This is a genomic window from Prevotella sp. SGI.167 (genome assembly GCF_050313615.1).
GTDB lineage: Bacteria > Bacteroidota > Bacteroidia > Bacteroidales > Bacteroidaceae > Prevotella.
Window position 1 is genome coordinate 1 of the sequence record NZ_JBNPLT010000007.1, and the last position, 57,671, is coordinate 57,671.

Here is a 57,671-nt window from a genome sequence, read left to right on the forward strand (position 1 = left end):
AAATAATTACTTACAGATTATAACCATAGGAAGGCTAACTATCGCGAAAAAAACTGAATACTGAATACTGAATACCCTCTTAGGCACCACATGCCCTGGGTTAGGAGCTTCTGGTCCTTCAGGGTGTGTGGGGCAAGGTATCTAAAGTACTGCTGCGCAGACCTTGCGAAACCAGTCGAGTTTCTTACTGCTCATTTCTGCTATGGATAAGTTCTCCTTGTTTACATCTTCTGGCTCAAATTCATAATTAATGGGCATTTATGCCGCAGACATTATCAAGCTGCTAGTATCTTTTTTAGTCAAGAATTAGAATTAGAGAACTTTTTTAGTTAATTTCTTGGAAGTTACGAAAGAAAAGTGTATCTTTGCAGCGAGAACATAAAATCGCAAAGATATGGCAAGATACATCAATCCATTCTCAGACTGGTCGTTCAAACGAATCTTCGGCCAGGAGTACAGCAAAGACTTGCTGATTGAGTTCTTGAACCAGTTGCTCCTGGGAGAGCAGCATATCACGGATGTGAAGTTTAAGGACAAGGAGATGTTGCCAGAAACAAAAGACCAGAGAGGTATCATCTACGACGTCTTTTGCGAAACTGACACAGGTGAGCACATTATCGTTGAAATGCAAAACAGGAGCCAGACCTATTTCATCGACCGGTCTCTCTACTATGCATCGAAGACGATAGTAGACCAAGGCATAAGAGGACAATGGGATTATCATCTCACACCCGTTTATGTTATCTGTTTCATGAACTTTGATGTAGATGAAAATACACCCAAGAAGTTCAGAACAGACGTTGTGCTGGCAGACAAGGATAGCGGAGAGGTTTACTCTAACAAGATCCGCTTAATCTATTTGGTAATGCCTCTTTTCAAGAAGAAAGAGGAAGAGTGTACTACGTTCTTAGATTGTTGGATTTATAATTTGAAGCATATGGAGACTTTGGAACAAATGCCTTTTGAGGCTCAGCATAAGATATTCAAGAGACTGGCAGAAATAGCCGACTCCAAGACTCTGACCAAAGAGGAACAGGAGAAATACGATAACAGCATGATGGTCATGTGGGACAATTATGCGGTATATAAGCATGCTGAGGAGAAAGGAATGAAAAAAGGTATAGAAAAAGGTATAGAGAAAGGTATAGAAAAAGGTATAGAAAAAGGAGAAAAAAAGAGAAATAAAGAGATTGCTTTGAACCTATTGACATACAATACTCCAATAGACGTCATTGCAAAATCCACCGGCTTATCTATCGAAGAGATTAAGAATTTGGAACAACATAATTAACAAAGCTTTCGCAAGTGGTTCAAGTACGAGCTTTTGGTCCTTCAGCCCGCACCTGAACCACATGTGGAAGTTGAGTAGGTGATTATCAAATATTCCACTCAAATTTATATGGGTATTTTATGGCATCGTCTTTCTTTGCTTTTGCACCGCTGGATGCAAGATTTCATAGAAATGCATCTTATCTGCTTCCAAAAATAAGCAATATTCTTGTAACAAACCGTACACAAGTACACCTCTTGCAAATAATAAATAAAGCGCATGCCAGATAGAATGACCATAGAACAGCGCCACAATAATATGGCGGCAATCAAGGGCAAGGATACCAAACCGGAGATTCTTGTCAGGAAGTTCCTGTGGGCTAGGGGATTCAGGTATCGGCTCAATCATCCACGGTTGCCGGGAAAGCCGGATATCGTGCTCAGGAAGTATCGTACCTGCATTCTAGTGAATGGGTGCTTCTGGCATGGACATGAAGGGTGCAAATATTATGTGGTGCCGAAATCGAACACAGAGTTCTGGATGGAGAAGATCAGGAGGAACCGGGAGAGGGACCATGAAGTGCTGCATCGGCTGGCTGAAATGGGATGGCATACCATCGTGATATGGGAATGCGAACTGAAGCCGGCTGTCAGGGAGAAGACCCTGGAATCCCTGGCCTTTACGCTAAACCATATCTTCCTGGAAGATCATCATATCAGGAGGTATGAATTGCCGGAAGAAAAGCCGGCAATGGTAGCGGAACCGGATCCAAGGCATCGTGATTAATAATGAAACATATCCAAGTGGTTGTCCGGACAAATTCAATTTGTCCGTGTTAAAAAAAATCCCCTGATGAAGTCCGGAATTGGAATCATCAGGGGATTTTTCTTTTTTATCTGATTTCTCTGTTGATTTCGCCTGCTTCGCTATAGCCTTCCAGCATCTTGGCGCTGGTGATAGGTTTGCGGGAACAGTAGTCGAAATCTACCTTCTTGAAGCCTTGGCTTGAGCGCCAGCGGATGGTGAGCTTCACCGTCTTGCCGTTGGTATCTGGCAGGGCATCGTTGAGATTGAAGGCTACCAGGGCATCACGCCAGTAATTCTGTGGGTCACCATTTACGTTGTGACGAAGCTCTACCTCGTATGGATTCTCTGGGTTTACACCGGTAAGGAGATTGATGTAATGTGTACTCATGCCACCCCAAAGAGCACGGAAGCGGAGGGTGAGATAGCCATCCTCGGCTACGGTTACCCAATCGCGGACGATATCTACGATGTTGTTGCCGTATTTCTCGCTGTTTTCTGCATCAGAAGCGAGTGATGGTACCGGTTTCTTGGTCAGGATGCTGTCTATCCAGTTGACATGCACTACCTGATTGTACTGGTCGCTCTTCTCATTGGTTGAAGAGTAGTTGACGAGTGCACGTACCTCCTTGCCGCCGAAAACGGTAGACTTGAGGTTCTGGGCGAGCAGGGTGGTGTTGTCATCGAGCTGCAGGTAGCAGGCGTCGCCATTCTGCTTGACTGTGACCAGGGCATTTGGTAATACCTGGCTCCAATCGGTATCGTCATCGTCATTGCATGACTGGAAGGTGAAGGCTGACAGCAGCATGGCTACAGCCAATCCGATTTTCTTGAAATTAATTTTTCTCATACTTATTGTTCCTTTCTTGTTTTATTTATCTTTTCTGATGATAAAATGAGAAGTGAACGGAAATCTTGCTTCTGATTTAGAAAAAGATTGTTAAAAGTAATAGGGTTACCGATTGTTGCAGTATAGTAGACAGTGGCTCTTTACGGAAAAAGTTTCTTTTGCGTTAAAAAACTTGCATTATTTCTTGCTTTGTATTACTTTTTTTTATATATTTGCAATCGAAAGTAATTCTAAGAGCAAATAGAAGAAAAGTAATAACCTTTTAATATTTAAGCGTATGAAGCGACTGATACAATTTCAACTCATGCTTGTTTTGTTGCTCGTGTGTGGACAGGCAACTATTCAAGCTAAGCGAATCAGCCAATGGCAGGCTCAACAGCAAGCCTACAGTTTCTGGGGAAAGCAGATGCCTATGAAGGCAAAGGCTAAGAGCAGAGTGGTCTCTACAGCATCTCTCTCTACTCTGGGAAATGATTCCTACTATGTTTTTAATAATGATGCCGGTGGATTTGTCATCATTGCCGGCGATGATGCGGTGGCACCTGTTTTGGGTTATACCTCAACGGGGGCGTTTGATGCTAACAACTTGCCTGAGGGTTTGAAGGATTTGCTGAAGAGCTATGAGCAGCAGATTGCTGCATTGGGTAAAAACTATAAGGCAAATACTACTTCGACAAGAGCCGAATTTACAGGAGAAAAACTGCTGACTACGGCGAAATGGAACCAGGGGGCTCCATTCAACAAGTATACTCCGAATAATTATGTAACGGGATGTGTGGCTACAGCGGGTGCTATTGTGATGAAACATCATGGCTATCCTGCAAAGGGCGTTGGGTCTCATTCCTATACCTGGAATGGTCAGAACCTTACCGCAAGTTTTGAGCATGATTATGACTGGGCTAATATGCCTGTCAGGTATACTGGTGATAATGATGCGGCATTTGATGGTGTTGCCAGACTGATGTCTGACCTGGGTATTGCTGTGAATATGCAATATGCCAATGGAGGAAGTGCATCTGCTTTGGAAGACCTGGTAACTGCTCTGAAAAAGTATTTCGGTTACAGTAAGTATGCCAGACATCTGAAAATAGAGGATTTGGGTGCTGAAACCTGGAACGGCAGATTGCGTGCTGAGATTGATGCCAACCGTCCGGTTCTGTATGCAGCCTCTGATGCCAATGTAGGAGGTCACTCCTTTGTGATTGATGGCTATAAGGATGAAAGTTTCAGCGTAAATTGGGGTTGGGGTGGATATTGTGATGGATTCTATCGCGTCGGTGCCCTCAATCCTGAAGTTGACGGAACGCCACAGGGAGACCAGTACAATTCATCTCAAGCAGCCGTATTTGCGCTTCAGCCTTCTGACGGTAAGGAAGTCCTTTCTAATCTGAGATTTATCAAGGTTGATGGTTATCTGGAAACGATGAATATGAACGTTACTGATGTAAAGGCTGGTAAGAACCTGACTCTGTATCTTTTACCTCTTCAAAGTTATGGGGAGAACTCGTATACCGGAAAAATAGCAATAGCTTTGAAAAATGCCAAGGGAGAAACCCGTGAAGTCTTTGCTGAAACCGAAATAAAAGAATTAGAGCATGGATATTATATCGATCAATACTTGTTAGGTGGTGCATGTACTGTGGATGCCCAAGAGGGTGACTACCTGGCTATTGTATCTAAGGAAGAAGGTACTGACGAATATCTAGAAATCTTAGGTTCTGATTTTGAAAAAGTGATTTTGCCTGCTACGGGATTCCAGCCTCGTACATTCGAAGTGAAGGCGGAATTAGGCAAAGGGGCTGAGTTTATTGAGGCACCTTCAACTTATAATTGGGTTAGCAGATTCTACAATGGCAAGCCATTGCAGGGCTGTCCTTATTATTTCGACGTAAAGATGGATGAGAGTGTTACAGAGAGCAGTCTTGAACTGGATGGTGGAGAGGTTCTTGCTTATCAATTCGGTGATGGTGCTAAATTCTATGGTATATCTGTTGGTATAAAACCTGTTTATAATCTTGTTGTTAAAACCACTACCGGCATCCGTTCGGTAACAGTAGATAATAAGACAATGAAGTCTGCATTGTATGACCTCAACGGTCGCAGAATACCAAATGTTCCATCTAAGGGTATCTATATCCAGAATGGAAAGAAGATGATTAGAAAATAATCATTTGCTGACGATTAATCAATTAAACAATAGAAAAGTCCCCTGGTGCCGCAAAGCATCAGGGGACTTTTTTTAATCACTACACATTTATCACTATTCACTATTAAAAGTAATAGGTGCAGCCGATTGTAGCAGCACGGTTGCCAAAGTGCTGACTGGCAATATCATGGAATCTGCCTTCCAGGGTAAGGTGCTTGCCGATATTCTTATAGAGACCTACTTCCGCATAGAGATTGGCAGGGGTATAGGCTGGAGTGGCGGTATGGCGGTAAGTACACCAGATTAGATTAGAGGTGAGACGCCAACCGTCTGGCAGAGTAAGCTGAGGAGCCAACTTGAAGACGGCAAAATTGTGATAGCTTGTATCTCTTAATGATGTCTCTTCCACTGGTGTTTCTGCCCGCTCCCAGAAATAATTGAAGCCAGCGGTAAGGCGAAGGATGCCGGTATGCCAGAAGGCGGTGGTTCCGATGCCTAATGTGTTGTCGTGGTTGTTGTCTATCAGATGCTGGTGAATGTTCTTCACCGAGGTGCTGACCACGAGATTCGGCTTGCTGTAGGTATACTTCAACTCCATAACATTGGCAAGACTATTCCTGATATCGGTGGTATAGGTTGGCTTCCATGCGCCCTCCATATCTCCCGCAGTCACAAAGTCGCCAAATTCCGGATTGAAGATGCGGCGGCAGAAGGTGCCTTGCAGGGTATGACCCGGAGTGAAGGTATAGTATGTACTGAATGAGTAGATGTGGTTGCGGGTGGTATGCTTCCAGTTGCAGACAGAACTGATCTGTTTAGGGCGGAAATTGATGATGCGGTATCGCTCACCAGCCATGAATCCCCACTTGCCGATATTGTAATCCAGCTGGACATAGAAATCCTCGTAGTTGGAATGGTTGATGTAATCAGCAATGCAATTCTTCTCGATGGACAAACCGCCCTCAAAACCTGCCGTAATCCAAAGGTCTTTGGTGAATACCGGAGTGGCATATTCTACCACCGCAAACGGATAGGTGGAGTGGTTCTGATAAGGGAAGGTTTGGCTTTCTTCCTGGGTTCTGCCATTGTCGCTGATATGTTCTGCACCCAAGGTGAAGAGGATGCTGGAACCATTCTCGCCTAGTGTCCGCGTATAGTCTGCCTGCAGATGATAGGCACGTACATATTCGGCTGGTGAATGGGTGAAATGATTGCGGGTATAGGTCTGCATCGCATCCACTTCGAGTATGTCTTTGCTGGTTGGAGTCCAGAGAACATTGAGCTTGGCTCCCTCATGCGAGTAATGGTTGATGATATTGGAACTCTGATTCTGATAAGCATCCTTATCGCTATTGGAGGTGCGTTGGAAGTTGCCTTCTACGTGGCTGAGGATGCGCAGGTCATCCTGCTGGCTCAGAACGCTGACGATTCCCTTGCCACCGCCGTAGGTATCACCAAAGAGTCCCGCTCTTCCGCTCACACCGTTTTCGCCCTTGCGGAGAGTGATGTCGATTACTTTCTTCAGACTGCTGCAGCCCTTCATCACTTCTGCATTCTGGCAAACTTTGATGCTTTCAATCTCACGAGCCTTGAAATGGTGGAGCAGGGTAGCATAGTCGAGTCCGTATTCCTGATTGTCGATACGGATGACGAACTTTCCATATTGATTGGCAAAGGGATCACCGCCGATGATGTTGTTGCCATCGAGGCTGATTACCTCAGGACACATCATCAGAACATCGAGGAGAGATTCTTCACCGGTAAGTTCCATTTCTGAAACATGCATGATGTATCTGTCGCCAATATGTTCTATCGGGGCCGCGGTCATCTGGGGCAATGTAATGCCGAGAAAACCAGCCAGACACATCAGACGGGTATTTTTAAGAAGACTGTTTAATATCATATATAATAACCATTTAAGTTTTTTCGACTTGCAAAGATAGAGCAAAAATAGGAAATAGTGAAATTTTTCCCTAACTTTATGGTTCTTATCATGAAAAAATCAAGAAAACAGCAGTGTAATCAGAGGAATGGTGATGATGCTGCCCAGGGTGGTGATGAAAGTCATCTCAGTGATGAGCGATGGATTGCGACCGTATTTCAGGCAGAACATGGTGCCGAAGCTGGCTACAGGCATCGCTATGACTACCGTATTGATATTGTTTACCAAATCGTTGACGCCACACGCCTTGAACAGGAAGTAGATGCTCAGTGGAACCACTGCTAGGCGGAGAACAGAAGAAATGTATACCTTCGGACTTCCGATAATCTCTCTGACTGGAAGCTTTGCCATGGAAGAACCGATAATCATAAGGGCTGCTGGAACCGTAACGTTTCCTACCATCGTCACAGGGCGGGCAATGATGTCGGGGGTATGGATGCCGAAAGCTACCAGAAGGGCGGCAAGGAAAGCTGCCAGCAAGGCTGGACTCATCAATACCTTAGGATTGAACTGCTTGATGCTGTATTCACCCTTGATGAGCATCACACCTGCCGTAAAGATAAAGAAGGTGTTGGGCATATTGAGCAAGGCTGCATAAAAGATGGCCTTCGGACCGAAGATGCTCGATACGATAGGGTATCCGATAAAGCCCACGTTGGCAAACATCAAGGCGAAGCCTATCATGCCCTGGTCGTCATGGTTCTTGGTGATGAGGCGTGGAACCCAGAAGCCAAATACCAATAATAATATATAGGTAAGGAAACCGACTCCTAAAAGTGGGAGGATGAGCGTGCGGTCGGGCAACTCATCCCCCATTACCGATGACAGCACCAGCAGTGGACAGGTTATGTCCACTACGATGCTGGATAGTTTCTTGTCAAATTTGTCGCCCATATAGCCTAACTTGCAGGCGACATAGCCTAAAATTACGATGATGAACAATACCACCATCACTTCTAAATTCTGCATTATCCTGAAAATCTATACCTTAATTTATCTATAATCTCTTTAATCTATGAATCTCTTGGTGATGTCTCCATAGTTTTCTATACGGCGGTCGCGGAGGAATGGCCACCAACGGCGTACATCCTCACTGTGCTTGAGGTCGATGTCAACAACCAGGCTTTCTTCTTCCTGATCGCTTGCACGGTAATGGAGTTCGCCCTGAGGACCTGCAACAAAGCTGCTGCCCCAGAACTGGATGCCTCCAGTCTGTTCGCTAGGATCAGGTTCAAAGCCTACTCGGTTTACGGCGACAACAGGCAGACCATTGGCTACCGCATGACCACGCATCACGGTGGTCCAGGCTTCGCGCTGTCGCTGCTGCTCTTCCGGTGTATCATAGGTTGCATAACCAATGGCTGTAGGATAGATGAGCATTTCTGCTCCCTGCAATGCCATGAGTCGGGCTGCTTCCGGATACCACTGGTCCCAGCAAACCAAAACACCCAGTTTGCCTACTGAAGTCTGGATAGGACGGAAACCGAGGTCGCCAGGGGTGAAGTAGAACTTTTCGTAATAGGCAGGATCGTCTGGGATATGCATCTTGCGATATTTGCCTGCAATACTGCCATCCTTCTCGATAACGACAGCCGTGTTGTGATAAAGTCCTGGGGCTCTGCGTTCAAAGAGTGAGGTTACGATAACCACACCGAGATCTTTCGCCAGTTTGCCATAGAATTCTGTTGACGGACCAGGGATTGGCTCTGCGAGATTGAAGAGCTCAACATCTTCTACCTGACAAAAGTAGAGGGAATTGTGAAGCTCTTGAAGAACGATGAGCTCCGCACCGCGGTGGGCAAGGTCGATAATGCCCTCAGCGAGGCGGGTTTTGTTGTTGGCTATATCTGCCGTATTATGTTGTTGTAAAATACCGAGTTTCATTTACTTTTTTTGCTTTATTTACTTTGAACTTCTTTACTTTGGACTTTAGATTTCGAACATCTAACTTTATGCCCAACCCTTTATGTCTGCCACTGGGCAGCCTCCGGATAATCATTTCTATCTCCTTTCAGGGCTCCTTCTGGCAATTGCATGGTGAGGCAGTGGATGCTGCCATGCTGGCGAATGATGGTTCGGGAATCTACACCGATGATGTCTCTGTCTGGGAAGGCAAGTTGGATCTGCTTGCGTGCCTCCTCGTCCTTCGCTGGCTGATTATAGGTTGGATATATCACAGCCTTGTTCAGAATCAGGAAGTTGGCATAAGTGGCAGGCAGGCGGTCGCCCTTGCTGTCTTTGTCTGTAGTCAGGCGGTCACCCTCATCAAAGATTGGGTCTGGCATCGGGAGCTTGAGCAGTCGATACGGGTATCCTTCCCAGGTGAAAAGCGACTGAAGCTGCTTTTCAAGTGCCTGGAAGTCTTCATATTGCTCATCTTCCGGGTCATCACACCCTACATATAATAAGGTGTCGTGAGGAGCCACTCTGACGATGGTATCAATGTGACCATCTGTATCATCACCGATGAGATTGCCATGATCCAGCCATACCACTCTCTTGAGATGGAAGAAAGTCTTGAGCAGATGATCGATGCTGTCATGGTCGAGCGGCTGGTTGCGATGAGGAGCCAGCAGACACTGTGAGGTGGTAAAGAGAGTGCCTTTACCGTCACTTTCTATGCTGCCACCTTCCAGTACAAACCCCTGATGGTTTTCCATGTCGGCATTGAAGGCTGCCATATAGTATAGCTTCAGATTGATGGCATTGTCTTTTTCCCATCTGAACTTCTCGCCCCAACCGTTGAATTTGAAGTCGAGCATACGGATTGGCACCATCCATGTGTTTTGCTTTTTCCGCAAAACCATCGTGATAGGGCCGTGGTCACGTGCCCAGGTATCATTACTCTCTACCTCGTAGAGATGTATACGGTTCATTTGCTCCTGATTCAGATGGTTTTCCAGCAGGAGCTGGATACCAGTCACGTCGGGTGTAGCTACAAGCAGATGCTCATAGCGGGTAATGATGTCTGCCAATTCCAGATAAGTCTGGCTTATCTCTGGCAGGTAGGGCTTCCAATCGGTGCCCGCATGTGGCCATGTCAGCATGATGGCACTTTGTGGCTCCCATTCTGCTGGGAGTGCGAAATCGCAAGGCAATGTGGATTGATACATAAGCTGTATTTTTTAGTCAAATTCCAAGCTCGGCTTTTTGGGCTCGGCTTTTTATCTGTTTTTTTTGTTATTTCTAATATGTTTGCAAAATTAATAAAAAATCTACAACTTCCGAGTATTTTTGTGGAATATTTTATGCAAAAGCAAAAGTTTTTATTAAAAAAGATTAAAGGGAGAGTGGAATAAGGATAAAATCAAGGAAAAATGCTTAACTTTGCAATCTAAAAAGATAAAAACAGGCGAAATCTATGTCCGCAGGAATGATGAGCGGGCAGGATGAGTCTTTTAAAACATAATAATAGGAGCGTGAAAATAAAACAGGTAGTTGATGCCCTTGAACATTACGCGCCTCTGCCCTTGCAGGAAGGATATGATAATGCCGGCTTGCAAGTTGGATTGACAGAGGCGGTAGAAATGTCAGGGGCATTGTTGTGTCTTGACGTCACTGAAGAGGTGGTGGAGGAGGCTGTTCAAAAGGGATGTAATCTCATCGTTAGCCATCATCCGCTGATATTTCGCAAGTTGGCGAGAATATCAGATGAAAACTACGTTCAACGTACTGTGCGCAAGGCGATTAAGAACGATATTTCTATCGTGTCGATGCATACCAATATGGATGCTGCGACGGGGGGCGTGAACTTCAAGATTGCTGAGAAACTGGGACTGGAAAATGTCAGGTTCTTCGGTGGTGAAAAGGAAGTGGACGGAGTGAAAGGCGGAAATGGAGTTATCGGAGAAATCTCGGATGAGGATATTCGGCAAGCTGCTGAGGCTGGCAAACTTTCTGAAGAGGTGAAGAATCACTTTGCTGAAGGAATTGCTGCTGATGACCTGGTGCTGCTGCTTCATGAAAGATTTGGTGTAGAGTGCGTGCAGTGTAATCAGCTTCTGCGCCGACCAATCCGCAAGGTGGCGCTTTGTGGCGGTTCGGGCTCCTTCCTGCTGGAAGAGGCTATCCAGGCTGGAGCTGATGCCTTTATCACGGGCGAGATGAGCTATCATGAGTATTTCGGTCATGAACAGGAAATACAGATTTGTGTCATCGGACATTATCAGAGCGAGCAGTTCACCAGCGAAATCTTCCGTAGCATTATCCAGGAACAGTTCCCGGAAGCAAAATGCTATATCTCGGAAATTAATACGAATCCAATTATATATTTATAAAATAAGGTTTAAAAATTAGATATACAGAATTATGGCAAAGAAAGATCCTACAGATTTGACAGTGGAAGAGAAGTTGAAGACTCTCTATCAGCTTCAGGTTACCTTGTCTGGCATTGATCAGAATCGTGAGTTAAGAGGTGAGTTGCCTCTCGAAGTTGAGGATTTGGAAGACGAGATTGCTGGTTTGACAACTCGTATTGAGAATATTCAGCGCGAGATGGAGCAGTTTGACCGTGCAGTATCTCAGAAGCAGCAGGAAATTGCTGATGCGCAGGCTAGCGTAGAGCGCTATCATGCTCAGCTCGAGACTGTAAGCAACAATCGTGAGTATGATACTTTGAGTAAGGAAATCGAGTTCCAGGAGTTGGAAATCGAGCTTTGCAATAAGAAGATTCGCGAGGGATTGCAGCAGATTCGTGAGCGTGAGTTCGACTTGCACAAGGCTGAGGAGCAGAAGGCTGACCGCGAGAAGGGCTTGGTAGAGAAGCGTTCTGAACTGGAAGACATCATGGCTGAAACCCGTGAGGAAGAGGAGCGTTTGAAGGAGAAGGCTCTGGAGCTTGAAAAGAAGATTGAGCCACGTTTGCTCGCTAGCTTCAAGCGTATCCGTAAGGGTGCTCGCAATGGTCTCGGTATCGTATACGTACAGCGTGATGCTTGTGGTGGTTGCTTCAACAAGATTCCACCTCAGCGCCAGTTGGATATCAAGATGCACAAGAAGATTATCCCTTGTGAGTACTGTGGACGTATTCTCATCGACCCGGAATTGGCTGGTATCAAGGTAGCCTCTCCTGCTACTGAAGAGAAGCCAAAGCGCAAGCGCGCTATCCGTAAGAAGAAGGCTGAAGACGGAGAATAAAAAATAGTAAAATAAAAATCGCCCTGAAAGAGTAAAAGCAGCATTTTTCTGACTTTTACTTTTTCAGGGCGTTTTTTGGTTAGATTCCTCTTGCTTTAAAGATGCGTTCCTTGGCATCGTTTATTTCCTGGAATTTCTTTTCTGCTGCACGGCGTACGTCTTCGCCCAATGCTGCCACCTTGTCGGGATGATGCTTGAGCGCCATCTTGCGATAGGCTGCTTTTACTTCATCATTGGAGGCTTCCGGACTGATGCCGAGAATACGGTAAGCGTCAGCAAGACTGTCTGATGATGAGCCGCTCGCAAGATTGAGCATCTGATCAACGTCTTCTGCTGATAATCCCATGTGGATGGCTACTTCCTTGAGAGCCTGTATCTCAGCTTGGGACACAACACCATCGGCTTGGGCTATCATAACCAGGAAGTTGAGCAACTGAAGACGTTGTTCGTACATCATATTGGAACGTATCTGATGACAGCTGTCTTGAATGACGCTGCGATACTGTTGCATGCCAATACGTTTCTGCTGTTCAAAGAGTTTGAGGAGGATTTCTTCTCCCTGCTGTTTGGCTGCTTCGCCAAAATTCTGTCGGAGGAAGTTGCGTACCAGCTCCATCTCTGAATGCATAATCTTGCCATCAGCATTGATGATGTATGAGGAGAGTACGAGGAGCGAGAACATGAATGAGTTTCGCTCGCCTTCATAGTTTCGGCGCTGCCCGCTGTAGGCTTCATAGGCATTGCTATATTCCCGGTTGTTGTATCCCTCCTTGTTTACCTCGTCCAGTCCGTGGTCGAAAAGAGAGCCTAGGGCAAAGCCAGCCAGGGCTCCAAGAGGGCCGGCGGTGATGAAACCGAGAAATCCGCCTATCCATTTTCCTGCTGCCATAAAAATATCGGTATTTATGAAAGGAATTCTCTTTCTGAATAGAGAAACCGTTCTGTTAATTGAAAAGAAAATGTCCTTCTCTCGTGTCGTCTTGAGCAGAAGGACAATTTTCTGTATCTTTTATGAATATTCCTCTTTAGTTGTTGAAATAATAGAGGAATGATGCGATTCCTGAGAGGGCAGGCTTGCGCTGACCTTCAATCTCAATGCTGAACTTGATGCTGGTCTTACAGATGCCACGAAGGTTCTGGATGTCGTGGAGGGTAGCAACAAGGCGAACACGTGAACCAGTGATGACTGGCTGGCCGAAACGCATCTGGTCCATACCGTAGTTAACGAGCATCTTAAGGTTGTTTACCTCCAGAATCTGCTGCCAGAGATAAGGCAATACTGAGAGGGTAAGATAACCATGAGCGATTGTGCTGTGGTAAGGGCTCTCTACCTTGGCACGCTCTACGTCTACATGGATCCACTGTGGATCGAGAGTTGCATCTGCAAACTTGTTGATACGTTCCTGGTCAATCTGCAACCAGTCTGATTCTCCTAACTTCTCACCGAGGTGAGATGCAAATTCCTCATAGGAATTGATTACTAATTTTGCCATTTTTATCTATTTTGATGTTTATTATTTAATATCTAACATTTAAATAGGCTTGCGCTTTATAAGCTTTGAAGTCTTCACTCTTCATTCTTCACTCTCTTAGTCTCTTCTGAAAATATCGCGAGTATAAACTTTCTCTTCTACATCATCCAGACATTTATCGTATCTGTTGGCGATGATAGCCTGACTCTGCAGCTTGAATGCATCGAGATCATTCACAACCCGGCTGCCGAAGAAGGTGCTTCCGTCTTTCAAGGTTGGCTCATAGATGATGACTTGTGCGCCTTTAGCCTTGATGCGTTTCATCACGCCCTGTATGCTGCTTTGACGGAAGTTGTCGCTGTTACTCTTCATGGTGAGTCGGTATACACCGATGACGCATGATTTCTCTTCTGCCTCGTTATAATTGTTCTGGTTGGCATAGTCATAATAGCCTGCCTTATTGAGCACACGGTCTGCAATGAAATCCTTTCGGGTGCGATTGCTCTCTACAATGGCCTGGATCAGGTTCTCTGGTACGTCTGCGTAGTTTGCCAGCAACTGTTTGGTATCTTTTGGAAGGCAGTAGCCGCCATATCCGAACGAAGGGTTGTTGTAGAATGTGCCGATGCGGGGATCCAACCCTACACCGTCTATGATGGCTTTGGTATCAAGTCCCTTCATCTCGGCATAGGTATCCAACTCGTTGAAGTAGCTTACGCGGAGAGCCAGATAGGTATTGGCGAAGAGTTTTACGGCTTCTGCCTCGGTTAGTCCCATATATAGGGTTTCGATATTTTCCTTGATGGCACCTTCTTGCAAAAGAGCAGCAAAGGTATGGGCAGCCTTGTCTAGTCGTTCATTGTCTTTTGGACGACCAATGATAATGCGGCTAGGGTAGAGGTTGTCGTAAAGTGCCTTGCTCTCCCGTAGAAATTCTGGGGCAAAGAGGATGTTGTTGCAATCCATTTTTTTGCAAATGTTTTCTGTATATCCTACGGGGATGGTACTTTTAATTACCATGATGGCTTCTGGGTTAACCTCTTTTACCAACTGAATGACTTCTTCTACATGGGATGTATCAAAGTAGTTTTTGACAGGGTCATAGTTGGTTGGGGTAGCTATTACAACGAAGTCTGCATCTTTGTAAGCTGCAGCCCCATCGGTTGTTGCTTTGAGATTCAGCTCTTTCTCGGATAAGTACTTTTCTATGTACTCGTCCTGAATTGGAGAGTGGCGGTTATTGATGAGATCCACTTTTTCTTGAATCACATCTACTGCCACAACTTCGTGGTGCTGACTCAGGAGTGTAGCTATACTCAGACCAACATAGCCAGTACCTGCCACAGCTATCTTTTTTATATTGTCGTTTGCCATTTTGCTTTATAACCTATATATTTAGGTACCTTCAATAATGATGAGTACCCATACATTATTAACTATATTTTTTGCAAAGATAGTATAAAAGAGGGAGACTACAAAAAGAAATGGGATTTTTTATCATAAAATAACCCTCTCAAAATTTGCGAATTTTAGAACGGCTGATTAATTGGACGTAAATTCGCAAATTTTGAAAGGAGATAATATGTGGCTAAAGTGTCAATAAATCCGAATAGTTAGGGATATCTTCAAGAAATAAATATTTTTTACCGTCATAATCCATCTTACAAATATAGTGCTCCAGACCGTTGCTGACGACCAGAAAGTCAACATGAAGTAGGAGATTGTAGGTCGAGACTTGGTCGAAAACTTTTTGAGTGATGGGAATGTGCGGAGCCTTGTATTCTATAATCATTCTGGGTTGAAGTTCCCGGGAGTAGAGAACACTGTCAGCACGCAAAACTTTATCGCCACATTGCAGCTGGATCTCATTGGCGAGTAGGGCAGCAGGGTATCCTTTATGCTCGATAAGAAAGTGGATGAAGTGCTGCCGCACCCATTCTTCTGGAGTGAGTGCGATATATTTTCTTCGTAGAATATCGAGGATTTTTGGTTGCTGCTTAGTACCAGAAATCTTCATTTCGAAAGGTGGTAAATTTAAGCGAATCATTTTTTCTATACCTTATTATATATTATATACTTTTATTTTCTCTACCTTATTATATATGTAGTTCGAATAATTTTTGTATCTTTGCATGCAGAAATGCAGGCTGTAATAACTGGCAAAAAGCGAGAATGGAATGCCAGCATGATTGCAGCAAGATTGCTTGTGCAAAAGTACAAAAAATAATTCAATGGCAGAAAAGAAAAGTGGAATAAGTTACGAGCAAATAATAAAAGATTTGAAAGCTCGGAAGTTTGCGCCTGTCTATGTTTTGATGGGTGATGAATCTTTTTATATAGATAAGATCTGTGATTTTATCAGTGAAAATGTGCTTAAACCGGAAGAGCAGGATTTCAATCAAACCGTAGTTTTTGGCGCTGATGTCAATGCAATGCAGGTGGTTGATATGTGCAAAGGCTATCCGATGATGGCTGAATATAGGGTGGTGGTAGTGAAGGAAGCTCAGAATTTGCGGAATTTGGAACCGCTGGAAAAGTATCTCCTGAATCCTGTAAAAACAACAATTCTTGTTTTGTGTCATAAAAACGGAAGTATTGACCGACGGAAGAAGTTTATTCCGCAAGCTGAAAAGGTGGGAGTGGTCTTTGAAAGCAAGAAGCTTTATGACCGTCAGCTACCTGGTTTTATTGAAACGTACCTCAAGAGTAGGAAATCTACAATAGAACCCAAGGCTACTCAGATGATAGCGGATCATATTGGTGCTGATTTGCATCGTCTTACTTCGGAGCTTGATAAGTTGCTCATTTCTCTTCCTGAGAAAGATCGACGTGTCACTCCTGAGTTGGTGGAGAAGGAAATAGGGGTAAGTAAGGATTTCAATGCGTTCGAACTTCGGAGTGCTATTATAAACCGAGATGTTTATAAGGCAAATCTGATAATAAAATATTTTGACGGAAATCCAAAGAGTGGTTCGCTCTATGCGTTACTCCCAATACTCTTCAGTTATTTCCAAAACTTGATGATAGCTTATTATGCACCTAATAAACAGAATGAAAATGAACTCGCAAAATTCTTGGATTTGCGTGGAACTTGGGCAGTGCGTGATTATATCACAGGAATGAGAAACTATTCTGGCATGAAGGTGATGGGAATTATTGATAAGTTTAAGGAGGTAGATGCGAAGAGTAAAGGTCTCGATAATCCATTTACTTCGGCAGGCGAATTAATGAAAGAACTTATATTTTTTATTCTTCACTAGTTGTGGGGTAGAGTAGGCGAGCTTCTGCTGGGAGTTTTCTCTCGACAGAAGCTCGCTTGCGTTTTCTCTCTATTGAACCAGGGTAAGCTGAGTAGCTTCCAACTAGCGTTTAGCTTTGTAAATTCTTGCTGAAAGGGGTGTTTTGAGCAGTAAAAATGAGATTTTTCAGGGTTCTGAAAACGTGTTTTTGGGCTCAAAAATGATAAAAAAGGTGATTTCCTAAGCTAGATGGCTATTTTTGGGATTTAGCTCAAATAGTACATAATATATGTGATTATCAGATATTTATGTAAAATAACCCCTTCCATTACTCGCATATTTTCGTTCATCCCCTCCTATGGGCTAGAATACGACGAAAATGGAAAAATTTACCATTTTCAGTTGCCTGATAATTGACGTTTGTATTTTTTAAGGTTTATGTTTTGAGAGTTTATTAATGTGAATTTATAAAATACAATCCTGTATTTTGGTTTATAAATATAAATACTAGAAAACTAAATTCTTTATAGAGGAATTCGTGTTTATAAATATAAATATGAATTTTCGGTTTTATATTGATAAATGTATAAATATTCGTGATAAATGTATATCTTGTATCTTGTTGTAACTCAGTTGTTTATGAGATTGTATTACTCTATAAACCTAGTTTAATATGTTAGGTAATAGGAAAATAACGTATAAAACGTTATATTAATAATGGTTTGTGTTAGTTATTGATTCATAAATCAGTGAGTTAGGCGAAAATATTAAAGAAATGAATTGTTAAATGTTTTGTTTTTGAAGTTGATATTTATAAATATAAACCTAAAAACCGAAGTAAGATTGAATAGAATTTTAGATTCGCAAATATAAAGATAAAGTTTAAAAAATTAAAATCTATTGCAAATGTTTGGATATTTCGATTTTTTGTTTTACCTTTGTAAAATCAAACGAAAATGGCGTTAAAAAACGCCTGTTCGGAAATTAAACATAGAAATTAGACATAAGTAAACGATAAAATTTTAGAGTATGAAAGATAGAATCAAACAGCTGATGGATGACCAGCATCTTACTCAGCAAAGCTTTGCTCAGTTGATAGGTAGCACACCTGCAACATTGAGTAATATTTTCAATGGAAAAACCAATCCGTCACTCAGTATTGTGGATGGGATTCATAAGAGTTTTCCTCAGGTAAATGTGTATTGGATACTCTATGGTACTCCTCCTATGTATAATAGTCAGGAGGCTCAGGAGGATGGAAATGAAAGGCTGGCTAATGGTTTAGATCCTATGAATGAAAGCTTAGCGGCGAAAGCAGGAAGCATGATGGGTAGTTCCACCAGACCTGTAGGTTCTTCTGTAGAAGCTACTCTTGATTTTGGTGCGGCTAGTAGTACAGGCTCCCCTACTTCCCCATCGCTTTTTGAGCAGCCTCAAATGCAAGGTGTAAACCGTACACCTAAAAATATTGCTCAAACGGCGGTAAAGTATGTGGACAAACAACAGAGAAAGATTACTGAGATTCGTATTTTCTATGATGATCAGACTTGGGAGACCTTTGTTCCTAAAAAGTAAAAGTCAGAACTTTCGAATGTGGTTCAAGTACGGCTTGATGATTTAAAAACTTCTTGCTCATGGTTGTGCCCAAGTTATAATTGAAGTCGTCAAGGCGTCCTGGGTGGTTAGAAAATCTGAAAAAAAACTTAGTTTCTTTTCGTTAAGTCAGATTTTTGGTGTACCTTTGCATTTAGAAGTCACGTGTGCATGGTTTGTTTGAAAGAATGCAATAGCGTGCATATACATATTATATATAATAAGCATATAAAATTAGCATTAAGATGAAAAAATATGTTCTCGACCTAAAGGTAGTTTCTGTTGAAGCGCTCAGCGATAAGCACGTTTTGATAAAGCTTACCGATGAAAAGCCTTTGCCGGAAATTTTGCCTGGCCAATTTGTAGAAGTAAAGGTAGAGCATTCGTCTACCACAATGCTTCGTCGTCCTATCTCCATTAATTATGTGGATCGTGAAAATAATCAGCTTTGGTTGCTTGTGGCAATGGTTGGAGATGGCACTCGTCAGCTCGGACAGTTGAAGGCCGGTGATTCTCTCAACTGTATGTTGCCTCTTGGTAATGGCTTTACAATGCCTTCTGAAAAGAGTCAGAAATTTCTGCTTGTTGGTGGTGGCGTAGGTGTAGCTCCACTTCTATATTTTGGTAAACTTATCAAGGATTTTGGAGCTGAGGTTGTGTTCCTGTTGGGAGCACGTTCTGCAAAAGATTTGCTTGAACTGAATGAATTTGCTAAGATCGGTAAGGTTTGTATTACTACCGAAGATGGTTCTGCGGGCGAAATAGGCTTTGTGACCAATCACTCCGTTTTAGAGAATGAGAAGTTTGATATGATTTCTACTTGTGGTCCTAAGCCGATGATGGTAAGCGTGGCTCGCTTTGCAAAGAAGGCAGATGTAGAATGTGAGGTCTCTCTGGAGAATAAGATGGCTTGCGGTGTTGGTGCTTGCCTCTGTTGTGTAGAGAAAACTACTGAAGGAAATCAGTGTGTTTGTAAGGATGGTCCTGTCATCAATATCAAAAAACTCACTTGGGATATTTAGTGAAGCAGGAAAATAAAGAATGAAGTTGCCTCTTGCTCTAACGGTGGGTGGGAAAAGTGAAGAAACTTTTTACATTAGAGTGGGAAACGGTATCGGAAAATCTTTGTTTTGTAAAAACATTTTTAATGATTATTAAAAGATTATGGCTGATTTAAGTGTAAATATAAAGGATTTGAAATTGAAGAATCCTGTGATGACTGCATCGGGTACTTTCGGCTACGGCTTGGAGTTTGCTGATTTTGTTCCATTAGAGGAAATCGGTGGTATTATCGTTAAAGGTACAACTCTGGAACCTCGTGAGGGAAATGACTATCCACGTATGGCTGAAACACCTCAGGGAATGCTTAATTGCGTGGGACTTCAGAATAAGGGCGTAGATTATTTCTGCGAACATATCTATCCTCAGATAAAAGATATTGATACCAATATGATTGTGAATGTGAGTGGGCATTCGCCTGAAAGCTATGCAGAGTGTGCTGCGCGCATCAATGAACTGGAGAAGATTCCTGCTATCGAGCTGAATATCTCTTGTCCAAACGTGAAAGATGGCGGTATGGCATTCGGTGTTACTTGTGAAGGTGCCGCAAGCGTTGTGAAAGCTGTTAGAAAGGCATATCATAAGACGCTTATCGTGAAGCTTTCTCCTAACGTAACCAATATTGCTGATATTGCCCGTGCTGTAGAGGCAGAGGGCGCAGACTCTGTTTCACTTATCAATACTTTGATGGGTATGGCTGTTGATATTGAGAAGCGTCAGCCTTTGTTGAGTATTCGTACAGGCGGCTTGAGCGGTCCTTGCGTGAAACCTGTGGCTTTGCGTATGGTTTGGGATGTTGCGCATGCTGTGAAGATTCCTGTAGTTGGTTTGGGTGGTATACAGAATGCCAAGGATGCTATCGAATTCCTGATGTGTGGAGCAACGGCTATTGAGATTGGTACTGCCAATTTTGTTGATCCTGCGGTTACGAAGAAGGTAAAGGATGGCATTAATGAATGGCTTGATGCACACGGATGTGCTTCTGTTACCGAAATCATTGGTGCCATCTCGTAGTTTTTCACATTAATTATATAGAAGGATAATATGGATTTAAATGAGATGAATCCTGTGCTCTTGATTGCTACCCTGACTCAACAGATTGTGGAGCAGGAGAAGATAGCTGAGGCTGAAGTCGGAAATGCAGAAAACAAGACTGCCCTGAGTGAAAATCTTCTGAAGCGTGGGCGGCTGTTGATGCAGATGGGTGACAAGGAAGGAGCACAGAAGGATATGCAGCGATATCTGCAACTGAATCCTGAAAAGATAGAAGAGTTGACAGGTGAGTTTAAGGCAGAAGGTAGAGAACACTGTCATTAGACTCAGTTTCCGTCAGAAATGAGTAGCAGGAATCTATTTTCTTCTGCTAAAAATCTGCAAGCAATCAGTTTTTTCTGATAAAAATCTGCTGAAAAAATGCTTTAGAACAGAAAATATAAGCAAAATTCAGAAAAAAGTGACAAATTGTTTGGTGGTGTCAGATAAAAGTGTTACTTTTGCAGTCGTAATATTAACAATTAAAATAATAAGACAATGAAGAAGTTGAACGCATACTTTTTTAGCTATTACTTTTACTTTGCAAGCGATTGTAAAGCGGGAAGTTGCGTGTAAATTTCAACTTAGGATATTAGATTCTTTGAAATCATCGAAACGGTCCCGCTCTATACAGAGTTGGACCGTTTTTCGTAAACGTTCTTAAGTAAACATTGGGTTAGAGATAAGAAACAAGGCAATGAAGAGAATAGCAATACAAGGAGAGTTGGGATCTTTCCACGACATCGCTGCCCATCAGTATTTCGAGGGTGAGCAGATAGAGCTGATATGTTGCGCCACTTTCGAAGGGGTGTTTGAGAATATCAAGCGCGATCCAACCGTGGTTGGTATCTGTGCCATAGAGAATACGATTGCGGGAAGTTTGCTTCACAACTATGAGTTGTTGCGGGAGAGCGGCACGACTGTTGTGGGAGAACATAAACTTCATATAGAGCATAGCATCTGCTGCTTGCCTGATGATGACTGGAGTTCCCTCCAGGAAGTTCATTCTCATCCTGTGGCTTTGATGCAGTGCGGTAAGTTTCTTGCCAATCATCCGGACTTAAAGGCTGTGGAAGCAGAAGATACAGCCGGTTCTGCAGCTTATATAGCTCAGCATAAGGTGCATGGATGGGCTGCTATCTGTTCTGCCTATGCTGCCCACATGTATGGCATGAAGGTATTGCAGGAAGGAATCCACGATAATCCGCACAATTATACCCGGTTCCTGGTGGTCTGCAATCCGCAGAAGGCGGCTCTGCTTCGCCCTATCGAGAAAGCAAACAAGGCTAGTATCGTCTTCAGCTTACCTCATACAGAAGGATCGCTCTCCAAGGTACTCACCATTCTTAGTTTCTATGACATCAATCTGACGAAGATTCAGTCGTTGCCGAACATCGGACATGAATGGGAATATCTCTTCTATGTGGATCTTACCTATGATAATTTGACACGTTATCGCCAAAGTATTGATGCCATCACACCACTGGTAAAGGAAATCAAGGTCCTTGGTGAATACGAGGAGAAGGAATAGATTGAAATGAATAGTTAATAGTTGACAGTTAAGAATTAAAAATAAGAATTATGATACAACCAGCCAATAGAGTAACGGAAATACAGGAATACTACTTCAGTCGCAAGCTGAAGGAAGTGGCTAAGTTAAATGCCGAGGGCATGGACATTATCAGCCTTGCCATTGGAAGTCCAGATATGCCGCCTTCTAAGCAGACTATCGATAAGCTCTGCGAGGTAGCCAATAATCCTAACGCACATGGTTATCAGCCTACAGTGGGCATACCGGAATTGCGTAAGGCTATGGCTGGATTTTATAAGCGTTGGTATGATGTAGACCTTGACTGGGCTACGGAAATCCAGCCGCTTATCGGTAGCAAAGAGGGTATTCTGCACGTAACGCTTGCATTCTGCAATCCTGGTGATGAAGTGCTCATTCCTAATCCAGGTTATCCTACCTATACAGCCATCAACAAGATTCTTGGAACCAAGATTACCTATTACGACCTGAGAGAGGACAACGGATGGCAGCCCGATTTCGATGCCCTGGAGAAGATGGACCTGAGCCACGTAAAGCTGATGTGGACCAACTATCCTAACATGCCGACAGGCGGTGTGGCGAAGCGCGAAACCTACGAAAAGCTGGTGGCATTCGCCCAGAAGCACAACATCGTGGTGGTGAACGACAACCCATATTCGCTCATCCTCAACGAGCACCCAATGAGCATCATGCAGGTGCCGGGAGCCAAGGACTGCTGCATCGAGTTCAATTCCCTGAGCAAGAGCCACAACATGCCAGGCTGGCGTGTGGCGATGATTTCGAGCAATAAGACATTTATTTCTTGGATTCTGAAAGTGAAGAGCAATATCGATAACGGATCCTTCCGTGGTATCCAACTTGCTGCAGCTGAAGCTATGCTCAATAATACTGATGAGTGGCATCGTGAGAATAATATTGCTAATTATCGCCGTCGCCGTGATATTGCAGAAGAAATCATGAAGGTGCTCGATTGCAAATTTGATCCTAATCAGGTGGGAATGTTCCTCTGGGGTAAGATACCCGAGAAGTACACAGAGGTCGAAGATCTCACTGAGAAGATTCTCCATGAGGCTCGTGTGTTTATCACACCAGGATTTATCTTCGGAAGTAATGGCAAGCGATATATCCGTATCAGCCTCTGTGCCAAGGATGAAAAAATGAAGGAGGCATTGGAAAGAATTAAAAAAGTATTTGAATCATAAGAACATAAAAATATACGACTATGGAATTAGAATTAGAACCATTGAATTTTCCTAGTGACCAGGAACGCCCTTGTATCATTGCAGGTCCATGCTCTGCAGAGACAGAAGAGCAAGTGATGACTACCGCAAAACAGTTGGCAGCTAAGGGTTGCCACATGTTCCGCGCAGGTGTTTGGAAGCCACGTACCAAACCAGGAGGTTTCGAGGGAAATGGCGAGGTTGCTTTACCTTGGATGAAGCAGGTAAAGGAGGAGACTGGTATGTTCACAGCTACTGAGGTGGCTACTCCTGAGCATGTAGAGCTCGCCTTGAAATATGGAATCGACATTCTCTGGGTAGGTGCACGTACATCTGCCAACCCATTTGCCATGCAGGCTCTTGCTGATAGCTTGAAGGGCGTGGATGTACCGGTATTGGTAAAGAATCCTGTTAATCCAGACCTCGAACTTTGGATTGGTGCTCTCCAGCGTATTAATCAGGCTGGCATCAAGAAGCTTGGTGCTATCCACCGTGGTTTCTCAAGTTTCGATAAGAAAATTTATCGTAATCTTCCAATGTGGCAGATTCCAATAGAATTGCATCGTCGCCTGCCTCAGTTGCCTATCATTTGTGATCCTAGCCATATCGGTGGTCGTCGCGATTTGATAGCTCCTCTTTGCCAGCAGGCAATGGACTTAGGTTTTGATGGTCTTATCGTTGAAAGCCATTGCAATCCTGACGATGCATGGAGTGATGCTAAGCAGCAGGTTACTCCAGAAATCCTGGATTACATTTTGAGTCTGCTCGTTGTTCGTGATGAGCATTACTCTACTGAGGGCTTACATCAGTTGCGTGGCCAGATTGATGAGTGTGACAACCAGTTGATGGATCTCTTGGCTAAGCGTATGCGTATATGCCGTGAGATTGGTACTTACAAGAAGGAGCATAATATGACTATCGTTCAGACTAATCGTTATAATGAGATTCTGGATAAGAGAGGTGCTCAGGCTTCTCTCTGTGGTATGAGTCCTGAGTTTGCTGCTCAGATTTTTGAGCACATTCACGAAGAGAGTGTTCGTCAGCAGTTGGAAATTTTGAATCAGAAGTAAATTAAGTGAAGAGTGAAGAACGAAGAGTGGAGAATCCAAATGCTTTGAGGGCTTGGGTTCTTTGCTGTAGTTTTTTCGTTTAAACAAATGATGCTGTAGAATTCTTTGTTCATCACTCTTCACTCTTCACTTGAAAAATATGAGAATATTAATCATGGGAGCAGGAAAGATGGGAAGTTTCTTCATCGACCTGCTCAGCTTTGATCACGAGGTGGCAGTTTTCGAGAAGGATGCCAAGCGTCTGCGTTTCACATATAACTGCTACCGCTTTACTAAAATGGAGGAGATAGAGATGTTCCGTCCTGAGCTTGTCATCAATGCTGTGACGGTAAGATACACTCTTTCTGCCTTTGAAGAGGTGTTGCCACATCTCTCTCACGACTGTATCATTTCGGATATTGCATCTGTAAAGACTGGTTTGCAGGAATTCTATGAAAAGAGTGGTTTCCGATTTGTGAGTACGCACCCGATGTTTGGTCCTACTTTCGCCAATTTGAATCAGCTTTCTGAAGAGAATGCCGTTATTATCAAAGAGGGTGACTATATGGGTAAAATCTTCTTTAAGGATCTGTATCAGAAGTTGGGATTGAGTCTTCATGAATATACTTTTGATGAGCATGACCAGACGGTGGCTTATTCGTTGAGTATTCCTTTTGTAAGTACTTTCGTATTTGCTGCGGTTATGAAACATCAGGATGCACCTGGTACAACCTTCAAGCGTCACATGCAGATTGCCAAGGGGGTATTGAACGAGGATGATTATCTGTTGCAGGAAATTCTCTTCAACCCATATACTAGTGGTCAGGTAGCACAGATTCGCGAGGAGCTCGCTGAATTGATTGATATCATCGATCATAAGGATGCCAAACGCATGAAGGTATTCCTCACAAAGATTAGAAATCATGTGAAGGAAGATATTGAAATCAAGAAATCATAATAGTTAATTATAATAAGTCTTATAGGGAGTCTTGTATGGGAATATTGGACTCTCTTTTTAAAAAAAAAAGATTGTAAAACATTAAAGAAGAGTAGTAATGGACGAACAGACAAGTCAGAAAGGAATAGATATGAATGAGCAGCAAACTCAGGTTGATACCTCTGCCGCTTTTCAGGTTGTAAACGAGGGCTTCTCTACCCGTGAGGCGATAGAGGAAGCCAAACGTTGCCTTCACTGCAAGATTCCGCAGTGTAAGAAGGGATGTCCTATTGAAAACGACATTCCTGACTTTGTGCATGAACTCTCTATGGGTAACATGGGTGCTGCAATGAGTATCCTCAATGCAAAAACAAATCTGCCTGCTATCTGCGGACGTGTATGCCCTCATGAGAAGCAGTGCCAAGGTCATTGTGTGCTGGGAAAGAAGGGTAAGCCTGTACAGATAGGAAAACTGGAACAGTTTGTTGCTGATTTTGATACGAAGATGAAACTTTCCCGTGAACGCTTGCCACAGAAGACCCGTGGTCGTATAGCTGTCATTGGTTCTGGTCCTGCAGGTTTGACTGTTGCGGGCGATTTGGCTCGTCAGGGTTTTAATGTTACTATTTTTGAGGGACAGGCAGAGCCGGGAGGAGTCTTGATGTATGGTATTCCTGAGTATCGTTTGCCTAAGAGCGTTGTACGTGATGAGATCAGTAAGATTGAGGCATTGGGTGTTCAGTTTATTACCAACTGTATGGTAGGTGAGAACAATGTTACGATAGACAGTCTTTTCCGTGCAGGCTATGATGCCATCTTTATGGGAACAGGTACCAGTGTACCTCAAAATATGGATTCCACTCCAGGTTCAAACCTTCACGGTGTCAGCCAGAGTACATATTTCCTGCACAATGTAAATGCCTATAACGAAGGAGCTTTGACTCGTGATATGGTGCCTTTGCGTGATGGAGAAAGGGTTGGTGTGATTGGTGGTGGTAATGTGGCTATGGATGCTGCTCGTACTGCCATTCGTCTCGGTGCTGATGTAACCGTGCTTTATCGTAAGACGCAGGAAGAGATGCCTGCCATCAAAAGTGAGTATGAGGAAGCGCTCAAGGAAGGGGTGAAATTTGAGTGGAAGACCACCGTTGAAGCTTTCCTCAAAGGTAAAAATGGCCGTCTTGGAAGTTGTGTATTGAATACTCCTGAGGGCGAAAGAGTTGAAAAGTTCGATCGTATTTATCTGGCCATTGGTTCGAGACCTGCCAACCGTATTGTGTCTACTACTGAGGGTATAGAGGTAGATGAGAAGGGATACGTAAAGGTGGTGGAGCGTCCTTTCGGTATGACAACCCGTCGCGGTGTTTTTGCCGGAGGTGATGTGGTCCACCGTCCTCAGACTGTTGTCTTGGCAATGAAAGCAGCCAAGGAAGTGGCACAGGGTATCGCTCAGTATGTGGATGCCATCAAGTTGCTTGAAGAGGCTAAGCGTATTGAGAAGCAGGGTATTGCAGAATAAATCCCTTATTTGCAGACTGGCGACTCTGGTATATTTTATAGGGGCACCTTTGTTTCTTTGATAGAGACTGAGATGTCCCTATATTTTTTATAGTTCTCATCAATTTGCTAGCATTACTTCCCTCCCCGTTGGGATAGGAATATCATTCTCTTTGAATGACGCTGCAAAGATACGAAATCTGAAAACGCTACTTCATACTTCCTCATACTTTCTCACACTTAGATTATGGTTCACCGAGAAAAAAGAGCAGGACGCTTCCTGTTTGGTATTACTTCTTATCTCCATGCTGCTTTTGAAGTATAAGTATCATACTTATGAGGTGAAAGTGACATACTTATGGGATGAAAGTGACATACTTATGGGATGAAAGTATCATACTTAGTCCTCGACAGTAACCGCAGGGCGTTTTTTGCAAATCTGAACTCTGAATGCTGAATACTGAAAAAAAACTGCGTTAAATATGTGTTAAATATATAGTGTAACTATTTATATATCATTTCTTTATATTCTTTCTTGCTCGCGCTGTATATCAAAGATGTAAAACCGATAAGTTCAGCTTCAGATGTTCAGAAATCTGTTACGAAAATAAAAAAAAGAGGATTTACTCTTTAAATGAACTTAAACTTCTTAAGGAAATCTAAGGAGTATCAGATTTTATCATTACTTTTGTATTTAAAAGAACAACATAAAGCAAAGATATTTGCTACGAACAATGAAAAGATAAAAACTGAGGAAATAAACATGAAACGAATGATATTGATTTTTGTAGTATTGCTTGCTATGATAGGGCAGGTTGCCTATGCGCAGAAGACATGTGTCATCGCATCGGCAGAAGATCATGTGCCTATCCGTGAAGCACTTATCCATACCAACAACAATCATTGGGCGAGAACCGATTATCGGGGCTATTGGACGATGCGCTACCAGTTTGACTCTGCAACAGTATCTAAACCTGGTTATGTGAAGGCAACTATTCGATACAAGGAATTGCCTGATACAGTGTTTCTCTTACCGGAAGCCAAGCAGTTGGGTGAGGTAACCGTTTGGGGCAAGAACCAGGAAAACGTCGGCAAGGTGAAGAGCCAGGCCTGCCAGGAAGCTGTGGAGGCAGGCAGAAATGCCGCACTGGGACATACCCGTCTGGTAGGCTTCGACCTGGGCAACATGATGGACAGTCAGGGGCGTCGCGACCAGAAACATCTGAAGGAGGCCAGGAAGGTGTTCTCGAAGATGGAAAACAAGGATCCGCTCATCAATGCCTACGAAAAAGCTACGGGAAAGAAGTATGAACTGAATAATCCTATCAATCTGAGCGCTAACAAGAAAGAAACTTTGGAAAAGCAGGATGAGACCAAGCAGGAATCATCAGAGAAAATGCTTCCAAATGTTCAAAATGATGCAAAAGAGCAAGAAAATGAAAAATAATTGAGATTGAGTTGGCTTTCTCGGAAAAAGTTCGTAACTTTGTGCCCGAAATAAAAAAGTACAATTAAGAACATGTTTGAAAATTTAAGTGATAGATTAGAACGTTCCTTCAAAATCTTGAAGGGTGAAGGTAAGATTACCGAAATCAATGTAGCTGAGACTATGAAGGATGTGCGCCGCGCACTCCTCGATGCCGATGTCAACTATAAAGTGGCAAAGGAATTTACCAACAAGGTGAAGGAAAAGGCGCTCGGTATGAATGTGTTGACAGCAGTGAAGCCTGGTCAGTTGATGGTGAAGCTGGTTCATGATGAACTTGCAGAACTCATGGGTGGAGAAGAGGCTCCATTGAAGCTCGAAGGTCATCCTGCCATCATCCTCATGAGCGGTCTTCAGGGTTCTGGTAAAACTACATTCAGCGGCAAGCTTGCCAATATGCTTAAGACAAAGAAAGGTAAGAAGCCATTGCTCGTTGCCTGCGACGTTTACCGTCCTGCTGCTATCCAGCAGCTCCATGTTGTGGGTGAACAGGTTGGTGTTCCTGTATATAGTGAGTCTGATAATAAGGATGTATGTATTATTGCCGACCATGCTATCCAGCAGGCAAAGACCAATGGCAATGACGTGGTTATCGTCGATACTGCCGGTCGTCTTGCCATCGATGAGCAGATGATGAATGAGATCAGTAATCTCAAGAATCATCTTCATCCTGATGAAACTCTCTTTGTCGTTGACTCAATGACTGGTCAGGATGCTGTCAATACAGCCAAGGAGTTTAATGACCGTCTTGATTTCAATGGTGTTGTATTGACCAAGCTTGATGGTGATACCCGTGGTGGTGCTGCCCTCAGTATCCGTACAGTAGTTACCAAGCCTATCAAGTTTATCGGTACCGGTGAGAAGATGGAGGCTATTGATGTGTTCCATCCTGCCCGTATGGCAGACCGTATTCTCGGAATGGGTGACGTTGTATCTCTCGTAGAGCGTGCGCAGGAGCAATTCGACTTGGAAGAGGCAAAGAAGTTGGAGAAGAAGATTCGCAAGAATCAGTTTGATTTCAACGACTTCTACAATCAGATTCAGCAGATCAAGAAGATGGGTAACATCAAGGACTTGGCAGCCATGATTCCTGGTGTGGGCAAGGCTATCCGCGATGTTGATATTCCTGAAGATGCTTTCAAGGGCATCGAGGCTATCATTCTGAGTATGACTCCTAAGGAGCGTACCAATCCAGCTATCCTCAATACCTCTCGTCGTCAGCGTATTGCAAAGGGTTCGGGTACTAATATCCAGGAAGTGAACAAGCTTATCAAGCAGTTCGATCAGACTCGCAAGATGATGCAGATGATGACAGGCAACAAGATGGCTCAGATGATGAGCCGTATGAAGGGTATGCCAGGTATGCCTAAGATGCCAGGAATGTAAGAGTAAGTACAATCATAATCATAATTTCAAATGCTACTAATAGACGGAAAGGCGACAGCAGCCGCCATTAAAGAACAGATAGCCCAGGAGGTAGCCCAGATTGTGGCTAACGGAGGAAAGCAGCCACATCTGGCTGCAATTCTTGTGGGCCATGACGGAGGTAGCGAGACCTATGTGAAGAACAAGGTCTTGGCGTGTGAAAAATGTGGATTTAAGTCGACCCTTATCCGCTATGAAGAAGATGTAACTGAGGAGGAGTTGCTGGCTTGTGTAGACAACCTGAATCATGATGACGACGTTGATGGTTTCATCGTGCAGTTGCCTCTGCCTAAGCACATTGATGAGCAGAAGGTTACGATGGCAATAGATTACCGCAAGGATGTGGATGGTTTCCATCCGGTCAATGTGGGAAGAATGGCTATTGGTTTGCCTTGCTTTATCTCTGCTACGCCACTTGGCATTCTCACTTTGCTGCAGCATTATCAGATAGAAACAAGTGGCAAGAAGTGTGTCATCCTAGGCAGAAGCAACATCGTGGGCAAACCAATGGCTCAGTTGATGATGCAGAAGCAATATGGTGATTCTACAGTTACTGTATGTCACTCTCATTCAGCTCATTTGAAAGAGGAGTGCCTTGAGGCTGATATCATTATTGCTGCTATTGGCAGACCGGATTTTGTTACGGCAGATATGGTCAAGCCAGGAGCTGTTGTGATAGATGTGGGTACAACTCGTGTGCCTGATGCTACACGTAAGAGCGGTTTCCGCTTGAATGGTGATGTGAAATTTGATGAGGTGGCAGAGAAATGTTCGTTCATTACTCCTGTACCAGGTGGCGTAGGACCGATGACGATTTGTTCTTTGATGAAGAATACGCTCGCTGCCGGCAAGAAGGAATATTACCAATAATCAATTATTGATAAGATATTGGATTAGTAAATATCTCGATTTTATGAGGCAGGGCGCAGGAATGTATCCTGCCTTTTTTGCATGCAAAAATAATTAATAACAAAAAATGAAGAAAACAAAGTATTTGCTTTTTTCTGCGGTTTTGCTTGCCTCGATGCAATCTGTTGCGCAGAATCCAATCAATGATAATCCTGCTTATTCTATAGTAGGCAAGGACTCAACATGTCAAGTTTTCATATATTCACCAACTGAGAATCAGGGACTGCATCTTGCTTATTTCACAGATGATGAGCGCTGGGTAGATGTAGGACAGTTATGCGCCAGTGATTTTGGCCCATGGGGGAGCGAGAAGAAAATGTATCGTCCTTTTGTGATGAAGGCAAATGATGGAACCTGGCGTGCACTTTGGAGCGTCAATAGCCGTTCGCCTCAATTTGCTGTAGCATATTCGGAAGATCTGGTTACTTGGCGTCCACAGGATTATCCTATCATGAAAGAGAAGGGTATCACGGATGTAGCTGCTTATCAGATGGATGATGGTACTTTTGATATCTATCTGAAGACTGCTAAGGGGAAACGATATGTTCATGCCGATAGGAATTTCCGTACTTTTGAGGAGGATTCGCTCGAAGCTGCTGCAGATGATATTCTCTGGCAGCGGGATACTGCAACCATCAATGGAAAACGATATGAAGGCAACGACTTTGAGATTCCGGCTGTTCATCTTGATTATATCCGTTCCTGGCATAAGGCTCTCGCTGAAGAGAATCGGGAGAACAGCCGGAAGTTGCCCCACAATGAGGCTGAGCTTCAGGCATATCTGAAGGAAAAGGGTACTGAGTTGGGAAGTGGTAGTGAAGTGACCGCTCAGCTTCATGTCAAGCCTCAGAAGTCGTATCGTATCTCTGATAAACTGATAGGTATCTTCTTTGAAGACATCAGTAGGGCTGCCGATGGTGGTCTATGTGCTGAGCTGCTTCAGAATGGTGATTTCGAATATAATGGTGAGAAAAAAGGGTGGAATGCCACTACTGCCTGGATGGGTGTTGAACTTTCGCCTTCTACCGGTGATAAGAATGCTCCTGCCCGAATTTCTACGGAAAATGGCGTGAGCAAGAATAATTCTCATTTTGTCATGGTGGGTTCTACTCCTATATATAATATAGGTTGGGAAGGTATTCCTATCAAGCGTGGTGCTGCTTACAATGTGGGGCTGTATGCCCGATGTGTCGATGGAAAGAAAAAGCAGCTTACCGTGGCGCTTGTCGATAAGGAAGGACTTCCTATGGCTCAGGCTAAGATGAAGATACAAGGTACTGAATGGGGAGAATATAAAGCCCAACTCATCGTCACAGACAAATATAAAGGTGATTTAGGTGATGGCAAGGATATCCGGTTTGCCATTATCCCGAAGGGTGAGGAAAAGGTGGCCGTTGACCTTGTGAGTCTGATGCCGCAAGATACCTATAAAGGGCATGGATTGAGAAAAGACTTAGCTGAGACCATCGCAGAATTGAATCCACGCTTTGTCCGTTTTCCAGGCGGATGTATGCTTCACGGACAGGGCTTGGAGAATATTTATCATTGGAAGGAAAGCGTAGGTCCGCAGAAAGACCGTAAGCCTGCACGCAATATATGGAATTATCATCAGACTCGTAAGCTGGGATTTTTCGAGTATTTTCAGTGGTGTGAAGATATGGGCGCAGAGCCTCTGCCTGTATTAGCTGCAGGCGTACCTTGTCAGAATTCTCAGCCTAATACTGATGGAATCTGTGGTCAGCAGGGAGGAATCCCAATGTCGGAGATGCCGCAGTATGTTCAGGATGTGCTCGACTTGGTGGAGTGGGCGAATGGCGACCCTGCTACATCAAAGTGGGCTAAGATGAGAGCCGATGCAGGTCATCCTGCTTCTTTCAATCTGAAGATGGTGGGAATCGGTAATGAGGATTTGATTTCAACAGATTTCGAGAAGCGCTATTTGATGATATGTAAAGCTTTGAAGGAGAAGCATCCTGAGATAGAAGTTATAGGTACGGTAGGTCCATTCCATTACCCATCTTCTGATTATATTGAGGGGTGGAAGATTGCCAAGGAGAATAAGCAATGGATTGATGCGGTGGATGAACATTACTACGAGAAGCCGGGATGGTTCATCAATCATCAGGACTACTACGATAACTACGACCGCAAGGCACCGAAGGTTTATTTGGGCGAATATGCTGCCAATGGTAATAATGAGTTAGACCGGGCTTTGGCAGAGGGCATCCATCTCTGCAATGTAGAGCGCAATGCCGATGTGGTAGAGATGACCTCTTATGCACCATTGCTTTGCAAGAACGGTTACAGCAATTGGAATCCGGACATGATTTACTTCGACAACTCTGAGAAGATTCGTCTTACCGAAAGCTATAAGATGCAGAAAATGTTTGGCCAGCATGCAGGTGATACCTATGTTGTTTCTGAACTGAATTTGTCTGCAGCCTTGAAGCGTTATGTAGGTACCAGCGTGGTAAAGGATTCTAAAACCGGTAAGACCTGGCTCAAGGTGGTGAATGCATTGCCACGTACACTCAAGCTTCAGATCAGTGGTCTTGGTGACAAGGTAGTAGAAGTTAAGGGACGTTCTGCCCAGGTTTTTGAATTATAGTTTTTTATCAGATAACAAAAAGTATCCGCGGAATGCATGAATATTGCAGGATTTCATGTATTCCGTGGATTTTTGATTGCACAATTCTATATAAATGTGCTATTCTATAATAAATCGTAAGCAATTTTTTGTATTTTCTAACAAAAAATAGCGTTATTTTGAAAGTTTATGCGAAATTAGTTGGTTATTACATAAATTCTCTGTATCTTTGCACTCAATTATAGAATCTGGAGCATTTTGAAGGCTCTTTTTTATGATATTGAATAGAAATTTAGATAAGAAAGATATGAAACATCCATTAAGAAGTAGCGTCTGTACTGAAGGCAGAAGAATGGCGGGTGCCCGAGCTCTTTGGGTAGCTGCAGGTATGAAACACGAGCAGTTTGGTAAACCAATTATTGCTATCGTGAACAGCTTTACACAGTTTGTTCCTGGTCATACTCATCTTCATGAAATTGGTCAGATTGTCAAGAAGGAAATTGAGGCAATGGGTTGCTATGCAGCCGAATTCAATACCATCGCTGTAGACGACGGTATCGCTATGGGTCACGACGGAATGCTCTATTCCCTCCCAAGTCGCGATATCATTGCTGATTCTGTGGAATATATGGTGAATGCTCACAAGGCTGATGCTATGATTTGCATCTCTAACTGTGATAAGGTAACTCCAGGTATGTTGATGGCTTCTATGCGTCTGAACATCCCTACCGTATTCTGTTCTGGAGGTCCGATGGAAGCCGGTCGCTGGAAGGGGGAGAATGCCGACTTGATTACAGCTATGATTAAGGGTGCTGATACCAGCGTGAGTGATGAGGAGATGAAGCAGATTGAGCAGTGCGCTTGCCCTGGTTGCGGTAGTTGTTCTGGTATGTTTACTGCCAATTCCATGAACTCTCTTACTGAGGCTATCGGCTTGAGTCTTCCTGGCAATGGTACTATTCTCGCTACTCACAAGAACCGCATAGAACTCTTCAAGGCTGCGGCCCGTCAGGTTGTGAAGAATGCCTATGCTTATTATGAGGATGGTGATGAGAGTGTATTGCCACGTAATATTGCTACCCGTGATGCATTCCTCAATGCCATGACTCTTGATATTGCTATGGGTGGTAGTACCAATACCGTGCTCCATCTTTTGGCTGTAGCTCAGGAAGCTGGTGCTGACTTCAAGATGGAAGATATCGACCAATTGAGCCGTAAGGTGCCTTGCCTCTGTAAGTTGGCACCTAATACTCAGAAGTATAGTGTGCAGGAATGCAACCGTGCCGGTGGTATCTTGGGTATCCTGAACGAACTTAACAAGGGTGGTTTGATTAATGGTGCTGTAAAGCGCGTGGATGGTAAGACACTCGATGAACAGATGAAGAAGTATGATATCACTGGTGCTGAGATTGATCCTGAGGCAGACCGCATCTATCATTCTGCTCCTGGCAGAAAATTCTCTACTCAGATGGGAAGTCAGGATGCACAGTGGGAAAGTCTTGATACAGATAGAGAGAATGGTTGTATCCGTGATCTCGAACATGCTTATACCAAGGATGGTGGTCTTGCTGTTCTCTTTGGTAATATCGCACAGAATGGTTGTGTTGTGAAGACTGCTGGTGTGGATCCTGTGCTTTGGCATTTCGAGGGTCCAGCAGTATGCTTCGATTCTCAGGAAGATGCCTGCGAGGGTATCCTTGGTGGTAAGGTGAACTCTGGTGATTGTGTGGTCATCACACACGAAGGTCCTAAGGGTGGACCAGGTATGCAGGAGATGCTTTACCCTACCTCTTATATCAAGAGCCGTCATCTCGGAAAGGAATGTGCCCTTATTACTGATGGTCGTTTCTCTGGTGGTACATCTGGTTTAAGTATTGGTCACATCAGTCCAGAGGCAGCTGCCGGTGGAAACATCGGTAAGATTAAGGATGGTGATATCATCGTCATTGATATTCCTAGCCGTTCTATTAATGTGAAGCTCTCTGAAGAGGAATTGGCAGCTCGCCCTCAGCAGCCTCTGAAGCGTAATCGCGTGGTAAGCAAGGCTTTGCGTGCATACGCACAGAGCGTAAGTTCGGCTGATAAGGGTGGTGTAAGAATCATCGATTAATTTTTTAAGCTGAAAAATAAAAAAGATAGTTTGAATTATTCTGAGAGAATTTTGGGATTTCTTTCACGGAAATTCCTGTTCTCTTATCATTTTTATATATTAGATAAATGGCAAAAGAAGTAATAACAGGAGCTGAAGCCTTGATGCGCTCACTGCATAACGAAGGGGTTAAGACCATCTTCGGTTATCCTGGTGGCAGCATCATGCCAGTGTTTGATGCACTGTATGGTTACACGAGAGGAGAGAAGAAGATGTTTGATCACATCTTGGTACGTCATGAGCAGGCTGCTGCTCACGCTGCACAGGGCTATGCCCGAGTCTGTGGCGAAGTGGGCGTGACTCTCGTGACCAGTGGTCCTGGAGCAACTAATACTCTTACCGGTATTGCTGATGCCATGATGGATTCTACACCAATCGTGGTTATTGCCGGACAGGTAGGTGTAGGGGCTTTGGGTACCGATGCCTTCCAGGAGGTAGACTTAGTGGGTGTTACCCAGCCAATCTCTAAATGGGCTTATCAGATTCGTCGTCCAGAGGATGTTGCCTGGGCTATAAGTCGTGCGTTTTATATCGCTCGCAGTGGTCGTCCTGGTCCTGTAGTGCTCGATTTTACTAAGAATGCTCAGGTTGCAACCTGTGAGTGGGAGCCAGTAAAATGTGAAAAGGTTACATCTTATAATCCATATCCAAAGATTGATGAGAAGTCTGTAGCTGAGGCTGCAGAACTTATCAATCAGGCAAAGAAGCCTTTTGCTCTTGTAGGACATGGTGTTGAATTGGGTGGTGCACATAATGAATTGGTTGAGTTTTTGGAGAAAGCTGATATTCCGGCAGGCCGCACCTTGCTCGGTCTCTCTGCTCTTCCTAGCAATCACCCCCTCAATATGGGTATGCTTGGTATGCATGGTTCTTATGCTACCAACATGAAGACCCAGGAATGCGATGTGCTCATTGCTATCGGTATGCGTTTTAGTGATCGTATTACCGGTGTTCCTTCCAAGTATGCCAAGCAGGCTAAAATCATCCATCTGGATATTGATAAGGCTGAAATCGACAAGGTAATCAAAACCGATGTTGCTGTTGTTGGTGACTGTAAGCAGACCTTGCCAGCTATCACTCGTCTTTTGAATAAGAATGTTCATCGTGAATGGAGAGATTCTTTTGAGGAATATCGTCAGCAGGAACAGGAAAAGGTGATAGAGAAGGATATTCATCCTACAGAGGGACCTCTCTTGATGGGTGAGGTTACCAATGTGGTGACAGAAGCTACTCATAATGAGGCTGTTCTCGTAAATGATGTAGGTCAGAACCAGATGATTTCCAGCCGTTACTTCAAGTTTACAAAGAAGTTGAGTATTGTAACCAGTGGCGGTTTCGGAACCATGGGCTTCGGCCTTCCTGCTGCTATCGGTGCTACTTTCGGTGCTCCAGATAGAACAATCTGCTGTTTCTTTGGTGATGGTGGATTCCAGATGAATATTCAGGAGTTGGGTACTATCATGGAACAGCAGGCTCCTGTAAAGATGATTCTCTTGAACAACAATTACTTGGGTAATGTCCGACAGTGGCAAGACTTGATGTTTGAGGGGCGCCATTCTTTCACCCGTATGCTGAATCCTCATTATGAGGAGATAGCCAAGGCTTATGGTATCCCTTATGATGTAGTTATCGACCGTAAGGATCTCAAGGCAAAGGTAGAGAAGATGATAGCCACCAAGGGACCATACCTTTTGGAGTGTGCCATCAAGGAGAATGAGGACATCGTACCGATGACCCTACCTGGTAAGAGTGTAGAAGAAATGCAGCTTGAACTTAACTATTAAGATGTAGCTTAGCTTCACTATTAAAAGAAAAGGACAATGGAGAATAATAACGAAAAGAAATTATATACACTGCTCGTTTACTCAGAAAATATTGCGGGTATTCTGAATCAGATTACCGCAGTATTTACTCGTAGACAGGTTAATATTGAGAGCTTGAATGTTTCAGCCAGTAGCATTAAGAACATTCATAAGTATACTATTACCGTATGGAGTGATCCTGAGCAGATAGAGAAGATCAACAAGGCCATTGAGAAGAAAATCGATGTTGTGAAGAGTAATTACTATACCGATGATCAGATTTTCATTCATGAGGTGGCTCTCTTCAAGATCTCTACTCCTATTTTGTTAGAGAACCCAGAGGTTTCGCGTACCATTCGTAAGCATGATGCGCGTATGATGGAGGTTAATCCTACTTACAGTACTGTGCTCTTGGCGGGATTGACAGAGGATATTACCGATCTTTTCCATCAGCTTAATAGTTATGATTGCCTGTTGCAGTATACTCGTAGCGGACGAATTGCTGTAACAAGAAGTTTTGATGAGCCAATTTCTGACTATTTGAAGCAGAATGCAGAAGATTAAATGATAAGAATTGGGTCCTTTGTTTTCCTGCAAGTAAAATGTAGGGAAACAAGGGACTTTTCTTATTATAAGTATAGTTTTTAGCAAGCTGTTTTCTTCTTAATATATAATATAAGGTGTACTTTATATATAATAAGGTGTAAAATAGCTTGAAATTTTTAGTACGGGAAAATTAATTTAAAGATCTAGTAAAATGAAACCAGAATTATTAAGTAAAGTAGGACGATACGAGTTTTTGGCAGAACCATTCCATTGTGATTTTTCCAGCCATCTTTTTATGGGACATTTGGGCAATCATCTGCTCAATGCAGCCGATTTTCATAGTAATGACCGTGGGTATGGAATGAATTATCTGATGTCTCGTCACAAAACATGGGTGCTTAGCCGTCTGGCTGTAGAAATGACAGAGATGCCAAAGTCTTATGATAAGTTTTTCGTAGAGACTTGGGTTGAGAATGCTATGAAGTATTTCACTGCCCGTGATTTCAAAATCTGTGGAAAGGTAGATGCTTCTTCTGCGGATATAGAAAAAATCTATGGTTATGGTAAGAGTGTCTGGGCAATGATAGATACTGATACCCGACAGCCTGTTGATATTTTCAGCATCAATGATGGACTCATCAAAGAATATATTGATGAAGAAACGCTATGTCCAATAGATGCCAGCTCAAGAGTTAAGATGAGTAAGGATGCGAAATTGGTGCGCACAATCAATACTTATTACAATGATGTAGACGTGAATGGACACATCAATTCGGTGAAATATATAGAACATATCCTCGATCTCTTTGATTTGGATTATTACAGAACTCACTTTTTGCAACGATTCGAGGTTGCTTATGTGGCAGAAAGTCATCAAGGTGACCAACTTAATTTCTATTTGGAAAAAACAAATGAGGAGGAAAAATGCGAAGAATATTGCATAAAAATAACAAAAATAAGTAAAAATAGCTCTGAAGAGGTGGAAATCGTAAGAAGTAAAGTAAAATTTGCAAAAAAATGAAAGAAAAATTTGGTGATTTCATGAGAATTTCTTACCTTTGCAGTCGAAAATAAAAAATAACCCCAGAGCCGCTACCTTGGATAGGTGGTGGACGGATCAAACAGGCTCTCTTTGGATAAGAATACAGCTCGCATCCGTATGGACAAGTATAACCCGCGGCTCCACAAATGGCAAGCCGCACAAAAAGTAAATTACAATTATGGCAGAAATGAATTTCGGTGGCGTAATGGAAACAGTTGTCACCAGTCATGAATTTTCATTGGAGAAAGCACGTGAAGTATTGAAGAACGAAACTATCGCAGTTATCGGTTATGGTATCCAGGGTCCTGGTCAGGCATGTAACCTTCGCGATAATGGTTTCAACGTCATCGTCGGACAGCGTCAGGGTAAGACCTACGAGAAGTGTTTGAAGGACGGTTGGGTACCTGGCAAGACTTTGTTCTCTATCGAGGAGGCAGCAGAGAAGGGTACTATTATCTGTATGTTGCTTTCTGATGCCGGTCAGATTGCTTGCTGGCCAAAGATTAAGCCATACCTCACACCAGGTAAGACTTTGTATTATTCACATGGTTTCGCTATCAACTGGAGCGATCGCACAGGCGTTGTTCCACCTAAGGATATTGATGTAATCATGGTTGCTCCTAAGGGTTCTGGTACTTCTCTCCGCACTATGTTCTGCGAAGGTCGTGGTTTGAACTGCTCTTATGCTGTATACCAGGATGCATCTGGCAAGGCAGAGGATAAGACTATTGCATTCGGTATCGGTATCGGTGCTGGTTATTTGTTTAAGACTACATTCCAGCGTGAGGCTACTTCTGACCTTACTGGTGAGCGTGGCTCTTTGATGGGTGCTATCGAGGGTCTCTTGGAGGCTCAGTATGATGTTCTCCGTGAGAATGGTCACTCTCCATCTGAGGCATTCAACGAGACAGTTGAGGAGTTGACTCAGAGCCTTGGCCCTCTCTTCGGTGCTAAGGGTATGGATTGGATGTATGCTAACTGTTCTACAACAGCTCAGCGTGGTGCTCTTGATTGGGCTCCTCGTTTCCGTGAGGCCATCAAGCCTGTTATGGAGTGGTTGTATTACTCTGTTAAGACTGGTAATGAGGCTCAGATTTCTATCGACAAGAACTCTCAGGCTGATTACCGTGAGAAGTTGAACGCAGAACTTGAGGCTATGCGCAACAAGGAAATGTGGCAGGCTGGTGTTACTGTACGTAAACTTCGCCCTGAGAACAACTAATTTTTTTCTCGTACATAATGTTTAAAAGGGAACGGTCCGTGATGGGTCGTTCCCTTTTTTATTGTTTTTAAATGTTTTCTCAATCTTTCAAATTTGCTCTTGTTGTTTTTTCTGATTTAGAATCTCAATTAATTCTTTCCTAACCAAAAGTCGAATTTGTCTGTTATGACGATATTTTCTGCTATTAATGATCTCACAGCCTTGTTGATCATCTGAGTTGGAGCTTTGATTAGTCTTAACTCTTGTATATCATGTATTTGTTTATCTGAAAGCATATTCAGTATCTGTTCTGATATGTTGTTTAATTCGTCATCTATATTGCGGGATTTACTGTTTTCCTGGCAAACATCACAATGTCCACAGTCTTTTCGGGTTTCTTCACCGAAGTAGCGTAGAAGTTGTCTGGAGCGGCAAACAATATCATTATTGGCATAAGTGATAACGCTTTTAATGCGTTTGGTATATTGTTCTTTTCTATCTTCCCATACAGATTTCGGTATGATGATGCGGTTGCCATCTTCTCTTTGTCTAGTATAGGTGATATACGGTGTCTTGCGTTGTGGTATGAAATCTACGATATGGCGTGAAGAAAGATTCTTTAGAGTCATGTAAACCTGCTGTACGCTGATATTGCACATTTGTGCTATCAGGTTTTCGCTGATATATACGTAGTCGGTAAATAGTCCGCCATAGGTGCGTAGCAATGCCGTGATAATCATTTCTTGGTTGCTTGGCAAGTTCTCTAAGAGATATAATTCATTGCGGTTCAAGGTAAACTTGAGCCGGGCTTTCCCATCAGGGTTATCTTCGTAATGAATGTAACCCGAATTCTCCAGAATGCGTAGGGCAGAGTCTACCTGGGTTGGGAAGAATTTATATGTGAAGCAAAACGTTTCTATATCAAAGATAAATGTCTTACCGCATCCGCTTCCTACACCGATTTGGAAGAAATAGGCAAGATGTTCGTATACATCTTTGATGAAGTCCTTTTCTGGGAAGGTATCGTTGATTCGTTTTTTAAGTTTAACTTCATCGTGTCCATTGTATAGTAAGACAGCGTAGGCACGTTGACCGTCTCGGCCGGCTCTTCCTGCTTCCTGAAAATAGGCTTCTAGCGAATCTGGACAGTCTATATGTATTACTAAGCGTACGTCAGGTTTGTCTATACCCATACCAAAGGCATTGGTTGCCACCATGATGCGTGCTTCATCAGATTGCCATGCTTTTTGGCGTTCGTCCTTTTCACTGCTGTCAAGTCCGGCATGATAGAAAAGAGCAGTTTCACCTTTATTATTGAGTATTTCTGCTATTTCCTTGGTACGTTTTCTACTTCTGGCATAGACGATGGCAGATCCGTCTACACAATGTAAGATGTGGAGCATTTCGCCAATTTTATCCCCACAAGGCTGTACAATATATGATAAGTTTTTGCGTTCAAAGCTCATCTTGAAAAGATTGGGCTTCTTAAACTTCAGTTTATCCATGATGTCGTTTATGACATCAGGAGTAGCTGTTGCGGTAAGAGCCAGTATGGGGGCCTCGGGTTTCATCTTTCTGATATCAGCGATGCTGAGATAAGATGGACGGAAATCATAGCCCCATTGGCTTATGCAATGGGCTTCGTCGATGGTGATGAAGCTAACGTGGATGTGGCGTAGCTTTACTTGGAATATTTCTGAAGCTAGTCGTTCTGGTGAAACATAGAGAAATTTTGTCTCGCCAAAGATGCAGTTTTCCAGTATTTGTATAATTTCACTTCGGGAAAGTCCGGTATATATAGCTTCAGCCAGGATGCCACGTTCACGAAGGTGCTGTACTTGGTCCTTCATCAAGGCAATGAGTGGAGTTACTACGATACACACACCCTTCATGGCAAGGGCAGGAACCTGGAAGGTGATAGACTTTCCGCCTCCTGTAGGCATAAGACCGAGGGTATCCTCTCCGTTGGCGATACTTTCAATAATTTCTTTCTGTATGCCACGAAAATCAGGGTACCCCCAGTATTTATGTAATATCTCTAGATATTGATCTGTCACTTTCATTAAGTTGATTTTATTATTATTATTATCCTTCGTTTGGTCGGATATCTTCTATTTGTAATTGAACTTGCGTCTTCTTGAAAATATTATCCTCTATGGTGTAGGCGATGTCAAAGCTACGCTTACTCTTGATATATCGTGAAGCAGCGCTCTGACCAAAGGCTATTCCGTTCATTACATTGCTTGATTTTGAGTCTACCAGCTCAAGTTTGATATGTTCCTGCTCTCTGCCCACTACCTTGCTCGTTCCGTAGTCATATACCTGACGAGTGCAGAAGATTGGCTTTGGGTTAGACGGACCAAAAGGAGAGAATTTCTTGAGATCAGCGTGCAGATGCTTGGTGATGTCGCGGAAGTCTATCTGTGCATCAATGTTGAGTATCGCTTCTGTCTGTTCTGGTGAAATATGCTCTTCTACATACTTTTGGAATCGGTCTCTGAACTCCTTCACATTTTCCCATTTCATCGTTAAGCCTGCGGCATAGGTATGTCCGCCAAAGTTGATGAGAAGGTCTTCGCAGCTTTTGATAGCTGAATAAACATCAAAGCCCGTTACGCTTCGTGCAGACCCTGTAGCCAATTCTCCTTCTCGGGTAAGAACTACGGTAGGGCGGAAATAAATTTCCGTGAGTCGTGATGCTACGATACCGATTACGCCTTTCTTCCAGTCTTCGTCATAGAGTACGATACTGGAGTTGTGTTTCATCGATTCCAGTCTGTATACGATTCCGTTGGCTTCCTCGGTCATCTGCTTGTCTATATCCTTGCGTTGTTCGTTGTATTCATTGATGTGGCGAGCCATGCGCAAAGCTACTCCAAGATCTCTTTCTACCAACAGGTCAACACTAAGCTTGCCGTTTTCCATTCTTCCTGAGGCATTGATGCGTGGACCTATCTTGAATACGATATCGCTCATGGAGATTTCCCGTCCGTTGAGTCCGCAGATATCAATGATTGATTTCAAACCGATGTTGGGGTTGGTATTCAATTGTTTCAGACCATGAAAAGCGAGAATTCGATTTTCATCTATCACAGGTACGATATCTGCTGCAATACTTACTGCGCAGAAGTCGAGTAATGGGATGAGTCTTGAGAAAGGGATGTTGTTGTTTTTAGCGAAAGCTTGCATGAATTTGAAGCCTACGCCACATCCGCAAAGATGCTTGAAAGGGAAGGAATCATCTGGTCGCTTAGGATTTAGTATGGCCACAGCTGGTGGCATCACGTCGTCTGGGACATGATGATCACAAATGATAAAATCTATGCCAAGGCTCTTGGCATATTCTATCTCCTTGATTGCTTTGATGCCGCAATCAAGGATAATAATAAGTCTTACACCTGTTTCGTGGGCAAAGTCTATTCCTTTCAGACTAACACCATATCCTTCATCGTAGCGATCTGGTATGTAGTAGTCGATGTTAGAATAGAATTGCTGCAGAAACTTATACACCAATGCGACAGCTGTGCATCCGTCTACATCGTAATCTCCGTATATGAGAATACGCTCCTTGCGTCCCATTGCATCGTTAAGGCGGTCTACGGCTATATCCATGTCTTTCATCAAGAATGGGTTGATGAGGTCGGAAAGCTGTGGCCGGAAAAAGCGTTTGGCTGCCGACTCTGTCGTAATGCCCCGATGGATGAGAAGCTGTGCCAGAATAGGACTCATGCTCAGCTTATCTGCCAGTTCTTTAGCTGATTTCTGCTGTTCTGGTGTAGGTTCTTCGTAATTCCATTTAAAATGCATTTTAATTATTTTTTATTTCTGCCCCAAAGTTACAAAAATAAAATGACAAACGAGAAAAATTGCCATGGAATTTAACATAATTACAAAGAAATAATCCAAAAAAGGCAGCAAATCCAAGTTTGCTGCCTTTAAATATAATTGTTTTTATTAGATGCCGAGCTTCTTGCGGATATCCTTAGGGATGGCATTCTTGTTAACCATGAAGTCCATAGTCTTGTAAGCTACGAAAGCCTTGGTCATGTACCATGTTCCCTTGTAGTCACCATACTCACCCCAAGAGTTCTTTACCATGTAGTACTCCTTGCCGTTCTGGTCCTTAGCGATACCGTAGATGTGCATACCGTGGTCATCGGTAGTCTCCCAGTTATCGAAAGCTTCCTGGCGCATAGCCTGTGTAGGAACTACCTCAGGAGCGTTTACGCCGAGAGAATCAAACTTCTCCTTCTTTTCGTTCTTTGAGAGCTTGAACCAGTGGTCAGCGTCTGTACCTGCCATAGAACGTACCTTCTTCACGTCGTAAGCGATACCGAGACCCTTGCGTGTGAAACCGTCTTCTGTTACGTCACCGCCCCAAGCTACAGTATAACCGTTGTTTACTGCGTTGTCGATGATCTTGCAGAGATCATCCATAGGAACGTTGTAGCTCAAAGGCCAACGCCAGTTGTCCTGTACCTCTACAGCAAACTTGCTCCACATTGGATGATGGGTGTAGCTAGTGATAGTTACGTAATCATCGAGATTCAAACCGAGACTCTTGCAGAATGTCTCTGGAGTATATTGCTTGCCCTGATAAGTGAATTTCTCAGGAATTTTACCGATGTAAGAGTCGATGATGCCCTGAAGACCGTTCTTCCAAGCTGGAGAAAGCTTCTTGGCTGTACTCTTTGCTACTGCCTCTACGTATGGAGTCATTACGTCAAAGAACTCACCGAAGTTAGCCAATGAGTCGCCTGTCAGTGTACCTGGAGCTGGCATTGCATCCTCTGGTACGATGCCATAGTGCTGCAAAGCATAAAGTACATCGTATGCGCTACCACCCTGAGAGAAGCTTACGTCGCCGTGCATTCTCACAGCCATTGTGGCGCGATCCATGTAAGTCTTGTTGGCAACGAACATTTCGCTGAGATTGAATGTCTTGCCTGTGTTCTTCAAAATCTCGCTTTCGAAGAAACTGAGAGTAGAGTAAGCCCAGCATGTACCGCTACGGTTCTGGTCCTTGATACTTGTGATTGGATTCTCCTTAACTACAGTAAATACTGGCTTGTTTTTTGCAATTGCAGCAGAATCAGCAGCTGTCTTTGCATTTGCACCTGTAGCAGCCAAAGCAAGCATGGCTGCAAAGATCATTGATTTCTTCATGAAATTTTTTCTCTTTTATTAATAATGTTTTTACTCTTATATTCTCTCTCTTGGAGAATCCTCAAGTTCTTCTCCTTGAGGATTCTTTGTTTGCCTAAAGAATTTCTTCTCTATGTGCTGCCATATATTCCTCTACGTCTTTTGGATGATAAGGAATGCGGTCTTTGCCAATGAATCTGCAACCATCTTTGGTGATGAGTACATCGTCTTCGATGCGGATTCCACCAAAGTCCTTGTAGGTCTCAATCTTATCAAAATTGAGGAATTCTGCACAGTGACCTGATGCCTTCCAGTCATCGATAAGAGCAGGGATGAAGTATATACCTGGCTCATCAGTTACAACGAATCCTTCCTGTAGGCGACGGCCCATACGCAGGCAATTTGTTCCAAATTGCTCCAAGTTAGGACGAACTTCCTCGTCGAATCCTACGTTTATCTGGTCGAGGTTCTCCATGTCGTGTACATCCATACCCATCATGTGACCTAATCCGTGAGGCAGGAACATGGCATGAGCACCAGCCTTGACAGCCTCTTCTGTATCACCCTTGGCAAGTCCTAACTCCTTGAGCTTGTCAAACATCAGACCGCATACTGCAAAGTGAACATCTGCGTATTTCACACCAGGCTTGGCAACTTCGAGTGCATAGTCGTGGCAAGCCTCTACGATTGAGTAGATTTCCAACTGGCGCTGGGTAAACTTACCGCTTACTGGCATGGTACGTGTATTGTCAGAGCAATAGTTGTTGATGGTCTCGGCACCGGCATCGCAAAGAGCCAGTCTGCCAGCTTCCAGAATGCTCATGGAAGGATTGCCGTGCATAATCTCACCATGCTGACTGAAGATAGTAGGGAAACTGACCATTGCTCCATAAGAGTTGGCAATTCCGTCAACTTGTCCGCCTACAAATTTCTCTGTTACTCCTGGACGAGTCAACTTCATGGCAGTGGTATGCATCTTGTAACCAATAACTGCAGCACGTTCCAGTTCCTCGATTTCTTCAGGAGTCTTGGTAGAGCGCATGTTTACCACAGCCTTGATGAGATCCATAGAGGCCTCTTCCTTTTGCTGGTTAGGATGGATGCCGAGGAGATCGAATATCTGGAGCTTGATGTCAAAGCGGTAAGGAGGCAGGAAATGAATCTTGCGCTTCTTAGACATGGCATCATTGCAGATAGTCTTCAGAGATTTCATAGGTGCAGAGTTGTGGACACCAACCTGTTCTGCCAAGTCGTGTACGCTTTCCACGCTGCCATACCATACGATATCTTCTATATCTATATCGTCACCGATCAATGTCTCGATGTCGTTGTCAATGTCGATTACACCTACCAGTCCGTCACGCTGCTGTCCGAAATAGTACAGGAAAGTAGAGTCCTGACGGAATGGATAATATCCGTTGTTTGGGAAATTACAAGGTGAATTGTTGTTTCCGAAGAGTATAACTATACCGCTGTTTACGAGTTTCTTGAGCTCCTGGCGGCGACTGATATATGTATCTTTACTAAACATATTTTTAGATTTTTACTATATTTTGCTGCAAAGTTAGTAATTATTTCCCAAAAAAGTGTTATCTTTGCAAGCAAAATTTAATAAATCTCTAGGATTTATAAATAATTAATATAAAAATGCACTTTTCGGGGTAAAATGTGTCAGGAATTTGTTCCGGATTAGAGCAAAATGATAACTTAAGGAAAGTTTGTTGTAGTTGTTATGAAAATGAATAAGAATACAGGATTGGTGCTGGAAGGTGGTGGAATGCGAGGTGTTTTCACCAGCGGAGTACTGGATGCTTTTATGAAGTACGATTTGTACTTCCCTTATGTGGTAGCTGTTTCGGCAGGTGCTTGTAATGGCATGTCGTATATGAGTCGGCAGCCTCGTCGTGCTCGTATCTCTAATATTGATTACTTGGCGCGTTATCAATATATAGGTATCCATCATCTTGTTACTCAAGGCTGTATCTTTGACCGGGAGTTGCTTTACGACAAGTTTCCAAACCAGTTGCTTCCTTTCGATTTTGATACTTATTTTAAATATGCCGATAGGTTTGAGATGGTTACCACCAATTGTCTGACGGGGCAGCCGATGTATCTTTCAGAGACTAATCATGAACGTCAGCGTGCGCTTGATATCGTAAGAGCTTCCAGCAGTTTGCCGTTTGTGAGCAAAATCGTCAATGTGGATGGTATTCCGATGCTGGATGGAGGAATTGTTGATAGTATTCCTGTGCAACATGCATTCGATAAGGGATTTGAACATAATGTGGTGGTTCTTACAAGAAATAAAGGCTGGCGGGATACAAGCAAGGATCGTAAGCTACCTTATTTATATAAGAACTATCCTCGTCTTCGTGTGGCTTTGAGCCATCGCCATAAAGTTTACAATGAACAGATTCAGCTGGTGGATGATTTGGAGGCTGCGGGCAAGATAACCTGCATTCGTCCTATCCGCCCACTGGAAGTGGGGCGCATTGAGAAGGATACTGCTAAGTTGGAACGACTCTATGAAGAGGGATTTATGTTGGGAGAAAAGTTTTGTGAGAAATTCCTTTGATGAAGTTTACGTCATGGGTTCCAGGTGTGAATTTCCCATTATAAAACAGCCTGTTCTCAAAACAGAAAATCATGTTTTGAGAACAGGCTATTCTTTATATAAATATTCAACTTATATATATATGTTACCTTAATATATATATATATATGTTACCTTAATATATATATAAGTCTTGCTGATTCCTTTCCTGTCGATTATCCTTTAAGCAAATCGGGTCTTAATCGTTGGGTCCTCTCCATGGCTTGGTCAAATTCCCACTGACGGATTTTGGCTTCATTACCGCTCAGTAATATTTCTGGTACTTTCCATCCCTTGTAATCGGCAGGGCGGGTATAGATAGGAGCAGCAAGAATGTCATCTTGGAAGCAGTCGGAAAGGGCACTCTGTTCATCGCTGATGACGCCTGGTACCAGCCTGATTACCGCATCTGAGATGATGGCAGCAGCCAATTCACCACCAGTTAACACATAGTCGCCTACGCTGATTTCTCTTGTGATGAGATGGTCGCGTACACGTTGGTCTATTCCCTTGTAGTGACCACACAGAATAATGAGGTTGCCCAGCATGGACATCTCGTTGGCAATCTTCTGGTTGAAAGTTTCGCCGTCGGGTGAAGCGTATATGACATCGTCATAGTCGCGTTCGGCTTTTAGTGCAGCAATGCATCGGTCGATAGGTTCGCATTGCATTACCATGCCAGCACTTCCGCCGTAAGGATAGTCATCTACTCGTTTCCATTTATCTAATGTATAGTCGCGCAGGTTATGAAGATGAATCTCTGCAAGACCCTTCTTCTGCGCACGTGCCAGGATTGATTCGCCGAAGAATCCTTCCAGCATCTCTGGTAATACTGTTATAATGTCTATTCTCATATTACGTGCAAAAGTAATAAATAAAGTGGAATACTCCAAATATTTTTTGCTTTTTCTTTTTCTTTTCTAACTATTTTTTGTTTTTCCTTATTTTTCTCTTAGAATTTGTTGTTTTGAAGTGGATTGTTGATGAAAATGGCATAAATATGCAACAAATATATCAAAAAACAAGAAATGCGGAATCAAAATGCTAAATTTTTAATAAAAAGTGCTACTAATTGCAGAAAAAATTGTAATTTTGCAAACAAATAATTCGATGTAATGCATATTCTTGTAGAAAAGATTGCATTCATGAATGTGGTAATAAATAATAATTAGTGAATAAGATGATACTGGACATTGAAATGCTGAGAAGCTTTTATGCTTCGTATTCGGAGAGTGTAGCCCAAGCAAAGGCTACAGTGAAACGACCTCTTACTTATGCCGAGAAGGTGCTTTTTGCGCATCTTTTCGACCCGACTCAGTTGCGACCATATAAAAGAGGTGTAGAATATGTTGACTTCCGACCTAATCGCGTGGCGATGCAGGATGCTACGGCGCAGATGGCACTCTTGCAGTTCATGAATGCGGGTAAGGATAAGGTAGCTGTGCCTGCTTCCGTACATTGTGATCATTTGATTCGCGCTGATGTGGGTGCTAACATCGATCTTCCTGAGGCTTGCAAGACAAATAAAGAGGTCTACGATTTCTTGAAGTCCGTATCTCAGAAATATCATATCGGTTTTTGGGGACCTGGTGCTGGTATCATTCATCAGGTAGTACTCGAAAACTACGCCTTCCCAGGAGGTATGATGGTGGGTACCGATTCCCATACTCCTAATGCCGGTGGCTTAGGAATGGTTGCTGTGGGTGTAGGTGGTGCTGATGCTGTGGATGTGTTGACCGGTCAGCCTTGGGAACTCAAGATGCCTCGTCTTATCGGTGTTCATCTGACCGGTAAGCTTTCAGGATGGGCAACTCCTAAGGATGTGATTCTTGAAATTCTTGGTATTCTTACCGTAAAGGGAGGTACCAATGCTATTCTCGAATACTTTGGTGAGGGATTGGATAGTATCTCTACTACAGGTAAGGCAACTATCTGTAACATGGGTGCTGAGTTGGGTGCTACTTGCTCTATCTTCCCATTCGACCAGAATGCCGGTGAATATCTGCGTAAGACGGGTCGTGAGGAAATTGCATCTCTCGCACAGCAGAATGCGGAAGAACTCCGTGCAGATGATGAAGTTTTGGCTAATCCTTCTGCTTTCTATGACCAGATTGTAGAAATAGACCTTTCTAAGGTGGAGCCTCATTTGAATGGTCCCTTCACTCCAGATGCAGCAACTCCAATATCTCACATGAAGGCTAAAGGTCCTGCCAATGATTATCCTATGGTGGTAGAAGTAGGTTTGGTAGGTAGTTGTACCAACTCTTCTTATCAGGATCTTGCCCGTGCGGCTAGCGTGGCTCGTCAGGCTTATGAGAAGGGGATTGAAGTGAAAGGTCAGCTAATCATTAATCCTGGTTCTGAGCAGATTCGCTATACTGCCGAGCGTGATGGCATCCTTGATGACTTTAAGAAGATTGGAGCTCTTATCATGACCAATGCCTGCGGTCCTTGCATCGGACAGTGGAAGCGTCATACAGAAGACAATACTCGCAAGAATGCTATTGTTACCTCTTTTAATAGAAACTTCCGCCGTCGTGCTGATGGTAACCCTAATACGTTTGCCTTCATTGGAAGTCCTGACCTTACGGTGGCTCTGACCATTGCTGGCAGATTGGATTTCAATCCTGCTACCGATACTTTGCTGGACAAGGATGGCAATAGCGTGAAGCTCGATGCTCCTACAGGCTTTACTTTCCCTCCAAAGGGATTTGCCGTAGAAGACAAGGGATTCATTGCTCCAAGTGAAGAAAATGCAAATGTAGAGGTAGTTATTGCTCCAGACAGCAATCGTCTTCAGAAACTGGCTCCTTTTGCTCCTTGGGATGGTAAGGATTTGGTAGACATGCCTTTACTTATCAAGACGGAAGGAAAGTGTACCACAGACCATATTTCTATGGCTGGACCTTGGTTGAAGTTCCGTGGACATCTGCAGAATATTTCAAACAACCTTCTGATGGGAGCCGTGAATGCCTTCAACGGTGAAAGTAATAAGGTGAAGAACCAGTTGGATGGCAATTATGTTGAGGTTTCTACAGCAGCTAAGGCTTACAAGGCACAGGGAATCAGCAGCATCGTGGTGGCAGAGGATAATTACGGCGAGGGATCTTCTCGTGAACATGCCGCTATGGAGCCTCGTTTCCTGAACGTAAAGGTGATTTTGGCTAAGAGTTTTGCTAGAATTCATGAGACAAACTTGAAGAAGCAGGGTATGCTTGCTCTAACATTCTGCAACAAGGACGATTATAACAAGGTACAGGAAGACGACCGTATCTCGTTGACTGGTTTGAAGGAGTTTGCTCCTGGCTCTAAACTCACCGTTACTTTAAAGCATAAAGATGGTTCTGAGGATAGTTTTGAGGTAGAACATACCTATAATGATACACAGATAGCATGGTTCAAGGCTGGTTCTGCATTGAATTTTGCTGCAAAAAACAAGTAGTCATGAACAAAGAATATTTAATATATAAGCTGAGTGATGAGGTTAAAAACTCATGCAAGATTGATAAAGAGGCATTCAAGAAGTTTAATGTAAAGCGTGGACTTCGTAATGAGGATGGTTCTGGCGTATTGGTTGGATTGACCAATATAGGTAATGTCGTGGGTTATGAGCGCGATGCAGATGGCAAGTTGACCCCTACAGAGGGTAAACTTTACTATCGTGGCTATGAGCTGGATGATCTGGTAAGCCCACTTCTGAAGGAAAAGCGCTTCGGTTTTGAGGAGGTTGCCTTCCTCCTGCTCTCAGGTCAGTTGCCTGATAAGGAGGAACTGGAGGCATTTAAGGAACTTCTGAACGACAATATGCCGCTCGATCACCGTACAATTACCCACATTATTGAGTTGGAGGGTAGCAATATTATGAATATTTTGGCTCGTTGTGTGCTCGAAATGTACACTTTTGATCCAAATCCTGATGATATCAGTCGTGATAACTTGATGCGCCAAAGCATTGAGCTGATAGCAAAGTTCCCTACGATTATTGCCTATGCATACAATATTTACCGTCATTCAGTGCAGGGTAGAAGTCTTCATATTCGTCATCCTCGTGAGAATCTCTCTATTGCAGAGAACTTTCTTTACATGATGAAGCATGAGAACTATTCTGAGCTGGATGCGCGCATGCTCGATCTTCTCTTGATTATTCAGGCAGAGCATGGTGGAGGTAATAACTCAACCTTTACAGTGCGTGTTACATCTTCTACTCGTACAGATACCTACAGCTCTATCGCAGCAGGTATCGGAAGTTTGAAAGGTCCTTTGCATGGTGGTGCCAATATCAAGGTTATCAATATGTTCCACCACTTAAAAGAGGCAATCAAGGATTGGACCAATGTAAACGAATTGGATATTTATCTCAAGCGTATGCTCAATAAGGAGGCTTATGATAAGACGGGACTTATCTATGGTATCGGTCATGCCGTTTACACATTGAGCGATCCTCGTGCTGTAGAATTGAAGCGCTTGGCTGGTGAACTTGCCAAGGAAAAAGGTAGAGAAGATGAGTACAATTTCTTGAAATTGATAGAGCAGGAGGGAATCAAATGTTTGCAGGAGCATCGTGGAGGAAGTAAGCCTGCGTGTGCAAACCTCGATTTTTATAGTGGCTTTATCTATGAAATGATAGGTCTGCCACAAGAGATTTATACTCCAATCTTCGCAATGGCTCGTATTGTGGGCTGGACAGCACATCGTATCGAGGAACTCAACTTTGAGGGTCGTCGTATCATTCGTCCAGCTTATAAGAACATTCTTGGTGAGCTTGATTATCTGCCGCTTGATGAAAGATAAAACGGTGATTCCTTTTATTGAAATATATAAAAGCTGGCAATACTCGTAGTGGGTATTGCCAGCTTTTTTCTGATAAAAAGCCAATAAAGGATGGTAATGGCGTTTCTGCTATCTTTTTGGGGACTGTTGTAGGCAAGGTGCTTGTATTTTGTTGCTTTTTGAATGTGTTTATTGAGAGTCTACACTTTTGGTGCATAAAAAACGTTAATAATTCATGAAAATAGGGGCGTTTATTTGCTGTTCTCAAAATAATGTGATAATTTTGCATATTGAAATTACGTTTTCAGGTAAAAGATGAAAGTTGAGGTCTAGCTATAGTAAATGTTTTAAACTTAGATCTCACCGTAAGTTTAAATTAGTATTAATCAAAATGGATTGCGTTATGAGCTCCGTTTTTTATCAATTGAATTTCTTTTGGTGATGAGCGGAACAGTAAATGAAAAAATTATGGAAAAAGAGTTTGAAGATTATTGGCTAAAGCATCAAAAAAGGTTAATTTTGAAATCGCCAAAGAACTTGAGAGAAGAGTATCTTGAGTCTACGCGCTTAGATACCCCGATGGATTGGGTATGCTTTGTATTGCCGATAGCTGTTGGCATCATACTTCAGCCTAGATTGAATTTTGAAAGTGAAATTCTGTCATGGGGCGTGGTTTTGCTTGTTGTGGTTGTGCTTTTTGCGCTACTTCAGATGTTCAAGCCTTATCTGCAAAAGAAAAAGACTACGATTCAGGCATTGGATGCTATTAAGAATTTCTATTATGAACGTTATAAGAAATATGGTCTAGACAAAATTGAGTCTTGGTCATAATATAAGTTGCGACATATTCTGGATTAGAATATGTCGCAACTTTTTTTACACTATCATGAAGTCGCTCATGATATCATCAGAAACATAGAGTCCTTTAGGAGTGAGCGAGAGGTGGTCGTTCTCTATCTTCATCAGGCCGCGGGCAATATGTTTTTGAGCTTCCGAAGTTAGTTGACGGGTTAGCTCTTCTCCAAATTCTTCTGCTACATGTTTTATACTGATGCCATCGGAAGTACGTAGGGCAGTAGCGATGAGGTCGTTGTATCGGGTATTGATGTCAAGTTCTTCTTTTTCTGATGGCAATGTGCCTTGTTCTATCTTTTCGATATATTGTGCCAGTTGAGCTATGTTCCAGCTTCTTGTGGCAAAAAGTTGCCCTCCTTTATGGATGCGTTTATATGAATGGGCTGCGGCTCCGATACCTATGTATGGAGTTTCGTGCCAATAGCTGCTGTTGTGGCGTGAACGATAGCCTGGGCGGGCAAAGTTGCTGATTTCGTAATGTTCGTAGCCGGTCTTGGTAAGAAGTTGTATCAGTGTATCGTACATGTTCCGGCTCATCTCTTCATCAATTACTTCAATTTTCCCCTGTTCTAATAAACGATAGAGTGAGGTCCCCTCTTCGTACATCAAGCTATATGCTGAGATATGTTCCACATTCAGACTGATGACCTCTTGGATGTCGCTTGTCCATTGCTCGATATTTTCGCCGGGAAAGCCGAACATGAGGTCGATACTGATATTGTTGATGCCAATGTTGCGCAGACGTTCTACGGCTATTCTGACTTCTTGAGCGTTGTGGCGACGGTGTAAAAAGCGCAAACGCTCATTGCTGAAAGTTTGGGCACCCATGCTGATGCGGTTGACCGGGAGCAGTTTGAGGGTTTGGCAAAACTCTTCTGTAATATCATCAGGATTGCATTCCATCGTGATTTCCATATTGCGAGTGAAATGTCCTAGATATTTATTGATTCCATCGAATAATTTGATGAGTTGTTCGCCCGTAAGTTGACTGGGCGTACCACCTCCTAAATATACAGTTTCTATCTTTTCTCCTTCTTCCAATTCTTGATGAATAGGGCGTAGAGACATTTCTTTGATGAGTGCGTCTACGTATGCATCCCTTAGTTTGAGGGATGTAGTGCTGTAAAAACCGCAATAAATGCAGCGGCTTTCACAAAATGGGATATGTATGTATAATCCAGCCATATTTTTTTACTTCCAGTTATTCCTTCTAGCTTACCCTTATCTTCTTATATATAATAAGGTGTAAGGAGGATTTCTATATTTAACAAAATGCAAAATTACTAATATGTTTTAAAAATAGGCAACTTTTTCGATAAAACTTTTGGAAGTATCAGAAAAAAAACGTAATTTAGTACCATGAAACGGAAAAACCGCATGGTTGGACTGTTGAAAACAACTAGCAAATTTAATGTATAACCCTTAAAAATCTATAAGCGTCATGAGAGTATATCAGACAAATGAGATTAAGAACATTGCATTGCTGGGCAGTGCGGGTAGCGGCAAGACTACACTTGCCGAAAGTATGTTATTTGAAGCAGGCGTTATCAAGCGTAGAGGCTCTGTAGAAGCGAAGAATACGGTGAGCGACTACTTCCCAGTTGAGCTGGAGTATGGTTACTCTGTGTTCCCTACCGTTTTTCACGTGGAGTGGAACAACAAGAAGTTGAATATCATCGACTGCCCTGGTAGCGACGATTTCGTTGGTGGTGCAATTACATCCCTCAACGTAACCGATCAGGCAGTTATCCTTATCAATGGTCAATATGGTCCAGAGGTAGGCACCCAGAACAATTTCCGTTATACCGAGAAGTTGAGCAAGCCTGTCATCTTCCTCGTCAACCAGCTTGACTCTGACAAATGTGATTTCGATAACCTCATTGCAACTATGAAGGATATATATGGTCCTAAGTGTGTGCAGATACAATATCCTATCGAGACCGGTCCTGGCTTCAATGCTCTCATTGACGTCTTATTGATGAAAAAATATTCCTGGAAACCAGAAGGCGGTGCTCCTATCATCGAGGATATTCCTGAGGAGGAAATGGACAAGGCAATGGAACTTCATGCAGCACTCGTTGAGGCTGCTGCCGAAAACGATGAGGGCTTGATGGAGAAATTCTTCGAGAGCGAAAGCTTGACAGAGGATGAACTCCGCGAGGGAATCCGTAAGGGATTGGTTACCCGTAGTATCTTCCCAGTATTCTGTGTTTGTGCAGGTAAGTCTATGGGTGTTCATCGTTTGATGGAGTTCTTGGGCAACGTGGTGCCTTTCGTAAGCGAGATGCCTAAGTTGCACAATACCCGTGGTGAGGAAGTTGCTCCTGATACCAATGGTCCTGAGAGTGTGTATTTCTTTAAAACAGGTATGGAACCACATATCGGTGAGGTAAGTTACTTCAAGGTGATGAGTGGCTCTATTAAGAGTGGTGATGACCTGACCAATGCCGACCGTGGTTCTAAGGAACGTATCGGACAGATTTATGCCTGCGCTGGTGCCAACCGTGTACCTGTGGATCAGTTGAACGCTGGTGATATCGGTTGTACCGTGAAGATGAAGGACGTGAAGACTGGCAATACCTTGAATGGAAAGGGTGCTGAGTGGCGTTTCGATTTCATCAAGTATCCTAATCCTAAGTATTCTCGTGCTATCAAGGCTGCTAATGCCCAAGATACAGAGAAGCTGATGGCTGCCCTTATCAAAATGCGTCAGGAAGACCCTACATGGATTGTTGATCAGAGCAAGGAGTTGCGTCAGATTATCGTTCGTGGTCAGGGTGAGTTCCACCTCCGTACATTGAAGTGGCGTTTGGAAAACAACGAGAAACTCAACGTTACATTCGAGGAGCCTCGTATTCCATATCGTGAGACTATTACCAAGAAGGCTCGTGCAGACTATCGTCATAAGAAGCAGAGTGGTGGTGCTGGTCAGTTTGGTGAGGTGCACCTCATTGTTGAGCCTTATGCAGAAGGTATGCCAGATCCAACATCATTCACTTTCAACGGCCAGGAGTTCAAGATGAATATCAAGAGCCGTGAAGAGGTTTCTTTGGAGTGGGGTGGCAAGTTGGTATTCCTCAATTCTGTTGTAGGTGGTGCCATTGATGCCCGATTCATGCCTGCCATTCTTAAGGGTATTATGGACTGTATGGAACATGGTCCTTTGACTGGTTCTTATGCTCGTGACGTTCGTGTAATCGTATATGACGGAAAGATGCACCCTGTAGACAGCAACGAGTTGTCGTTCATGTTGGCTGCACGTCATGCCTTCAGCGATGCCTTCAAGCAGGCTGGTCCTAAGATTCTTGAACCTATCTATGATTTGGAAGTTTATGTTCCTGCCGACTATATGGGTGATGTAATGAGTGATCTTCAGGGACGTCGTGCTCTTATCATGGGTATGGATTCTGAGGCAGGTTATCAGAAGCTCTGTGCTAAGATACCTCTCAAGGAACTTGCAAATTACTCTATTTCTCTCAGTTCGATTACCGGTGGTCGTGCTTCGTTTACAACCAAGTTTGCCAGCTACGAGTTGGTTCCTACCGACATTCAGGGCAAGTTGATTGCTGAGCACGAGGCTGAGTTGGCAAAGGAAGATGAATAATTGAATTATTCATTTGAAATATATAAGAATACATTAGTTTGAGAATTATCTCTCTTATATAAATTAAAATTTTATGTTGATATGACCAATGAGGGGGCGTGCATGTGATATGTACGCTCCTTTTTCGTCTTTTTATGTCTGTGTTAGTTTTGTATATGAAACTAAATGATTTATTTTTAGTTAATTTGCTTAAAAACCGATTAAATAATTAACTGTTTTGTGTTAACCAATTAAGAAAATTCCTATCTTTGCCCCCATGAAGAAGAAAACGATTTGGACCATAGCCATTATTATGGGCTTTTCGTTCCTTGCTCTGCTCTTTTTGCAGTTGAGTTACATCCAGGAGATGGTTAACATGAAGAAGGAACAGTTTGACGAATCTGTCAACAGAGCCCTATATCAAGCTTCAAGAAATCTGGAGCTGAATGAAACCTTGCGCTATCTTGAAAAAGATGTCAATGAGACAGAGCGGAAGGCGGCCAAGAAGGATTCTGCGGGTACTCGTAGCGGGATGCCTGATGGTACAGTGCAGCAATCGCATCAGTACTCGGTAGTAGGAAAGGATGGTACGGTGTATTCATCCTTTGAACTGAAAACCATCGCCATTAGTCCTGGCAATATGCCTAAGGCGATGATTTTGAGAAGCGATAAGAATTCGATCAACGAAACTCAGAAGTCGTTGCAGGAAATCGTCAAGAATCGCTATGTATATCAGAAAGCGTTGTTGGACGAGGTGGTTTATTCCATTCTCTATTCTGCATC

45 protein-coding genes (1 of these 45 running past the window's edge) are annotated in these 57,671 nt (G+C 43.2%); 30 read left to right on the forward strand and 15 right to left on the reverse strand.

The genetic code is table 11. The annotated features are described in order from the left end of the window. Positions 1-394 precede the first annotated feature (394 nt). On the forward strand, positions 395-1,291 hold the full coding sequence (locus tag ACQRBJ_RS05235; RefSeq protein ID WP_445303020.1) for an Rpn family recombination-promoting nuclease/putative transposase: 897 nt from the start codon (positions 395-397) through the stop codon (positions 1,289-1,291). Positions 1,292-1,549: 258 nt separating this feature from the next. Further along, positions 1,550-2,056: a very short patch repair endonuclease gene (locus ACQRBJ_RS05240; RefSeq protein ID WP_294970090.1), complete on the forward strand. Its 507-nt coding sequence runs from the start codon at positions 1,550-1,552 to the stop codon at positions 2,054-2,056. 106 nt (positions 2,057-2,162) lie between these two features. On the opposite strand, the gene ACQRBJ_RS05245 is transcribed toward ACQRBJ_RS05240, so the two are convergent. Then, positions 2,163-2,924: a NigD1/NigD2 family lipoprotein gene (locus ACQRBJ_RS05245; RefSeq protein ID WP_294970093.1), complete on the reverse strand. Its 762-nt coding sequence runs from the start codon at positions 2,922-2,924 to the stop codon at positions 2,163-2,165. 277 nt (positions 2,925-3,201) lie between these two features. On the opposite strand from ACQRBJ_RS05245, the gene ACQRBJ_RS05250 reads away from it, so the two are divergent. Further along, a complete protein-coding gene (locus ACQRBJ_RS05250) occupies positions 3,202-5,091 on the forward strand; it encodes a C10 family peptidase (RefSeq protein ID WP_445303021.1) in 1,890 nt (629 codons plus the stop codon). 103 nt (positions 5,092-5,194) lie between these two features. Here ACQRBJ_RS05250 and ACQRBJ_RS05255 read toward each other — a convergent pair whose 3' ends face one another. The 4 genes from ACQRBJ_RS05255 to ACQRBJ_RS05270 all read right to left on the reverse strand — a co-directional run bounded on the left by ACQRBJ_RS05255 (position 5,195) and on the right by ACQRBJ_RS05270 (position 10,125). Then, on the reverse strand, positions 5,195-6,973 hold the full coding sequence (locus tag ACQRBJ_RS05255; RefSeq protein WP_445303022.1) for a hypothetical protein: 1,779 nt from the start codon (positions 6,971-6,973) through the stop codon (positions 5,195-5,197). Between the two features lie 99 nt (positions 6,974-7,072). Further along, complete coding sequence (locus ACQRBJ_RS05260) at positions 7,073-7,981, reverse strand: AEC family transporter (RefSeq protein ID WP_445303023.1); 909 nt, start codon at positions 7,979-7,981, stop codon at positions 7,073-7,075. 39 nt (positions 7,982-8,020) lie between these two features. After that, on the reverse strand, positions 8,021-8,896 hold the full coding sequence (locus ACQRBJ_RS05265; RefSeq protein ID WP_153123155.1) for a carbon-nitrogen hydrolase: 876 nt from the start codon (positions 8,894-8,896) through the stop codon (positions 8,021-8,023). An 80-nt stretch (positions 8,897-8,976) separates the two neighbouring features. Next, entirely contained in the window at positions 8,977-10,125 is a 1,149-nt protein-coding gene (locus ACQRBJ_RS05270) for an agmatine deiminase family protein (RefSeq protein ID WP_294970105.1), read from the reverse strand. A 306-nt stretch (positions 10,126-10,431) separates the two neighbouring features. Here ACQRBJ_RS05270 and ACQRBJ_RS05275 point away from each other — a divergent pair, with 306 nt between their 5' ends. Further along, complete coding sequence (locus tag ACQRBJ_RS05275) at positions 10,432-11,289, forward strand: Nif3-like dinuclear metal center hexameric protein (protein ID WP_445303024.1); 858 nt, start codon at positions 10,432-10,434, stop codon at positions 11,287-11,289. Between the two features lie 31 nt (positions 11,290-11,320). Continuing rightward, positions 11,321-12,148, forward strand: coding sequence for a zinc ribbon domain-containing protein (locus tag ACQRBJ_RS05280; RefSeq protein ID WP_153123149.1), 828 nt, complete (start codon positions 11,321-11,323; stop codon positions 12,146-12,148). 79 nt (positions 12,149-12,227) lie between these two features. Here the strand turns inward: ACQRBJ_RS05280 and ACQRBJ_RS05285 are convergent, their stop codons facing one another. From ACQRBJ_RS05285 to ACQRBJ_RS05300, 4 genes are all read right to left on the reverse strand, one after another. Continuing rightward, positions 12,228-13,037 (reverse strand): TerB family tellurite resistance protein, encoded by an 810-nt coding sequence (locus tag ACQRBJ_RS05285; RefSeq protein ID WP_153123147.1) that lies wholly within the window; start codon positions 13,035-13,037, stop codon positions 12,228-12,230. A 136-nt stretch (positions 13,038-13,173) separates the two neighbouring features. Then, entirely contained in the window at positions 13,174-13,641 is a 468-nt protein-coding gene (locus ACQRBJ_RS05290; RefSeq protein WP_153123145.1) for a MaoC family dehydratase, read from the reverse strand. A 96-nt stretch (positions 13,642-13,737) separates the two neighbouring features. Further along, positions 13,738-14,994, reverse strand: a complete 1,257-nt coding sequence (locus ACQRBJ_RS05295) for a nucleotide sugar dehydrogenase (RefSeq protein WP_441931650.1) — start codon at positions 14,992-14,994, stop codon at positions 13,738-13,740. 214 nt (positions 14,995-15,208) lie between these two features. Then, positions 15,209-15,667 (reverse strand): type I restriction enzyme HsdR N-terminal domain-containing protein, encoded by a 459-nt coding sequence (locus ACQRBJ_RS05300; protein ID WP_153123141.1) that lies wholly within the window; start codon positions 15,665-15,667, stop codon positions 15,209-15,211. A 184-nt stretch (positions 15,668-15,851) separates the two neighbouring features. Here ACQRBJ_RS05300 and holA point away from each other — a divergent pair, with 184 nt between their 5' ends. From holA to ilvC, 19 genes are all read left to right on the forward strand, one after another. Then, positions 15,852-16,880 (forward strand): DNA polymerase III subunit delta, encoded by a 1,029-nt coding sequence (holA, locus tag ACQRBJ_RS05305; RefSeq protein ID WP_178403757.1) that lies wholly within the window; start codon positions 15,852-15,854, stop codon positions 16,878-16,880. A 1,008-nt stretch (positions 16,881-17,888) separates the two neighbouring features. Then, entirely contained in the window at positions 17,889-18,434 is a 546-nt protein-coding gene (locus tag ACQRBJ_RS05310) for a helix-turn-helix domain-containing protein (protein ID WP_445303025.1), read from the forward strand. A 263-nt stretch (positions 18,435-18,697) separates the two neighbouring features. Then, a complete protein-coding gene (locus ACQRBJ_RS05315) occupies positions 18,698-19,474 on the forward strand; it encodes a dihydroorotate dehydrogenase electron transfer subunit (RefSeq protein ID WP_295346522.1) in 777 nt (258 codons plus the stop codon). A gap of 142 nt (positions 19,475-19,616) precedes the next feature. After that, positions 19,617-20,525 carry a dihydroorotate dehydrogenase gene (locus ACQRBJ_RS05320; protein WP_153123134.1) on the forward strand — a complete coding sequence of 303 codons (909 nt, stop codon included), beginning with the start codon at positions 19,617-19,619 and terminating at the stop codon, positions 20,523-20,525. A gap of 30 nt (positions 20,526-20,555) precedes the next feature. Then, on the forward strand, positions 20,556-20,828 hold the full coding sequence (locus ACQRBJ_RS05325) for a tetratricopeptide repeat protein (RefSeq protein ID WP_294970130.1): 273 nt from the start codon (positions 20,556-20,558) through the stop codon (positions 20,826-20,828). Positions 20,829-21,240: 412 nt separating this feature from the next. Further along, positions 21,241-22,074: a prephenate dehydratase gene (locus ACQRBJ_RS05330; RefSeq protein ID WP_445303026.1), complete on the forward strand. Its 834-nt coding sequence runs from the start codon at positions 21,241-21,243 to the stop codon at positions 22,072-22,074. Between the two features lie 50 nt (positions 22,075-22,124). After that, positions 22,125-23,294: a pyridoxal phosphate-dependent aminotransferase gene (locus ACQRBJ_RS05335; protein WP_153123128.1), complete on the forward strand. Its 1,170-nt coding sequence runs from the start codon at positions 22,125-22,127 to the stop codon at positions 23,292-23,294. A 20-nt stretch (positions 23,295-23,314) separates the two neighbouring features. Beyond that, positions 23,315-24,382, forward strand: a complete 1,068-nt coding sequence (locus ACQRBJ_RS05340) for a bifunctional 3-deoxy-7-phosphoheptulonate synthase/chorismate mutase type II (RefSeq protein WP_294970136.1) — start codon at positions 23,315-23,317, stop codon at positions 24,380-24,382. 139 nt (positions 24,383-24,521) lie between these two features. After that, the gene (locus ACQRBJ_RS05345) at positions 24,522-25,319 is read left to right on the forward strand and encodes a prephenate dehydrogenase/arogenate dehydrogenase family protein (RefSeq protein WP_294970139.1); all 798 of its coding nucleotides are present in this window, start codon (positions 24,522-24,524) and stop codon (positions 25,317-25,319) included. 130 nt (positions 25,320-25,449) lie between these two features. Beyond that, positions 25,450-26,817 (forward strand): NAD(P)-dependent oxidoreductase, encoded by a 1,368-nt coding sequence (locus ACQRBJ_RS05350; RefSeq protein ID WP_294970163.1) that lies wholly within the window; start codon positions 25,450-25,452, stop codon positions 26,815-26,817. Positions 26,818-27,558: 741 nt separating this feature from the next. Beyond that, positions 27,559-28,242, forward strand: a complete 684-nt coding sequence (locus ACQRBJ_RS05355; RefSeq protein WP_294970142.1) for a hypothetical protein — start codon at positions 27,559-27,561, stop codon at positions 28,240-28,242. Between the two features lie 72 nt (positions 28,243-28,314). Then, positions 28,315-29,667 carry a signal recognition particle protein gene (ffh, locus tag ACQRBJ_RS05360; protein ID WP_294970144.1) on the forward strand — a complete coding sequence of 451 codons (1,353 nt, stop codon included), beginning with the start codon at positions 28,315-28,317 and terminating at the stop codon, positions 29,665-29,667. Between the two features lie 30 nt (positions 29,668-29,697). Continuing rightward, positions 29,698-30,576: a bifunctional methylenetetrahydrofolate dehydrogenase/methenyltetrahydrofolate cyclohydrolase FolD gene (gene folD / locus ACQRBJ_RS05365; protein ID WP_295346517.1), complete on the forward strand. Its 879-nt coding sequence runs from the start codon at positions 29,698-29,700 to the stop codon at positions 30,574-30,576. Positions 30,577-30,682: 106 nt separating this feature from the next. Then, positions 30,683-33,223 carry an alpha-L-arabinofuranosidase C-terminal domain-containing protein gene (locus ACQRBJ_RS05370; protein ID WP_445303027.1) on the forward strand — a complete coding sequence of 847 codons (2,541 nt, stop codon included), beginning with the start codon at positions 30,683-30,685 and terminating at the stop codon, positions 33,221-33,223. Between the two features lie 286 nt (positions 33,224-33,509). Continuing rightward, a complete protein-coding gene (ilvD, locus tag ACQRBJ_RS05375) occupies positions 33,510-35,312 on the forward strand; it encodes a dihydroxy-acid dehydratase (RefSeq protein ID WP_153123114.1) in 1,803 nt (600 codons plus the stop codon). 107 nt (positions 35,313-35,419) lie between these two features. Beyond that, entirely contained in the window at positions 35,420-37,135 is a 1,716-nt protein-coding gene (gene ilvB / locus ACQRBJ_RS05380; protein WP_445303028.1) for a biosynthetic-type acetolactate synthase large subunit, read from the forward strand. 36 nt (positions 37,136-37,171) lie between these two features. Further along, the gene (gene ilvN / locus ACQRBJ_RS05385; protein ID WP_217759908.1) at positions 37,172-37,717 is read left to right on the forward strand and encodes an acetolactate synthase small subunit; all 546 of its coding nucleotides are present in this window, start codon (positions 37,172-37,174) and stop codon (positions 37,715-37,717) included. Between the two features lie 193 nt (positions 37,718-37,910). Then, complete coding sequence (locus ACQRBJ_RS05390) at positions 37,911-38,720, forward strand: acyl-[acyl-carrier-protein] thioesterase (RefSeq protein WP_445303029.1); 810 nt, start codon at positions 37,911-37,913, stop codon at positions 38,718-38,720. Positions 38,721-38,919: 199 nt separating this feature from the next. Further along, complete coding sequence (gene ilvC / locus ACQRBJ_RS05395) at positions 38,920-39,963, forward strand: ketol-acid reductoisomerase (protein WP_144152272.1); 1,044 nt, start codon at positions 38,920-38,922, stop codon at positions 39,961-39,963. A gap of 128 nt (positions 39,964-40,091) precedes the next feature. On the opposite strand, the gene ACQRBJ_RS05400 is transcribed toward ilvC, so the two are convergent. The 4 genes from ACQRBJ_RS05400 to ACQRBJ_RS05415 form a co-directional block, all read right to left on the reverse strand. After that, on the reverse strand, positions 40,092-42,005 hold the full coding sequence (locus tag ACQRBJ_RS05400) for a RecQ family ATP-dependent DNA helicase (RefSeq protein WP_294968771.1): 1,914 nt from the start codon (positions 42,003-42,005) through the stop codon (positions 40,092-40,094). A 22-nt stretch (positions 42,006-42,027) separates the two neighbouring features. Next, entirely contained in the window at positions 42,028-43,749 is a 1,722-nt protein-coding gene (gene recJ, locus ACQRBJ_RS05405) for a single-stranded-DNA-specific exonuclease RecJ (protein ID WP_294968769.1), read from the reverse strand. A gap of 147 nt (positions 43,750-43,896) precedes the next feature. Then, complete coding sequence (locus ACQRBJ_RS05410) at positions 43,897-45,108, reverse strand: C1 family peptidase (protein WP_295346510.1); 1,212 nt, start codon at positions 45,106-45,108, stop codon at positions 43,897-43,899. A 94-nt stretch (positions 45,109-45,202) separates the two neighbouring features. After that, positions 45,203-46,618 (reverse strand): aminopeptidase P family protein, encoded by a 1,416-nt coding sequence (locus tag ACQRBJ_RS05415; RefSeq protein ID WP_445303030.1) that lies wholly within the window; start codon positions 46,616-46,618, stop codon positions 45,203-45,205. Positions 46,619-46,819: 201 nt separating this feature from the next. On the opposite strand from ACQRBJ_RS05415, the gene ACQRBJ_RS05420 reads away from it, so the two are divergent. Continuing rightward, positions 46,820-47,662, forward strand: coding sequence for a patatin family protein (locus ACQRBJ_RS05420; RefSeq protein ID WP_294968764.1), 843 nt, complete (start codon positions 46,820-46,822; stop codon positions 47,660-47,662). Positions 47,663-47,856: 194 nt separating this feature from the next. Here the strand turns inward: ACQRBJ_RS05420 and trmD are convergent, their stop codons facing one another. Further along, positions 47,857-48,534: a tRNA (guanosine(37)-N1)-methyltransferase TrmD gene (gene trmD / locus ACQRBJ_RS05425; RefSeq protein ID WP_445303031.1), complete on the reverse strand. Its 678-nt coding sequence runs from the start codon at positions 48,532-48,534 to the stop codon at positions 47,857-47,859. A 326-nt stretch (positions 48,535-48,860) separates the two neighbouring features. Here trmD and ACQRBJ_RS05430 point away from each other — a divergent pair, with 326 nt between their 5' ends. The 3 genes from ACQRBJ_RS05430 to ACQRBJ_RS05440 all read left to right on the forward strand — a co-directional run bounded on the left by ACQRBJ_RS05430 (position 48,861) and on the right by ACQRBJ_RS05440 (position 53,281). Beyond that, positions 48,861-51,122, forward strand: a complete 2,262-nt coding sequence (locus ACQRBJ_RS05430) for an aconitate hydratase (RefSeq protein WP_445303074.1) — start codon at positions 48,861-48,863, stop codon at positions 51,120-51,122. 2 nt (positions 51,123-51,124) lie between these two features. Beyond that, the gene (locus ACQRBJ_RS05435; RefSeq protein ID WP_445303032.1) at positions 51,125-52,471 is read left to right on the forward strand and encodes a citrate/2-methylcitrate synthase; all 1,347 of its coding nucleotides are present in this window, start codon (positions 51,125-51,127) and stop codon (positions 52,469-52,471) included. Positions 52,472-52,918: 447 nt separating this feature from the next. Continuing rightward, the gene (locus tag ACQRBJ_RS05440; RefSeq protein WP_294968755.1) at positions 52,919-53,281 is read left to right on the forward strand and encodes a hypothetical protein; all 363 of its coding nucleotides are present in this window, start codon (positions 52,919-52,921) and stop codon (positions 53,279-53,281) included. Between the two features lie 45 nt (positions 53,282-53,326). Here the strand turns inward: ACQRBJ_RS05440 and hemW are convergent, their stop codons facing one another. Then, complete coding sequence (gene hemW, locus ACQRBJ_RS05445) at positions 53,327-54,490, reverse strand: radical SAM family heme chaperone HemW (protein ID WP_445303033.1); 1,164 nt, start codon at positions 54,488-54,490, stop codon at positions 53,327-53,329. A 256-nt stretch (positions 54,491-54,746) separates the two neighbouring features. Between hemW and ACQRBJ_RS05450 the strand changes: the two genes are divergently transcribed. Next, the gene (locus tag ACQRBJ_RS05450) at positions 54,747-56,909 is read left to right on the forward strand and encodes an elongation factor G (RefSeq protein WP_294968750.1); all 2,163 of its coding nucleotides are present in this window, start codon (positions 54,747-54,749) and stop codon (positions 56,907-56,909) included. 256 nt (positions 56,910-57,165) lie between these two features. Next, a protein-coding gene (locus ACQRBJ_RS05455; protein ID WP_153123077.1) for a sensor histidine kinase crosses the window boundary here: on the forward strand, positions 57,166-57,671 show its 5' portion. It continues 1,054 nt past the right edge of the window; 506 of the gene's 1,560 nt are visible here — the first part of the coding sequence; its start codon is at positions 57,166-57,168; the stop codon falls past the right edge of the window.

What these genes read in the sequence shown, in the direction of transcription:
- ACQRBJ_RS05235 (WP_445303020.1), top strand. Translation starts at nt 395, where the DNA reads ATGGCAAGATACATCAATCCATTCTCAGACTGGTCGTTCAAACGAATC.
- ACQRBJ_RS05240 (WP_294970090.1), top strand. Translation starts at nt 1,550, where the DNA reads ATGCCAGATAGAATGACCATAGAACAGCGCCACAATAATATGGCGGCA.
- ACQRBJ_RS05245 (WP_294970093.1), bottom strand. Translation starts at nt 2,924, where the DNA reads ATGAGAAAAATTAATTTCAAGAAAATCGGATTGGCTGTAGCCATGCTG.
- ACQRBJ_RS05250 (WP_445303021.1), top strand. Translation starts at nt 3,202, where the DNA reads ATGAAGCGACTGATACAATTTCAACTCATGCTTGTTTTGTTGCTCGTG.
- ACQRBJ_RS05255 (WP_445303022.1), bottom strand. Translation starts at nt 6,973, where the DNA reads ATGATATTAAACAGTCTTCTTAAAAATACCCGTCTGATGTGTCTGGCT.
- ACQRBJ_RS05260 (WP_445303023.1), bottom strand. Translation starts at nt 7,981, where the DNA reads ATGCAGAATTTAGAAGTGATGGTGGTATTGTTCATCATCGTAATTTTA.
- ACQRBJ_RS05265 (WP_153123155.1), bottom strand. Translation starts at nt 8,896, where the DNA reads ATGAAACTCGGTATTTTACAACAACATAATACGGCAGATATAGCCAAC.
- ACQRBJ_RS05270 (WP_294970105.1), bottom strand. Translation starts at nt 10,125, where the DNA reads ATGTATCAATCCACATTGCCTTGCGATTTCGCACTCCCAGCAGAATGG.
- ACQRBJ_RS05280 (WP_153123149.1), top strand. Translation starts at nt 11,321, where the DNA reads ATGGCAAAGAAAGATCCTACAGATTTGACAGTGGAAGAGAAGTTGAAG.
- ACQRBJ_RS05285 (WP_153123147.1), bottom strand. Translation starts at nt 13,037, where the DNA reads ATGGCAGCAGGAAAATGGATAGGCGGATTTCTCGGTTTCATCACCGCC.
- ACQRBJ_RS05290 (WP_153123145.1), bottom strand. Translation starts at nt 13,641, where the DNA reads ATGGCAAAATTAGTAATCAATTCCTATGAGGAATTTGCATCTCACCTC.
- ACQRBJ_RS05295 (WP_441931650.1), bottom strand. Translation starts at nt 14,994, where the DNA reads ATGGCAAACGACAATATAAAAAAGATAGCTGTGGCAGGTACTGGCTAT.
- ACQRBJ_RS05300 (WP_153123141.1), bottom strand. Translation starts at nt 15,667, where the DNA reads ATGATTCGCTTAAATTTACCACCTTTCGAAATGAAGATTTCTGGTACT.
- holA (WP_178403757.1), top strand. Translation starts at nt 15,852, where the DNA reads ATGGCAGAAAAGAAAAGTGGAATAAGTTACGAGCAAATAATAAAAGAT.
- ACQRBJ_RS05310 (WP_445303025.1), top strand. Translation starts at nt 17,889, where the DNA reads ATGAAAGATAGAATCAAACAGCTGATGGATGACCAGCATCTTACTCAG.
- ACQRBJ_RS05315 (WP_295346522.1), top strand. Translation starts at nt 18,698, where the DNA reads ATGAAAAAATATGTTCTCGACCTAAAGGTAGTTTCTGTTGAAGCGCTC.
- ACQRBJ_RS05320 (WP_153123134.1), top strand. Translation starts at nt 19,617, where the DNA reads ATGGCTGATTTAAGTGTAAATATAAAGGATTTGAAATTGAAGAATCCT.
- ACQRBJ_RS05325 (WP_294970130.1), top strand. Translation starts at nt 20,556, where the DNA reads ATGGATTTAAATGAGATGAATCCTGTGCTCTTGATTGCTACCCTGACT.
- ACQRBJ_RS05330 (WP_445303026.1), top strand. Translation starts at nt 21,241, where the DNA reads ATGAAGAGAATAGCAATACAAGGAGAGTTGGGATCTTTCCACGACATC.
- ACQRBJ_RS05335 (WP_153123128.1), top strand. Translation starts at nt 22,125, where the DNA reads ATGATACAACCAGCCAATAGAGTAACGGAAATACAGGAATACTACTTC.
- ACQRBJ_RS05340 (WP_294970136.1), top strand. Translation starts at nt 23,315, where the DNA reads ATGGAATTAGAATTAGAACCATTGAATTTTCCTAGTGACCAGGAACGC.
- ACQRBJ_RS05345 (WP_294970139.1), top strand. Translation starts at nt 24,522, where the DNA reads ATGAGAATATTAATCATGGGAGCAGGAAAGATGGGAAGTTTCTTCATC.
- ACQRBJ_RS05350 (WP_294970163.1), top strand. Translation starts at nt 25,450, where the DNA reads ATGAATGAGCAGCAAACTCAGGTTGATACCTCTGCCGCTTTTCAGGTT.
- ACQRBJ_RS05355 (WP_294970142.1), top strand. Translation starts at nt 27,559, where the DNA reads ATGAAACGAATGATATTGATTTTTGTAGTATTGCTTGCTATGATAGGG.
- ffh (WP_294970144.1), top strand. Translation starts at nt 28,315, where the DNA reads ATGTTTGAAAATTTAAGTGATAGATTAGAACGTTCCTTCAAAATCTTG.
- folD (WP_295346517.1), top strand. Translation starts at nt 29,698, where the DNA reads ATGCTACTAATAGACGGAAAGGCGACAGCAGCCGCCATTAAAGAACAG.
- ACQRBJ_RS05370 (WP_445303027.1), top strand. Translation starts at nt 30,683, where the DNA reads ATGAAGAAAACAAAGTATTTGCTTTTTTCTGCGGTTTTGCTTGCCTCG.
- ilvD (WP_153123114.1), top strand. Translation starts at nt 33,510, where the DNA reads ATGAAACATCCATTAAGAAGTAGCGTCTGTACTGAAGGCAGAAGAATG.
- ilvB (WP_445303028.1), top strand. Translation starts at nt 35,420, where the DNA reads ATGGCAAAAGAAGTAATAACAGGAGCTGAAGCCTTGATGCGCTCACTG.
- ilvN (WP_217759908.1), top strand. Translation starts at nt 37,172, where the DNA reads ATGGAGAATAATAACGAAAAGAAATTATATACACTGCTCGTTTACTCA.
- ACQRBJ_RS05390 (WP_445303029.1), top strand. Translation starts at nt 37,911, where the DNA reads ATGAAACCAGAATTATTAAGTAAAGTAGGACGATACGAGTTTTTGGCA.
- ilvC (WP_144152272.1), top strand. Translation starts at nt 38,920, where the DNA reads ATGGCAGAAATGAATTTCGGTGGCGTAATGGAAACAGTTGTCACCAGT.
- ACQRBJ_RS05400 (WP_294968771.1), bottom strand. Translation starts at nt 42,005, where the DNA reads ATGAAAGTGACAGATCAATATCTAGAGATATTACATAAATACTGGGGG.
- recJ (WP_294968769.1), bottom strand. Translation starts at nt 43,749, where the DNA reads ATGCATTTTAAATGGAATTACGAAGAACCTACACCAGAACAGCAGAAA.
- ACQRBJ_RS05410 (WP_295346510.1), bottom strand. Translation starts at nt 45,108, where the DNA reads ATGAAGAAATCAATGATCTTTGCAGCCATGCTTGCTTTGGCTGCTACA.
- ACQRBJ_RS05415 (WP_445303030.1), bottom strand. Translation starts at nt 46,618, where the DNA reads ATGTTTAGTAAAGATACATATATCAGTCGCCGCCAGGAGCTCAAGAAA.
- ACQRBJ_RS05420 (WP_294968764.1), top strand. Translation starts at nt 46,820, where the DNA reads ATGAAAATGAATAAGAATACAGGATTGGTGCTGGAAGGTGGTGGAATG.
- trmD (WP_445303031.1), bottom strand. Translation starts at nt 48,534, where the DNA reads ATGAGAATAGACATTATAACAGTATTACCAGAGATGCTGGAAGGATTC.
- ACQRBJ_RS05430 (WP_445303074.1), top strand. Translation starts at nt 48,861, where the DNA reads ATGATACTGGACATTGAAATGCTGAGAAGCTTTTATGCTTCGTATTCG.
- ACQRBJ_RS05435 (WP_445303032.1), top strand. Translation starts at nt 51,125, where the DNA reads ATGAACAAAGAATATTTAATATATAAGCTGAGTGATGAGGTTAAAAAC.
- ACQRBJ_RS05440 (WP_294968755.1), top strand. Translation starts at nt 52,919, where the DNA reads ATGGAAAAAGAGTTTGAAGATTATTGGCTAAAGCATCAAAAAAGGTTA.
- hemW (WP_445303033.1), bottom strand. Translation starts at nt 54,490, where the DNA reads ATGGCTGGATTATACATACATATCCCATTTTGTGAAAGCCGCTGCATT.
- ACQRBJ_RS05450 (WP_294968750.1), top strand. Translation starts at nt 54,747, where the DNA reads ATGAGAGTATATCAGACAAATGAGATTAAGAACATTGCATTGCTGGGC.